Origin of the sequence: Clostridium sp. HBUAS56010, from assembly GCF_007115105.1 — a bacterium.
Taxonomy (GTDB): Bacteria; Bacillota; Clostridia; order Lachnospirales; family Lachnospiraceae; genus Lacrimispora.
The window spans coordinates 128,513-186,183 of sequence record NZ_SULJ01000005.1 but is presented as its reverse complement, the minus strand read 5'-3'; the positions used below and the strand labels follow the sequence as shown (position 1 = coordinate 186,183).

The 57,671-nt window shown below is 46.3% G+C and carries 59 protein-coding genes, 3 pseudogenes and 1 riboswitch (1 of these 63 cut by a window edge); of the genes and pseudogenes, 53 read left to right on the top strand and 9 right to left on the bottom strand.

Going from position 1 to position 57,671, the window contains the following annotated elements; all coding sequences use genetic code 11:
* From FAY33_RS10405 to FAY33_RS10325, 17 genes and pseudogenes are all read left to right on the top strand, one after another.
* Positions 1-845, top strand: the 3' portion of a protein-coding gene (locus FAY33_RS10405) for a secretion protein F (protein WP_143321218.1). 25 nt of this gene lie to the left of the window's left edge; the window shows 845 of its 870 coding nt (coding positions 26-870); the start codon falls outside the window, past its left edge; it ends in the stop codon at positions 843-845.
* Positions 846-860: 15 nt separating this feature from the next.
* Positions 861-1,520: a hypothetical protein gene (locus tag FAY33_RS10400; protein WP_143321159.1), complete on the top strand. Its 660-nt coding sequence runs from the start codon at positions 861-863 to the stop codon at positions 1,518-1,520.
* Positions 1,517-1,912 (top strand): DUF4320 family protein, encoded by a 396-nt coding sequence (locus tag FAY33_RS10395; protein ID WP_143321217.1) that lies wholly within the window; start codon positions 1,517-1,519, stop codon positions 1,910-1,912. Before FAY33_RS10400 ends, FAY33_RS10395 begins: the two co-directional genes overlap by 4 nt.
* Positions 1,909-2,460 carry a hypothetical protein gene (locus tag FAY33_RS10390; protein WP_143321158.1) on the top strand — a complete coding sequence of 184 codons (552 nt, stop codon included), beginning with the start codon at positions 1,909-1,911 and terminating at the stop codon, positions 2,458-2,460. The genes FAY33_RS10395 and FAY33_RS10390 overlap by 4 nt, the downstream gene beginning before the upstream one ends.
* A gap of 99 nt (positions 2,461-2,559) precedes the next feature.
* Positions 2,560-3,144: a DUF6550 family protein gene (locus FAY33_RS10385; RefSeq protein WP_143321157.1), complete on the top strand. Its 585-nt coding sequence runs from the start codon at positions 2,560-2,562 to the stop codon at positions 3,142-3,144.
* 72 nt (positions 3,145-3,216) lie between these two features.
* Positions 3,217-4,917, top strand: coding sequence for a hypothetical protein (locus FAY33_RS10380; RefSeq protein WP_143321156.1), 1,701 nt, complete (start codon positions 3,217-3,219; stop codon positions 4,915-4,917).
* Positions 4,918-4,927: 10 nt separating this feature from the next.
* On the top strand, positions 4,928-5,095 hold the full coding sequence (locus FAY33_RS19915; protein WP_243126682.1) for a hypothetical protein: 168 nt from the start codon (positions 4,928-4,930) through the stop codon (positions 5,093-5,095).
* Positions 5,096-5,321: 226 nt separating this feature from the next.
* Positions 5,322-5,579 (top strand): annotated as a pseudogene (locus FAY33_RS10370) (DUF3852 domain-containing protein); the annotation flags it as partial.
* Positions 5,580-6,315: 736 nt separating this feature from the next.
* A pseudogene (gene ltrA, locus FAY33_RS10365) lies at positions 6,316-8,196 on the top strand (group II intron reverse transcriptase/maturase).
* Between the two features lie 135 nt (positions 8,197-8,331).
* Positions 8,332-8,412 (top strand): annotated as a pseudogene (locus tag FAY33_RS19430) (DUF3852 family protein); the annotation flags it as partial.
* 37 nt (positions 8,413-8,449) lie between these two features.
* Entirely contained in the window at positions 8,450-8,995 is a 546-nt protein-coding gene (locus FAY33_RS10355; protein WP_143321153.1) for a DUF4259 domain-containing protein, read from the top strand.
* A 214-nt stretch (positions 8,996-9,209) separates the two neighbouring features.
* Positions 9,210-10,115 carry a conjugal transfer protein TrbL family protein gene (locus tag FAY33_RS10350; RefSeq protein ID WP_143321152.1) on the top strand — a complete coding sequence of 302 codons (906 nt, stop codon included), beginning with the start codon at positions 9,210-9,212 and terminating at the stop codon, positions 10,113-10,115.
* A complete protein-coding gene (locus tag FAY33_RS10345; protein ID WP_143321151.1) occupies positions 10,112-10,672 on the top strand; it encodes a DUF4406 domain-containing protein in 561 nt (186 codons plus the stop codon). The genes FAY33_RS10350 and FAY33_RS10345 overlap by 4 nt, the downstream gene beginning before the upstream one ends.
* The gene (locus FAY33_RS10340; protein WP_143321150.1) at positions 10,669-13,020 is read left to right on the top strand and encodes a DNA cytosine methyltransferase; all 2,352 of its coding nucleotides are present in this window, start codon (positions 10,669-10,671) and stop codon (positions 13,018-13,020) included. Before FAY33_RS10345 ends, FAY33_RS10340 begins: the two co-directional genes overlap by 4 nt.
* Positions 12,996-13,262 carry a hypothetical protein gene (locus tag FAY33_RS10335; protein ID WP_143321149.1) on the top strand — a complete coding sequence of 89 codons (267 nt, stop codon included), beginning with the start codon at positions 12,996-12,998 and terminating at the stop codon, positions 13,260-13,262. Before FAY33_RS10340 ends, FAY33_RS10335 begins: the two co-directional genes overlap by 25 nt.
* Entirely contained in the window at positions 13,259-13,849 is a 591-nt protein-coding gene (locus FAY33_RS10330) for a hypothetical protein (protein WP_143321216.1), read from the top strand. The genes FAY33_RS10335 and FAY33_RS10330 overlap by 4 nt, the downstream gene beginning before the upstream one ends.
* An 86-nt stretch (positions 13,850-13,935) precedes the next feature.
* The gene (locus FAY33_RS10325) at positions 13,936-14,220 is read left to right on the top strand and encodes a hypothetical protein (protein WP_143321148.1); all 285 of its coding nucleotides are present in this window, start codon (positions 13,936-13,938) and stop codon (positions 14,218-14,220) included.
* Between the two features lie 142 nt (positions 14,221-14,362).
* Here the strand turns inward: FAY33_RS10325 and FAY33_RS10320 are convergent, their stop codons facing one another.
* Genes FAY33_RS10320 through FAY33_RS10295 form a run of 7 tightly spaced genes read right to left on the bottom strand, consistent with a single transcriptional unit; the run spans position 14,363 to position 18,805 of the window.
* Positions 14,363-14,776, bottom strand: a complete 414-nt coding sequence (locus tag FAY33_RS10320) for an arsenate reductase ArsC (RefSeq protein WP_143321147.1) — start codon at positions 14,774-14,776, stop codon at positions 14,363-14,365.
* A gap of 12 nt (positions 14,777-14,788) precedes the next feature.
* On the bottom strand, positions 14,789-16,522 hold the full coding sequence (gene arsA / locus FAY33_RS10315) for an arsenical pump-driving ATPase (protein ID WP_143321146.1): 1,734 nt from the start codon (positions 16,520-16,522) through the stop codon (positions 14,789-14,791).
* Positions 16,523-16,542: 20 nt separating this feature from the next.
* Positions 16,543-16,917 carry an arsenite efflux transporter metallochaperone ArsD gene (gene arsD, locus FAY33_RS10310; RefSeq protein WP_143321145.1) on the bottom strand — a complete coding sequence of 125 codons (375 nt, stop codon included), beginning with the start codon at positions 16,915-16,917 and terminating at the stop codon, positions 16,543-16,545.
* 23 nt (positions 16,918-16,940) lie between these two features.
* Entirely contained in the window at positions 16,941-17,204 is a 264-nt protein-coding gene (locus tag FAY33_RS20145; RefSeq protein WP_347562679.1) for an N-acetyltransferase family protein, read from the bottom strand.
* A gap of 12 nt (positions 17,205-17,216) precedes the next feature.
* On the bottom strand, positions 17,217-17,432 hold the full coding sequence (locus tag FAY33_RS20140; protein ID WP_347562678.1) for a hypothetical protein: 216 nt from the start codon (positions 17,430-17,432) through the stop codon (positions 17,217-17,219).
* A complete protein-coding gene (arsB, locus tag FAY33_RS10300) occupies positions 17,416-18,477 on the bottom strand; it encodes an ACR3 family arsenite efflux transporter (protein ID WP_143321144.1) in 1,062 nt (353 codons plus the stop codon). The genes FAY33_RS20140 and arsB overlap by 17 nt, the downstream gene beginning before the upstream one ends.
* Positions 18,470-18,805 (bottom strand): metalloregulator ArsR/SmtB family transcription factor, encoded by a 336-nt coding sequence (locus FAY33_RS10295; protein ID WP_024345932.1) that lies wholly within the window; start codon positions 18,803-18,805, stop codon positions 18,470-18,472. The genes arsB and FAY33_RS10295 overlap by 8 nt, the downstream gene beginning before the upstream one ends.
* 188 nt (positions 18,806-18,993) lie before the next feature.
* Between FAY33_RS10295 and FAY33_RS10290 the strand changes: the two genes are divergently transcribed.
* The 3 genes from FAY33_RS10290 to FAY33_RS10280 are packed head-to-tail and all read left to right on the top strand — an operon-like array spanning position 18,994 to position 22,433.
* The gene (locus FAY33_RS10290; protein ID WP_143321143.1) at positions 18,994-20,823 is read left to right on the top strand and encodes a DUF87 domain-containing protein; all 1,830 of its coding nucleotides are present in this window, start codon (positions 18,994-18,996) and stop codon (positions 20,821-20,823) included.
* Between the two features lie 37 nt (positions 20,824-20,860).
* Complete coding sequence (locus tag FAY33_RS10285; protein ID WP_143321142.1) at positions 20,861-21,913, top strand: amidoligase family protein; 1,053 nt, start codon at positions 20,861-20,863, stop codon at positions 21,911-21,913.
* A gap of 16 nt (positions 21,914-21,929) precedes the next feature.
* The gene (locus FAY33_RS10280) at positions 21,930-22,433 is read left to right on the top strand and encodes a gamma-glutamylcyclotransferase family protein (protein WP_143321141.1); all 504 of its coding nucleotides are present in this window, start codon (positions 21,930-21,932) and stop codon (positions 22,431-22,433) included.
* 33 nt (positions 22,434-22,466) lie between these two features.
* On the opposite strand, the gene FAY33_RS10275 is transcribed toward FAY33_RS10280, so the two are convergent.
* Entirely contained in the window at positions 22,467-22,793 is a 327-nt protein-coding gene (locus FAY33_RS10275) for a helix-turn-helix transcriptional regulator (RefSeq protein ID WP_143321140.1), read from the bottom strand.
* A gap of 121 nt (positions 22,794-22,914) precedes the next feature.
* On the opposite strand from FAY33_RS10275, the gene FAY33_RS10270 reads away from it, so the two are divergent.
* The 13 genes from FAY33_RS10270 to FAY33_RS10210 all read left to right on the top strand — a co-directional run bounded on the left by FAY33_RS10270 (position 22,915) and on the right by FAY33_RS10210 (position 36,271).
* Positions 22,915-23,163: a hypothetical protein gene (locus tag FAY33_RS10270; RefSeq protein ID WP_143321139.1), complete on the top strand. Its 249-nt coding sequence runs from the start codon at positions 22,915-22,917 to the stop codon at positions 23,161-23,163.
* A 168-nt stretch (positions 23,164-23,331) separates the two neighbouring features.
* Positions 23,332-24,735, top strand: coding sequence for a peptidoglycan DD-metalloendopeptidase family protein (locus FAY33_RS10265; RefSeq protein ID WP_347562681.1), 1,404 nt, complete (start codon positions 23,332-23,334; stop codon positions 24,733-24,735).
* Positions 24,736-24,757: 22 nt separating this feature from the next.
* Positions 24,758-25,663, top strand: coding sequence for a DUF6329 domain-containing protein (locus FAY33_RS19425; RefSeq protein WP_185967576.1), 906 nt, complete (start codon positions 24,758-24,760; stop codon positions 25,661-25,663).
* Between the two features lie 19 nt (positions 25,664-25,682).
* Positions 25,683-26,033: a DUF6103 family protein gene (locus FAY33_RS10255; protein ID WP_143321137.1), complete on the top strand. Its 351-nt coding sequence runs from the start codon at positions 25,683-25,685 to the stop codon at positions 26,031-26,033.
* 30 nt (positions 26,034-26,063) lie between these two features.
* Positions 26,064-26,945 carry a ParM/StbA family protein gene (locus FAY33_RS10250; protein ID WP_143321136.1) on the top strand — a complete coding sequence of 294 codons (882 nt, stop codon included), beginning with the start codon at positions 26,064-26,066 and terminating at the stop codon, positions 26,943-26,945.
* A 4-nt stretch (positions 26,946-26,949) separates the two neighbouring features.
* Positions 26,950-27,234, top strand: coding sequence for a hypothetical protein (locus FAY33_RS10245; protein WP_029695029.1), 285 nt, complete (start codon positions 26,950-26,952; stop codon positions 27,232-27,234).
* A 145-nt stretch (positions 27,235-27,379) separates the two neighbouring features.
* On the top strand, positions 27,380-27,559 hold the full coding sequence (locus FAY33_RS10240) for a DUF6103 family protein (protein WP_143321134.1): 180 nt from the start codon (positions 27,380-27,382) through the stop codon (positions 27,557-27,559).
* 96 nt (positions 27,560-27,655) lie between these two features.
* On the top strand, positions 27,656-28,702 hold the full coding sequence (locus FAY33_RS10235) for a hypothetical protein (protein ID WP_143321133.1): 1,047 nt from the start codon (positions 27,656-27,658) through the stop codon (positions 28,700-28,702).
* Between the two features lie 384 nt (positions 28,703-29,086).
* Positions 29,087-29,509, top strand: coding sequence for a hypothetical protein (locus FAY33_RS10230; RefSeq protein WP_143321132.1), 423 nt, complete (start codon positions 29,087-29,089; stop codon positions 29,507-29,509).
* 2 nt (positions 29,510-29,511) lie between these two features.
* Complete coding sequence (mobP3, locus tag FAY33_RS10225) at positions 29,512-32,553, top strand: MobP3 family relaxase (RefSeq protein ID WP_143321131.1); 3,042 nt, start codon at positions 29,512-29,514, stop codon at positions 32,551-32,553.
* Between the two features lie 176 nt (positions 32,554-32,729).
* On the top strand, positions 32,730-34,169 hold the full coding sequence (locus tag FAY33_RS10220) for a DUF3991 domain-containing protein (protein WP_143321130.1): 1,440 nt from the start codon (positions 32,730-32,732) through the stop codon (positions 34,167-34,169).
* Positions 34,170-34,182: 13 nt separating this feature from the next.
* Positions 34,183-36,000, top strand: a complete 1,818-nt coding sequence (locus tag FAY33_RS10215; RefSeq protein ID WP_143321129.1) for a VirD4-like conjugal transfer protein, CD1115 family — start codon at positions 34,183-34,185, stop codon at positions 35,998-36,000.
* Positions 36,001-36,004: 4 nt separating this feature from the next.
* On the top strand, positions 36,005-36,271 hold the full coding sequence (locus tag FAY33_RS10210) for a helix-turn-helix domain-containing protein (protein WP_143321128.1): 267 nt from the start codon (positions 36,005-36,007) through the stop codon (positions 36,269-36,271).
* Positions 36,272-36,627: 356 nt separating this feature from the next.
* Here FAY33_RS10210 and FAY33_RS10205 read toward each other — a convergent pair whose 3' ends face one another.
* Positions 36,628-37,941, bottom strand: coding sequence for a transcriptional regulator (locus tag FAY33_RS10205; RefSeq protein WP_143321127.1), 1,314 nt, complete (start codon positions 37,939-37,941; stop codon positions 36,628-36,630).
* Between the two features lie 234 nt (positions 37,942-38,175).
* Here FAY33_RS10205 and FAY33_RS10200 point away from each other — a divergent pair, with 234 nt between their 5' ends.
* The 20 genes from FAY33_RS10200 (at position 38,176) to FAY33_RS10105 (ending at position 57,392) form a co-directional block, all read left to right on the top strand.
* Positions 38,176-39,393, top strand: coding sequence for a M20 family metallopeptidase (locus tag FAY33_RS10200; protein ID WP_243126680.1), 1,218 nt, complete (start codon positions 38,176-38,178; stop codon positions 39,391-39,393).
* A 28-nt stretch (positions 39,394-39,421) separates the two neighbouring features.
* Positions 39,422-40,252, top strand: coding sequence for an enoyl-CoA hydratase/isomerase family protein (locus tag FAY33_RS10195; RefSeq protein WP_143321125.1), 831 nt, complete (start codon positions 39,422-39,424; stop codon positions 40,250-40,252).
* 144 nt (positions 40,253-40,396) lie between these two features.
* The gene (locus FAY33_RS10190) at positions 40,397-41,230 is read left to right on the top strand and encodes an enoyl-CoA hydratase/isomerase family protein (RefSeq protein ID WP_143321124.1); all 834 of its coding nucleotides are present in this window, start codon (positions 40,397-40,399) and stop codon (positions 41,228-41,230) included.
* 144 nt (positions 41,231-41,374) lie between these two features.
* Positions 41,375-42,583: an L-serine ammonia-lyase, iron-sulfur-dependent, subunit alpha gene (locus tag FAY33_RS10185; protein WP_143321123.1), complete on the top strand. Its 1,209-nt coding sequence runs from the start codon at positions 41,375-41,377 to the stop codon at positions 42,581-42,583.
* Between the two features lie 417 nt (positions 42,584-43,000).
* The gene (locus FAY33_RS10180) at positions 43,001-43,945 is read left to right on the top strand and encodes an NAD(P)-dependent oxidoreductase (RefSeq protein WP_143321122.1); all 945 of its coding nucleotides are present in this window, start codon (positions 43,001-43,003) and stop codon (positions 43,943-43,945) included.
* A 676-nt stretch (positions 43,946-44,621) separates the two neighbouring features.
* Complete coding sequence (locus FAY33_RS10175) at positions 44,622-44,807, top strand: toprim domain-containing protein (protein WP_143321121.1); 186 nt, start codon at positions 44,622-44,624, stop codon at positions 44,805-44,807.
* A 287-nt stretch (positions 44,808-45,094) separates the two neighbouring features.
* On the top strand, positions 45,095-46,408 hold the full coding sequence (locus tag FAY33_RS10170) for an MFS transporter (RefSeq protein ID WP_143321120.1): 1,314 nt from the start codon (positions 45,095-45,097) through the stop codon (positions 46,406-46,408).
* A gap of 268 nt (positions 46,409-46,676) precedes the next feature.
* Entirely contained in the window at positions 46,677-47,150 is a 474-nt protein-coding gene (locus FAY33_RS10165) for a MarR family winged helix-turn-helix transcriptional regulator (protein ID WP_143321119.1), read from the top strand.
* A gap of 65 nt (positions 47,151-47,215) precedes the next feature.
* A complete protein-coding gene (locus FAY33_RS10160; RefSeq protein ID WP_143321118.1) occupies positions 47,216-47,458 on the top strand; it encodes a hypothetical protein in 243 nt (80 codons plus the stop codon).
* Positions 47,459-47,519: 61 nt separating this feature from the next.
* A complete protein-coding gene (locus tag FAY33_RS10155) occupies positions 47,520-47,933 on the top strand; it encodes a metal-dependent transcriptional regulator (protein WP_143321117.1) in 414 nt (137 codons plus the stop codon).
* 166 nt (positions 47,934-48,099) lie between these two features.
* On the top strand, positions 48,100-48,852 hold the full coding sequence (gene sufC, locus FAY33_RS10150; RefSeq protein WP_143321116.1) for a Fe-S cluster assembly ATPase SufC: 753 nt from the start codon (positions 48,100-48,102) through the stop codon (positions 48,850-48,852).
* Positions 48,853-48,862: 10 nt separating this feature from the next.
* Entirely contained in the window at positions 48,863-50,269 is a 1,407-nt protein-coding gene (sufB, locus tag FAY33_RS10145; protein WP_143321115.1) for a Fe-S cluster assembly protein SufB, read from the top strand.
* Between the two features lie 14 nt (positions 50,270-50,283).
* Entirely contained in the window at positions 50,284-51,381 is a 1,098-nt protein-coding gene (sufD, locus tag FAY33_RS10140; protein WP_143321114.1) for a Fe-S cluster assembly protein SufD, read from the top strand.
* A complete protein-coding gene (locus tag FAY33_RS10135) occupies positions 51,374-52,603 on the top strand; it encodes a cysteine desulfurase (protein WP_143321113.1) in 1,230 nt (409 codons plus the stop codon). Before sufD ends, FAY33_RS10135 begins: the two co-directional genes overlap by 8 nt.
* Positions 52,590-53,039 carry a Fe-S cluster assembly sulfur transfer protein SufU gene (sufU, locus tag FAY33_RS10130; RefSeq protein ID WP_143321112.1) on the top strand — a complete coding sequence of 150 codons (450 nt, stop codon included), beginning with the start codon at positions 52,590-52,592 and terminating at the stop codon, positions 53,037-53,039. The genes FAY33_RS10135 and sufU overlap by 14 nt, the downstream gene beginning before the upstream one ends.
* Positions 53,040-53,213: 174 nt before the next feature.
* Positions 53,214-53,639 carry a metal-dependent transcriptional regulator gene (locus FAY33_RS10125; RefSeq protein ID WP_143321111.1) on the top strand — a complete coding sequence of 142 codons (426 nt, stop codon included), beginning with the start codon at positions 53,214-53,216 and terminating at the stop codon, positions 53,637-53,639.
* 27 nt (positions 53,640-53,666) lie between these two features.
* Positions 53,667-54,008 carry a ferrous iron transport protein A gene (locus tag FAY33_RS10120; RefSeq protein WP_347562677.1) on the top strand — a complete coding sequence of 114 codons (342 nt, stop codon included), beginning with the start codon at positions 53,667-53,669 and terminating at the stop codon, positions 54,006-54,008.
* A gap of 38 nt (positions 54,009-54,046) precedes the next feature.
* Positions 54,047-56,056: a ferrous iron transport protein B gene (feoB, locus tag FAY33_RS10115; RefSeq protein WP_243126693.1), complete on the top strand. Its 2,010-nt coding sequence runs from the start codon at positions 54,047-54,049 to the stop codon at positions 56,054-56,056.
* 11 nt (positions 56,057-56,067) lie between these two features.
* Positions 56,068-56,310, top strand: a complete 243-nt coding sequence (locus FAY33_RS10110; protein ID WP_185967575.1) for a FeoC-like transcriptional regulator — start codon at positions 56,068-56,070, stop codon at positions 56,308-56,310.
* Positions 56,311-56,431: 121 nt separating this feature from the next.
* Positions 56,432-56,521, top strand: a riboswitch (cyclic di-GMP riboswitch).
* A 424-nt stretch (positions 56,522-56,945) separates the two neighbouring features.
* Positions 56,946-57,392, top strand: coding sequence for a sigma factor-like helix-turn-helix DNA-binding protein (locus FAY33_RS10105; RefSeq protein ID WP_143321109.1), 447 nt, complete (start codon positions 56,946-56,948; stop codon positions 57,390-57,392).
* Positions 57,393-57,671 lie beyond the last annotated feature (279 nt).

Here is a 57,671-nt window from a genome sequence, read left to right as displayed (position 1 = left end):
TCCTAATTGCCGCAGGGTTATTTCTGATATTGGCAGATGTACTAAAGCTTCCCGCCATGGGCGCCGGAAAGGCCATGCTGGGTGCCGGCAAGGAAAATAAGAAAGCTGCTAAAACAGTGGAAGCGTGGCTGATGACAGGTGCCGTAAAGCTCTCGAAATACATCCGAATGGATGAGTACAAGCGAAGCCGGATGACAAATATCCTGAAAGCTTCCGGCATTTCCATGACACCGGAGGTGTATACGGCCTATGCTATTACCAAATCCGGTGCCATAGCACTTGGTGCGCTGCCGTGCCTGTTCCTGCTTCCGCTGCTGGCTCCAGTACTGCTGATACTGGCAGTGCTGACCTATTTTCAGGAAACGAAACGTGCCGACGAACAGCTTCGGGAAAAACGAGAGCAGGTAGAAGGTGAGCTCCCCCGATTTGTGGCAACCATTGAGCAGACGCTAAAGGCCAGCCGGGATGTGCTGGCGATGATTGAAACCTACAAGAAGAATGCCGGACCTGCCTTTGCCCATGAGTTGGATGTTCTGACCGCCGACATGCGCTCCTCTAGCTATGAAGCGGCGCTCACCCGGTTTGAGTCAAGGCTAAATTCGCCCATGCTTTCTGATGTCGTCAGAGGTCTCATTGGCGTACTGCGCGGTGATGACAGCGCTGTTTATTTTCAGATGCTGGCGCATGATTTTAAAGCACTGGAGCTTCAGAGACTCAAGGGGCAGGCACAGAAGATCCCGCCAAAGATTCGGATATTCTCCTTTATTATGCTGATGTGCTTTCTTTTTACCTATCTCGCCATCATCGCTGTGGAGATTTTAAATTCACTTGGAACTATGTTTTAGATTGGAGGTGTTACGATGGAAAACAAAAATCAAGCCCTGCTGTTTGACCGGATACAGGAAAATTATAATGCTTTTACCACAGAATGGGCGGCACTTGCACCGGAGGAACTGATTGAAAAAGTAGAGGAAATCTATGCGGTTCAGATGACAAAAAAACACCTCATGAGCTGTGTGGATGAGCAGCAGGCAGCATGGCTGCTATGTTATGAAAATCCTCTGGAAATCATGCGCGACAGATGGATTGCAGAGAACGGTATGGAGATGGTGCATGATGAGGATTTTTCCCATGCGCTATGGGCGGTAATGGACTGCCCGGACACGGAGCGCCTTTATGCTTTGGCAAAAGAAGTGGAGTCGTCTCCTGACCAGGATCGCCCTGTAACTGTTCGAGAATTCATTGAAAAGCACCAAGGCGTTGCCTATGATATGATGACGCCAGGCGGATATGTGTATCTGACACCGGAAAAGGCACAACTCCTGCTGGACGGGCAGAGCACTAAGGGGCATCCGGGAAGTCCAGAGTATGCTTTGGAAATTCCTGCAGAAGAACTGCTGGAACAGGAGGTTGTAAATGCCCGTTTCAGTGATGGTGCATGGCATATGCTCAGTGATTACATTCATGATATGGATATGGAGCAGGAGCAGACTCCCATGGAGGGGGTGACCCTGTGCTGAAGAAAGTTCTGAAAAACAGACGCGGTGAAGGTTATATTGACGTAGCCGTGCTGGTGCTGTGCGTGATGCTGGTCATCGCGGTGGCAGTCAGCGTCCTGCCTGTATTCGTTACAAAGAATAAGCTGGACACCTATGCCGCCGAGCTGTGCCGGGAAGCGGAAATCGCCGGACGTGTGGGCAGTGAAACCACCCTGCGGGCGCAGGTACTGACCGAAAAGACAGGACTTAATCCTGATATCTCATGGTCGAAAAACGGAAAAATTCAGCTAAATCAGGAATTCACCGTAACAGTGACCACGCAGACGGATCTCGGTCTTTTTGGCAGTTTCGGAAGCTTCCCTGTCACACTGAAAGCACAGGCCAGCGGGAAAAGCGAGGTGTATTGGAAGTGACAAATGGAAAAAAATATGCTATTCTGAAAGATAACAAAGGAACCTCGTTTCCCTTAATTATTGCAGTAGCCTTGGTGCTGCTGATGGTGCTGTGCGGAGCCGCCGAGTATATCCGACTGGCGATCATTGCCCAGGGCGTCCGGGACGCGGTTCAATCCGCAGTAATTTCCACCGTGAACGACAGCTATGACGATGTATATCACGGTGTCCGTGAAGGTTATGCCGGAGCGTATATGCCATCTGCAGATGAATTTGAGGAAAGCCTTGATTACGGTGACATCTACGGGTATCTGGACGATCTGCTGGGGCTACGCTACGAAGGCGGCTATCATGTGAAATATGCCGGAGAAGGCTTGGAATTCAAACTCTCACGACTATCTGTGAACTTAGAAAATATGCCGCTGGCACCGGGCAGCCCGAACAACAGCCGTGGATTTCTGGCTGATGCAGTGATTCGATTGGAGGTTCCGGTACGATTTGGGGGCAAGCTGCTCCCGCCGATGGTGATCAACCTCAAAACTCAGGCGAAATATATGCCTTTATTTTAGCTGTTTTCGGATTATCCATAGACTTCCGGAAACTTATGTAGTATGGTGTGTCATTGAAAAACATACCATCAACCATTCACGAAAAGGAGGTCATCCTATATGAAACTGACAGAAAAAACAAAACGCAGACTTACAGTTGCAGGACTCGGTGTTGTGAGCATCGCCCTTGTAATAGCGATTGCCTCACAGTTTAAAACAGAGGTTCCCAACGAATCGGAGATACTGCCAATGCAGGCGGTGTCCAGCGAGGTCACCCCAAGTGTAGATATTCCGGACCCTTCCACGCTGCCTTCGGAAACGCCGAAGATAAGTGTACCATCAATTGATCCGACAGAAACGCCGGCTGTGGCGGAGGGCGCGGATACTGGAAAATCCACCGGTACCGAGCAGAGCATCCAAGCAGAGCCTACGAAACCACCTGCTCCTACAGAGGAACCTAAAACGGAAGTTTCGACTTCAAAGGAAGAAAATCCTACTGTTAACCCAAGTAAGACTTCCGAGAATAAGACGGAGGGCACGGTAAAGACAACACCGCAGGAACCGGCTGCAGGCACTATAAATGATAAGGGGCAGATGTGGGTACCTGGTTTTGGCTGGGTAGATAACAGTGGTGAGAATGTTGGTACAAAAGTAGGCAATGATGATGACGAGCTTACTGGAAATAAAGTAGGAGAGATGGATTAGCACTATAGTATAAAATAATTCTTGTGAAAGCACCGGATTTTCCGGTGCTTTCACTGTTTTAGGAGGTATCATATGAAACGATATCTTAGCTTTTTTCTTATATTGGTGATTCTGATTTCTGTATTTTCACCCATTACCGCCTACGCCGAAGGAGAAGGAAACATTGACCATGGAGGCGGTGGAATGGGTAGTGGCACCAGTGAAAACTATTGGAATTCTGGGAATGAAGGAGTCCGTATCACAGTAGTCAGAGCAGAAGATAGAATTACAGTCACCACTCCCGTGGATTTTACAAATAAAACGCAGCCAAATAGTCTTGTTCATTTTGGAAAAGTGAGCAAGATACAGTATAATAGCGGTAGTAGTCTATCGGTTAAAATGGGTGGATACACATACAGTAATCCCGGTAAGGCTTTGCCACGTATCATTAGTTCAGGCAGCGGACAGGCAAGTATTGAACAAATTAAAAGTTACTTTACAGATGAACTTGTTATCCGGTATATTGCTCAAGTCACAGGTATGGATTATGATGTGCTTATAAATGGCAATTACAAACTTATGTTGGAGCCTATTGCATACATGACTTTCCAGGGAATGAAGATGGCAATGACAGCAACTGAAGCGGCTCTCTACGATCAGCAGCTGGGTGGTGGACTGCGAAGCAAGATGGTGTCGCTTAGCCACAAAAACTTGCCCTTAGCAATGTTTTTAGAGGTATCGGATCTCGGTTATCCCGCATGGTCAGGCTCAAGATCATCATCGGCCTCTAATGTTGATATCATTTCGTCTCTCGGAATTGGTGTTGTCAGGTTTAAGGAAAAACCGGACGAACAACCCGAAGTGACTGCATGGGATTATGAGTACCGCGTTAATACCGATGTCATCACCTCAGTCACCGTCCGCGGTGGACAGTCCGATCCTGACCATCCGGTAACAGTACGATTTAACATAAGAGGCAGAACCTATACCGTCAGTGGTGTGTACTACCCAGAGGGAGACAGCCAGCTGGTATGGGTGCTCTGGAGGACACCCTCCACACCACAGACCATGACCATTAATGTGTCGGTATCAGGCAGCGGTTCTGCCAGCAAGGGTACCATTACAGCTAAAATCGTTGATCTATCCGGCAATGATCCGCCCAATCCTGTGGCAGATGACCGGAACGACGGCTATACAAAACCATCCGTGCTGAGTAAGGAACAGAAGACCTCGGCATCTTGGGGTGTCTGGCGCCCGTGGTGGCATGAATATTGGGTCTGGCACAGCGGTGACGATGAGGATGGCTGGTGGGAAGACGAAGGATGGTGGGAGTTCGATTGGGACGCATACCATGCCAGTCTTTCCGCATCTATAAGCATCACTCCCGATTCAAAGGTACCGACCGCCTCGGGAAAAACTATGGGAAGCGGTTATGGCATTAATCAAAGCACCACTGCTAATGTCAGTACCAATCAATCCTCTGCGGTGACCGATGCACAAAATGCAGTCACCTATTTTCCAGAGTTCCAGTATCAGACGTACTGGCGGCTTTTAGAGCGTACCCAATCCGGCTATAGCTCCAAGTTTGAATTTGCCTCTAATAAGTATTCTACCTACAAACGCAGAACACACTTCACCCCCGTATGGATGCCGAACGGAAGCTATACTCCCTACACATGGCTGATAGATTGCTGGACACCTTCGGGAATGCTTTCTATGAATCTGACCGACTCAGTAAATATCCAGGGAAGCGTTTGGGATGACTGGCACATTGCGCCTGTCAAACCGGACTGAGAGGTGTGATATGGCATATGAACGCATTGAAAAACCAGAGGGCAGCTTATACCATTACACAAAACGAGCGCAGTTAGACAGCATCCTACAGGATGACAGAATACGCCGGTTTGGTGACCGGGAATGCTGGTTCTGTACTTCGCTGGAATCAGGAGATGCCCCACGACAGTCCTCCTGAGCTGCTGGCGGCGGACAGGAATTCAGCCAGTTAAAGGTCGGTTTCCGTGGTGACTTAAAATTTAAGGAAAATCCAGAGGTGTTAGAGGTCACTCCGCTGTTGGAACAAAATCAGCAGCCCCGGCTTTCCATGTAGCAAACAACAGCAGAAAAACAACAAGGCTGTGGAGTGAAAACTTCACGGTTTTTTTTCTGCACCAAAACCAATAATGAAAGGTGGTAACCCTATGAAAATGAAACGAATCCTGTCTATGCTCTGTATCATGCTGCTGATTATCGGACTGTTTGGTACGACAGCGTATGCGGCAGGCTCTGGCGATGTGGCAGGAGCAATTGAAGGAACGTGGCGAGATGCATCTGGACAAATTAAGACTGTGGTGAATAAGGTCGTATTTCCCGCAATCGACCTGATTCTGGCGGTCTTTTTCTTTGCTAAACTTGCGATGGCGTACTTTGATTACCGCAAGCACGGGCAATTTGAGTGGGGTGCGACACGTTTCTAACTGAAAAGGTTAGGCACTAAATAATGAACGTGTAAATGTTCAGTTTAGGAGAACTGATATTCCGACAGGTGGAATGAGGGGGTAACGCCCTGAAACGCCTGCCTTGATACTCCGACGTGCAAAACGGCGTGTAATAGCTGTGCTGTACGAAGCTCGGTGAAGTCGGCAGAGAGCAACCGTAAGCAGATAAGATATTTTGTCTGCACGAAAGCTGTTCAGAGGTGAATGGTGTTGCCTATATGCCGGGGGTCAATAAATTGCCTATGGTGAGTATGTGAAAAGTGGTTCACAGACGAACACCCGATATAAAAAGTCTAAACGAATGGTGCATAGAAATGTGCATACGCCAACACTGGCGGGTATGTGAGGTAAAGTAAAATACCATTTATGAAATACCTTATGCCGTTACAGGCGGCATCCAGCATACAGGCTTAGAGGGACACCTAAGGGCGATATGAAATGATAGGAATATCGGAACGTGGAAAGGTTGGAACGTGGAGCGGATTACAGCGCTATGAGGCATTTGCAGGGAAAACGGTATCTAAAACCGTATAACCTGCATTTATCCAACTGAAAGTAGAGCCGTGGTACCTATGAAGCGGTGATAATAAGCCGTGGAGGGAAGGGCTCGAGTCGTTAAGGAATAAAACAAGTAAACACACAATCTCAAAGGTTCGAGTATGACTAAGAAAAGCAAAATCCCTCGAAAGTGAGGATAATGCTGACTTTGACAAGAGCAAAACCGACAAAGCGGTCTGCCCTGCGCAATGCGGAATATTATGATTTTCAAAATGTTTTAGACAAGCTGTATGCGGATAGCGAGAAAGGCTGTCAGTTTAAAAATCTGACAGAGCTGATTTGCAGTCCTGAAAATATATTGCTTGCGTTTCGGAACATCAAGAAAAATAGTGGAAGTAAAACCGCAGGAGTAGACAAAAAGACCATTACCCATTTACAGCAATGGGAAAACGAACAGCTCATAGCCTATATTCAGAAAAGACTAAGCAATTACATTCCTCAACCAGTGCGCCGTGTGGAAATCCCAAAAGGCAACGGAAAAACAAGACCGCTTGGCATTCCGACTATTATGGACAGGCTGATACAGCAATGTATTCGGCAGGTCCTTGAACCCATCTGCGAAGCAAAATTCTTCAAGCGAAGCAACGGTTTTCGCCCAAACAGGAGTGCGGAACATGCAATCTCCCAATCCTACAAATGTATTCAAGGGCAAAATCTTCATTTCGTGGTAGACATCGACATCAAAGGATTTTTCGATAATGTCAGTCATGGAAAACTGCTGAAACAGATGTGGTCGATTGGTATTCGGGATAAAAAGCTGCTGTCTATTATTTCTGCAATGCTAAAAGCAGAGGTGGCAGGCATTGGCTTCCCCGAAAAAGGAACGCCGCAGGGTGGGATTATTTCACCCTTGCTGTCAAACATCGTCCTGAATGAATTGGATTGGTGGGTGGCAAGCCAATGGGAAACTCTGCCTACACGAGTAGCGTATAAATGCAGGGTGCTGAAAAATGGCACTCTGGATAAAAGCAATGTCTATGCGGAGCTTAGAAATACTGGGTTAAAGGAATGTTACATCGTAAGGTACGCCGATGATTTTAAAATCTTTTGTCGATACCGCAGTGATGCCCAAAAGATATTCATAGCTGTAAAAGGCTGGCTACACGATAGATTGGGGCTTGAAATTAGCCCCGAAAAATCCAAGATAGTCAATCTGAAACGACAGTATTCCGAATTCTTAGGGTTCAAAATGAAGGCGGTCAAGAAGGGCAAGAAGTCAAACGGTAAAACCAAATATGTTGTGAAATCTCATATTTCTGATAAGGCAAAAGAGAAAATTAAGCAAAAGGCTGTTTCTGCTGTAAATGAGCTGTAGAAAGTAGACGCAAAAGGAAATACCATTTTAAGATACAATGCATTGGTCATGGGCTGGCATAATTACTATCAATATGCAACACATGTCAGCCGTGATTTTAGAGAAATTGCTTTCTTGGTCAAATCGTCTGCAAAAGGCAAGCTCGAACAACAGATGAAGAAGAAAATCGCAAAGCCGATTACCAGTCCAATTTATATTAAATACAGTAAAAGCAGAGAAATGAGGTTTATTGGAGAAACACCGATACTGCCCATTGCTTATGTGCGGCACAAAAATCCCATTGACAAAAAGCGTAGCATTAACAGCTATACTGCCGAAGGACGTGCTGAAATACACAAAAAGCTGGCAACTGTCAATGTGGCTATTCTCCATTACCTCATGCGGAATCCTGTCCGTGACAGGAGCGTGGATTACAACGACAACAGGCTGTCTCTATACTGTTCTCAGCAAGGAAAATGTGCTGTTACAGGCAGATTCTTAGAAATCGCTAGGATACATTGCCATCATAAAACGGCGACCTATCTTGGCGGAGATGACAGTTATAGAAATCTAATCTTGATTGACGTTGATGTTCACATTCTCGTTCACGCCACTCAGGAGAATACGATTGGGAAACACCTCTCATCTCTGCAACTGGACGCAAAGCAACTGGAAAAGGTCAATAAATTGCGAGCTATCCTTTGTCTAAATGAAATATCCAAGTAACGGTTAAAGCTACTTGAAATTGTGTGAATTACTTTAAAACCCTTAACGATGGAACGCCGTATGAGGGGAAACTCTCACGTACGGTGTGGAGTGGGGGAAAATCCTGCGATGACTTCAAGGGATTACCTATCACTATCCGCGCCCGCGATTCTGTTCGCCTGCCTCGTGTTTGCACTGACCTGCCCGCTGTACATCTGGCAGATCCTTGGTATGTAAGCCTATGGAAATAAAATAAAAAGGAGGAAGTTAACTTATGGGATGCTGGGGAATAACGGCGTTCGAGTCTGACACCGGGTTTGATACAGTGGATTTCATCAGAAGTAAACTGCCGGAGAATGGAGTACTGGAGCTTGAAAAAATCATCGAGGAGATGCGTCAGAAAGAATGGTGTGTGCCCGAAGTCACGGATTTAGCATCGCACACCGGACCGATGGCATTGGCTGAAATGATTGTAAAATTCCAGGATGAGGATATCAGCGATATGGACTATGACGGGGGATGGGCGGCAAACCAAAACAAATTCAGCAAGGTCAAATCCTTTACCGTTACCGGGGAGTCCGTTCAATGGCTACGGAATTATCTTGCTGACGCACTCGGCTGTATCAAGGAGGAAGCGGAGCTGGCAGCTAATTCCGATAGAAAATGGGGTGGCTGGTTTAAGGAAGAAGACTGGAACGGCTGGCAGGAGCATATGTCCATGCTGATCAGTCGCATGGATTCAATTCTTATGTCTCAGGAGAATGAACTGATCCCGTCTAAGGAGCAGATGAGCGGTCCGGTTATGGGCGAGATAAGATGATGAACGGTGGATGGCATTCGCTGTAGGCAATGCCAGACGCAACTGGTTCAAATTTTTACACCTGATATAAGGGCAGGACAGCCATTATAAAAGGGAGTTGTCCTGTTCGTTTGATTGGAGGAAAGATATGTTTTCCTCAAGGAACTAAATAAAAATCAGTAAAAAAGGTTTTCGTATTTTATGCGAGAGCTTTTTTTTATTGGAGGTGATGCCCATGTTCATATGGGATTTTGTAGCCGATACCGTGCTGGGTCAGATTCTTGATTGGATTTACGGTCAGATTATCGGCTTTCTTGGAAATTTCTTTTCCGCAATGGGCGGCATGGGAGCGGACCTGTTCGAAATGAGCTGGGTACAGTCCATCGTCCTGTTTTTTGTTTGTTTGGCTTGGGCGTTGTATGGAACCGGGCTGGTGGTGTCCGTTTTTGAATGTGCAATCGAATACCAGTCCGGACGGGGCAGCATCCGGGATGCCGCACTGAATGCCATCAAGGGATTTATGGCAGTGGGGTTATTCTCCACCGTTCCCGTAGAACTGTACAAACTGTCCGTTTCACTGCAGAGTAGTCTGACGGCGGGAATCACTGGCTACGGAAGCGGCTTGGATACCCTTGCAGGTAATATCATCAACGAGCTATCAGCAGCCGGAAATTTAGAAAGCGCTGGTAGCTTGAACGTCTTTGGCGGGCTGGGAGTGATCACCAGTCCGATTATGATGCTGTTTATCCTGATTCTGATGGGCTACGCCGTAATTAAGGTGTTTTTTGCAAATCTCAAACGCGGCGGTATCCTGCTCATTCAAATCGCTGTGGGCAGCTTGTATATGTTTTCCGTTCCCCGTGGTTACATGGACGGTTTCACCAGCTGGTGCAAGCAGATTATTGGGCTGTGTCTGACCGCCTTTTTACAATCTACCATCCTCATAGCTGGGCTGATGGTTGTGAAGGATCAGGCTCTGCTTGGACTGGGGCTTATGCTGGCGGCGGGAGAAATTCCCCGAATCGCTGGAGCTTTCGGATTAGATACCAGCACCAGGGCTAACTTTATGAGTGCTGTCTATGCCGGGCAGACTGCCATGAACATTACGAGGACGATTGTAAAGGCGGTGGCAGCAAAATGAAGATGGTCTATATCTGTTCCCCCTATGCAGGGGAAATTGAACGAAACGTGAGGTTTGCGCAGGATGCCTGCCGCTATGCTATATCGCAGTGTTGTGCGCCGGTGGCTGTGCATCTGTTATACCCCCAACTGCTAAATGATGCTGTACCGGAAGAACGGGAAGCCGGTATTCAAATGGGACTTCGGGTACTGGCGGCCTGCGAGGAACTATGGGTGTGCGGTTCCCGGATCAGCAATGGAATGTGCTGTGAGATTGCGGAGGCCAAACGGCTGGGTATTCCGGTCAGACGGATATCCGCAGAACAAATACAAGGAGGACATACCATGGAGAAATACGGAATATGGGCGTGCAGGAGTGCCGTCTCAGTGTGCGGAGCATCGGAAGCCTGGGTAAAGCAGGACGGAGAACCTTTGACCTTTGATACCTATGAGGAAGCGGCCTCTGAAGCCAGGCGGCTGATAGAAAATACCCGCACGCCTAATGTAGCCTACTATGCAAAAGGAATGGACATCACGCTGGAGGAAGCGCCTTTCTCTGGCATGAAACTGCAGTATTGACCGAACCGCTGACCCTCGGCAGCCTGTTTGACGGGATTGGCGGATTTCCGCTGGCAGGCGTCGGACATGGCTTTAGGCCTGTCTGGGCCAGCGAAATTGAACCGTTCCCTATCGAGGTGACCCGGCTGCGCTTTCCTGAAATGTGCCATGTAGGCGATATTACAAAACTTGATGGTGCACAGCTTACGCCCGTGGATGTGATCTGCGGGGGCTCACCCTGTCAGGATCTGAGCATTGCGGGGAAGCGTGCCGGCTTACAGGGAGAGCGCTCCGGCCTGTTCATGGAGCAGGTTCGTGTAATCAAGGAGATGAGAGCCTATGACAAAGCAAACGGAAGGTCAGCTGACGCTGTTCGACCTCGGTATATGTGCTGGGAAAATGTCCCCGGAGCCTTCAGCTCCTCTGAGTCAGAGGATTTCCGGGCGGTACTTGAGGAAACCTGCAGAATTGCGGACAGTACCGTATCTATACCTCGACCTCCGGGAGGGGTATGGAAATCTGCTGGGGCCATACTGGGAGATCAATTCTCCGTTGCTTGGCGAGTATACGATGCTCAATACTGGCCCCGCACCCCCCAGAGAAGAAAACGTATATACCTTGTCGCAGATTTTGGAGGCCACACCGCATCACAAATATTATTTGAGCAAGACCGCCTGCTTGGGGATTCTGCGCAGAGCGAGGAAACGCGGCAAGGAACTGCCGCCTGTTCTGAAACGAGCGCTGGAGATCCAGGCAGAAGCTCCGGAGCCGTTGGAGGAAGCTCCGGAGAATGCCTGACACCATGGGATGTGCAAAGCCGCCGCATTTATGAAGGCGATGGTGTATGGCCGTCTCTGTATGGCGGCGAAGGCGGAGGACATGGGTATATAACAGAAGAAAAAAGTGAACCTGTAACGATTCCAATCAATACACAGATAGCCACAAGGCATGAGCGTTTAGGAGAAGGAACAGGTCTTGGGATAGGAGCCGCTGATGATCCCGCCTTTACCCTCCAGGCATCGCACTCCCATGCTGTATTTCATTCTGCAACTGAAAGCGGAACCATCGCCTTTGCCTGTAACCAGCGGGATGAGGTACGGAACCTAAATGATGTATCCGGGGCAATCCAAGCTCAACCCGGTATGAAACAGCAGACTTTTGTGGCGCAATTTCCGGAAGAATCCGGTGTTCAGCAGCCAAATTGCCTGACCCCATGGGATACCCAGCAGGAACGGATCTTTACAGAGGACGGCATTGCACCAACACTGGCCGGTGCAGATGGAGGCGGTGGACGGAATCCGGGCGGACTGGTGTTTTCCGCAGGCGTCGTTACCAAAGGAAACGGAGACTGCTTTCTGACCCCGGAGCAGCACACATCCCTCACATCGGGCGGTGGGCAGGCTGGACAGGGATATCTCTGCGTGCTAACAGCTGGCTTCTGTGCAGGAGCAGGCCCTGCTGCGGGAGGAATTGGTTACAGTGAGGAAATTTCTCCGACACTGAAGGCAGCAGAGAGCGGAACCAATATGGTGCCCTCCATCCTTTGCCTGAACGACCAGGGCGGCGGGCAGATGTACTGTTCTGAAAACCAGACTGGTACGCTTCGAGCACAGGAGCATGGACATCAGCCATTGATCCTGGACTCGGAGCCGGAGCTGTTTGAGAATCATGGCATTGACTCGCGCTATACCGGGCCTCACCCGGTAGCTCCGACAATGTCTGCCCGTTATGGAACCGGCGGCAACAATGTGCCCCTGATTTCCCAGCCAGCTGTTCTTGCCGGGGAGCCCGGTGAAGTTTTGGCACATGATTCGACTTACTGTATTGCCGGAAATATCATTGATCGACAGGATCACAATGGGGGCAATGGACTTGGCGTTCAGCCGGACATCAGCTATACCGTGACATCCACAGACCGTCATTGCGTTTTTTCGCAGCAACGGAGCGGTGAATATGCGCCAAATGAGGTAGTCAGCACGCAAAGTGCAAGACAGTATAAGGATGCTACAGACCTTATATGTGAGGCGGATGTGGCCGGACTGGATTGCCGCAATGGAGTGGAAAACGGCGACTTAAGCGGAACCCTGCAATCCAAAACGAATGGAGGCTATTCTCTTAACAATGTGCATCCCATTCGTATCGGTAAGTTGATCCGCAGGCTGACGCCTCTGGAATGTGAAAGACTCCAGGGGTATCCCGATTATTGGACAGATATCCCCGGCGCTTCGGACAGCGCGAGATATAAAGCCCTTGGTAATAGTGTGGCGATTCCCTGTGTGGTGCATGTGCTCCGGGGAATCGCTTATTTTTTACGCAAATTCAAATTGGAACAGGAGGAATCAGAATGTACATCTACCCCGACAACCTAAAATCAAAAGCCACGTTGTGGCTTTGGCAGCTCCGGGATATCGGCATCATTGGCGTGGGACTTTTAATCTCTGTGTTTGCTCTGGCGCAGCTGGGATTTTTGCTGCCCATTGTCATCACAGCCCTCTACGCGTTTTTAACCATACGGTTCGACGATACCAGTATCCTTGACTTTATCCAATATGCCTGCGCATTCTTTTTGACCAAGCAGCAGGTCTACGAATGGGGGTATCTGCCAAGATGAATAAAACAGAAAAGAAAACAGAAAAACAGCGTAAGGTTACCCGCCAGCTCATTGGAACCAGAGAAGTGACAGATTACAGTCTGGATACCTATCGCGGCGATCGGCTTGTGTATTTTATGATTAAACCCACTAATATCTCAGTGTTATCTGAGGAAAGTATCTCAGCGCGGATTTATGCACTGATGACGGTTCTCAAGGGCATGGCGGAGCTGGAATTTCTGTGTCTGAACAGCCGGGAAAGCTACGAAGATAATAAGCGGTTTTTGCGAAGTCGTATGGAACAAGAAGACAACACGGCTGTGCGAAAGCTGTTGGAGCAGGATCTTCTCCATCTTGACCGTATTCAGGTGCAGATGGCTACAGCCAGGGAATTCCTCGTTATCATCCGGCTCAAAAATGAAAAGGATAGCGAGGTGTTCCCTTACTTAAGCCGCATCGAAAAAACCCTGCGGGAGCAGGGCTTTATCGCGAAGCGCGCAGGCAGTGAGGACATCAAGCGGCTTCTGGCCGTCTATTTTGAGCAGAATGTTACAACGGAAAAGTTCGAGGACTTTGACGGTGAACGTTGGGTTATTTTCGGGGAGTAAACGCGCCGGTTTTTGTTGGGTATTGCATCTAGACTTGTGCGAGGTATTCGGTTATTGTCTTGTGTAATACACGGGAGGTGATGAAAATGGAATATGAGGAAATCATGGATATGGTGACAGCGGAGTTAACTCAGCGTGCGCTCAGCGTGCAGCGTGAGGAGGATGAGGCACTGGACCAAAAGATACTGCGGCGCATTGATGTGCGGGGAAGAATTGAACAGTGCATTTCTACTCTTAGTGAGCCGGAACAGCAACTTTTTCAGGAGTATTTTGAAATAACGTTGGATATCTCAGGGATGCAGGAAGGGTATCTTTATATGCAGGGAGCGAAAGATTGTGTGCGTTTTTTAAAAGACCTTGGGGTTCTATGACTCCAATTTTGCTGGTGAAAGAAATACAAAATAGGAAGCCATGGATTGCACATAGCTTCCTATTTTGCTCATGTTGAGAATACCACAAACATATTAAAATTGTGTAACTTAATTTTAAGCAGATAAGTTTTGTAACAACGGATTACAAATCCTGAATTCTCTTTATAAGCAATAATATATTATTTTCAATCTGCTTTATAACCGTAATAAACTCGTCATCACCTTTGCCTGTCGGATCATCAAGTCCCCAATCCTCACGGTGCTTGCAGGGTAAAAAAGGACACTGCACATTACAGCCCATAGTGATAACAATATCAACCGGAGGAATTTCCGAAAGCAGCTTGGAATGCTGTGTTTCCTCCATGTCAATGCCATAGAGCAGCTTCATTAACCGAACGGCATCCTGATTGATCTGTGGCTTTGTTTCTGTTCCGGCAGAATAGCTTTCAAACACATCAGCGGCAAAGTGCTTGCCGAGAGCTTCCGCAATTTGGCTGCGGCAAGAGTTGTGGACACAGATAAATGCTGCTTTGGGTTTGTTTACTTCCTTATTCATAAAAGCCTCCTTCTATAGCTCCCGTAGCTTATCGCCCTTCATATCATCTGCACTCCAAGCGATTAAAGCATAGCTGCCATTTGTGTGTTCCGCTATTTTATTTATCCATGGAGTTTCATTGCTGGCTTTTGCGGCCAACAGGGCGTTTGTTGTTTTTGTATGATAAAGAGAGGCATTCACAAGCCACCACTTTGCTGCAATATCAGCACGTTTCAAATCTTCTTCCAGCCGCAAGGCTTCATAAACCGGGGTAGCTTCAGGCAAGGCTACAATAACGACTGCTGTTTCAGCACTTCGCAAACGTGGCAGCAGCTTTCTTACGGAATCAGGGATATTGCCTTGTGTCCGCTGAACCTCTTTATGATAGCTCAATGTAGAATCCAATAGCAGAAGTGTATGCCCTGTAGGTGCGGTATCAATGACAACAATTTCATTTTCGGCACGCTCCACAACTTCCGCAAAAGCTCTGAATACGGCAATTTCTTGTGTACAAGGAGAGCGCAGGTCTTCTTCGATATAGGCAATATCTTCTTCCGACATGGTTTCCCGTGCCTTTGTTAAAACTTCCTCCTGATAGCGTGCCAGTTCCTTATGCTCGTCAATATGGCTCATGGTAATGCCGCTGTTTTCATCGAGAACAAATTTTAAGTGTGCTGCTGGGTCAGTAGTGGTTAAATGCACCTTTTTACCCTTTTCAGAAAGCCCTAAGGCAATAGCGGCGGCAAGTGTGGTTTTGCCAACACCTCCCTTGCCCATTGTGAAAACGACTTTTTTACCGCTATGATATAAGTCATCAATTACATCCTTTAGCTGAGGAATGCTCTTTGCTTTGATGGTCTCATCGCTGATGACATAGCTATCCTTTGTGAGCAGTGACCTGACATTCTCCATACCAGTAATGTTGTATGCCCGCAAGGGAACCATGTAGGTTTGGATTTCCTCTAACGATTTTGGTATATTCACAAGGGCTTTTTGCTGTTTATCGTAAAGGCTCTCCGAGATGGCATCATCATAATCTGCCAATACGCCATTGATTACCATAGACTGATTGCGTACACCAAGCTCCGCTAATTCGTAAGAAGCCCGCTGTATTTCTTTGAGGGGAGCTGTTTCGGGTCGGGTTACAAGAATCAAGGTTGTTTGTGCGCCGTCTGTCAGTGTTTCAACCGCAGCTTTATACATTTCCTTTTTACTTTCAAGCCCAGATAACTGTCCCAAACAAGAGGCACCATGTGTGCTTTCACTGATGAAATTGCTCCACGCAGAGGGAAGCTGCAACATTCTAAGGGTATGCCCGGTCGGCGCGGTATCGAAAAGAATGTGGTCGTATTTTTCTTCCATCTCTTTATTGGTAATGAAGTTGGAAAACTCATTGAAAGCGGCAACCTCTACTGTGCAGGAACCAGAAAGCTGTTCTTCCATATTAGCGAGGACTGATTCCGGAAGTTTACCACGATAAGGCGAAAGCACGCTTTCCCTGTATTCTGCCGCTGCCTGCATAGGGTCAAGGTTTGCTACATCCAGATTGGGTACTTCTGCAATGGGCGTGGCTTTCCCTGAAAGCGGGGTGTCAAACACATCCTGCAAGTTGGAAGCCGGGTCTGTGCTGACAAGAAGAACTCTTTTGCCGCTGTCCGCAAGATTTACCGCCGTTGCACACGCTACAGATGTTTTCCCGACACCACCTTTACCTGTGTAAAATAAATATTTTGTTAATGTAATTTTGTTTGGGTCAAAGATTTGCATTGAGGAACCACCTTTCCTATTTAGCAGCAGTTCCCGTCAGAACAGCAGCAACCGCTTTGCTTTGCGGATTTAGCTTCGGTCAAATAGCCTGCGGGAACCTCCAGCAAAGATGCAAGTTCCTCATTGGTTGGATAGCGGCCTGTCATCACGATTTTTTCGTCGACCATAACAGCAGGCAGCTCCTCAACACCTTTTTCGTTGATAAAGCCGTTGATTGTTTTGTTATTGACAAAAGCCATTGGCGCACTGCTAAGATTAAAGCGGTCAACCGCCACTCCGTTCTTTTTCAGTGCATTCAAAACAGTGGAAATGCGGAGCAGCTCCGGGTCAACACTTACACCGCAAAGGCCGGTGTCACAGCACATGGCGGGTTCAAATATTTGCATTTTTTTCATGATAAGTCTCTCCTTCTATATGATTATATTAAATTGCTTCTTCGTTCCATAAAAACGGTATTACGCCACTGTCCAAAACGGTCTTGCCCAATTCGTTCACGGAATCCGACTTGACGGAATCCGCATTTTTCATGCAAACGAATGCTTGCTTTGTTGTCAGCCATAATTCCCGATTGCAGTGTCCAGATACCATTTTTTTCAGATTGCTTTGACAGATAGTTCAGTAGTTGGTTCCCCGCACCTTTTCCTCTATGGGTATCATGGATGTAAATACTGACTTCCGCCACGCCATGATAAACTCAGCGGCTTGACACAGGAGTTAATGCTGCCCAACCGGCAATGACATCACCATCGGTTAATACAAAGCGGCATTGCTTGATATGCGACTGGTCAAATTCTTCATAAGTGGGGCATTCCGTTTGAAATGTTGCAAGGTTGGTATCCATACCTTGCTGGTAGATTTCGCTGACTGATTTCCAGTCGCCTTTTTGCATTTCTCTAATTTTGTAATTCATTTTGAGGAAACCAGCCTTTCGTTTTATTGACAAATCGTACAAGAAAGAGCATAACCGGCACTTCTGTCAGAACGCCAACGGTACAGACCAGCACCACCGGTGAAGTTGGCCCGAAAAGTGCAATCGCTACAGCCACCGACAGTTCAAAAAAGTCCGATGCACCAATGAGTGCGGCAGGAGCTGCAACGTTATGGGGCTGCTTTGTTATCTTGCACATCCAGTAAGCAAAGGCGGCAGTGAGGACATTTTGCAGAATCAACGGAATAGCTATCAAAAGGACATGTAAGGGGTTTTCCAGTATGGCATCTCCTTGGAATGAGAAGATGATAACCAATGTCAGGAGAAGTCCAACAGTTGTAACATTATCAAATTTAGGAATAAACCTTTGTGTAAAATATTCTTCGCCTTTGTTCTTTACAATGAAATATCGGGTAAGAAAGCCACCCACGAGAGGGACGACAACAAATAAAACAATGGAAAGAATCAGCGTATCCCACGGCACAAAGATATTTGTTACACCCAGCAGAAAGGATACGATGGGAACAAACGCAACGAGGATAATCAGGTCGTTGACGGCTACCTGCACTAAGGTATGGGCAGGGTCGCCTTTGGTCAAATTGCTCCAAACAAACACCATTGCGGTACAGGGGGCTGCACCCAGCAAAACGGCTCCAGCGACATAGCTTTGTGCCAGCTCGGTCGGTATGAACGTCTTAAAAACAACGTAGAAAAAGAAGGAGGCAAGACCAAACATGAGAAATGGTTTAATCAGCCAGCTTGTTCCGCTGGATATAAGAAGCCCCTGCGGATTGTTGCGTACATTTTTGATAGACTGAAAATCCACTTTCATCATCATGGGGTAAATCATCACCCAAATGAGTACAGCAATCGGAATGGATATTTGTGCGTACTCAAATCGGCTTAAGAATTCAGGGATACCTGGCAGGAACTTGCCGATTAAAATTCCCGCAGCCATACAGATCAGCACCCAAATGGTCAGGTATTTTTCAAAAAAACCGATACCAGTGTTTTTCTCCTTACTCATTGTCATCACATCCTTTGCAGCAGCCTGTATCTTCTTTGCAGATGCAGTTTTCCTTATCAGAGGTGATGGAGCAGAAAAATTGTTTTGTTTTGCCGATGGTTTCCTCGTCCAAAGAGTAATACGTCCATTTGCCCTCGTTTCGGCCTTTGACAAGACCACATTCACATAGAAGTTTCATGTGGTGGGACAGCGTAGATTGGGACATTTCAAATTTCTCTAAAATCATGCAGGCACAAAGCTCTCCGCAAGAGAGCATATCAACAATCATAGCCCTTTTGGGGTCGCCCAGCGCCTTAAACACTTTTGTATTTTCCAAATAGTTTTCCATATTGGTACCTCACATTTATATTCTTCGATATGACTATTATATGCACCAAATCGAAAAGTGTCAATATGAAATTGATTTTATAATTAGTAAAACCTTGATTTCCATTTCCTAATCACTATTTTTTAAGCCGTCACAAACTGTGGCGGCTTTTTCAATACCCAAAATCAAACTCAGAAAGGAAGAAGCCCATGGCAAGAAAAGTGAAACCCAAAGCCCAGCCGCAAGAGGAGGTGCGGATACAAGAATTTCTGGATATGATCGCCCCTTCAGTAATCAAGTTTAATGCCGACCATTTCATCTGCGGCAATACCTACCGTTGTGTTTGGGCGCTCCGGGAATATCCTACTGCAACCGATGAACAGGCTATCCTCCGGCACCTTGGGGAGAAGGATGGCGTTACCCTGCACCTTTATACCCGACATGTCACCCCAGTGGAGGAAAAGAAAATCATCACAAACGCTGCCAACAAAAACCGGATGCAGAGAACCAGTACGCAGGATCTCCAGCAGACCGTGACAGCAGAGTCAAATCTACAGGACGTGGCCACTATTGTGGCACAGATGCATCGGAGCCGGGAGCCTCTGCTCCATGCCGCTGTATATATTGAGCTGACATCTCATGATTATGACCAGCTGAAGCTCCTGCAGACGGAAGTTCTGACAGAGTTGGTACGCTCCAAACTGAATGTGGATCGGTTGATGCTGCGCCAGCAGCAAGGTTTTATCTGCGTCATGCCCTCCGGTTGGAACGTGTTTGGGGATCAGTTTGAACGGGTGCTGCCAGCCAGCTCGGTCGCAAATCTCTATCCCTTTAATTACTCTGGAAAAACCGACCCCAATGGTTTCTACCTCGGCAGGGATAAGTTCGGCAGTAATATTCTGGCCGACTTTAACCGCCGCGCCGACGACAAGACCAACGCCAACATCCTCATTCTCGGAAACTCTGGTCAAGGCAAGAGCTACTTGTTAAAGCTGATTCTGTGCAACCTGCGTGAATCTGGTATGCATATTATCGGGTTAGATCCGGAAATGGAGTATGAGGATCTGACCATCAATCTTGGGGGCTGCTTTATTGACCTCATGTCCGGCGAGTTCATCATCAATGTGCTGGAGCCAAAAAGCTGGGATGAAACTGGTGATCCCAAGGATATGGACGCACCCCAGGCATTCCGCCAGACCAGCAAGCTCAGCCAGCATATCAGCTTTCTAAAGGATTTTTTCCGCACCTACAAGGACTTTACGGACCGGGAGATCGACACCATTGAAATCATGCTGGGAAAGCTCTATGAAAAATGGGGAATCACGGACCACAGCAATTTTGACCGCTTAAATCATTCGGATTACCCGATTTTATCTGATCTGTACGACCTCATTGAAAAGGAATATAAGGGCTTCGATGAAAGCCACCGCCAGCTCTATACAGCGGATTCTCTTCGGAAAATCTGCCTTGGACTTCACTCCATGTGTAAAGGAGCGGAGTCCAAGTTTTTTAACGGCCATACCAATATCACCAGCAATGATTTTATTACCTTCGGTGTCAAGGGTGTGCTAAATGCAAGCAAGAATTTGCGTAACGCCTTGTTGTTTAATGTGCTTTCCTACATGAGCAACGAACTTTTGACTACCGGAAATACTGCAGCCAGCATCGACGAGCTATACCTGTTCCTGACGAATCTCACCGCCATTGAGTACATCCGTAACTTCATGAAACGAGTCAGAAAAAAAGAAAGCGCCGTTATCCTGGCATCACAGAATCTGGAGGATTTCAACGTAGAGCATATCCGTGAGCTGACCAAGCCCTTATTCTCCATTCCAACCCACCAGTTCCTGTTCAATGCAGGCTCCATAGATGCAAAGTTTTACATGGATACGCTCCAGCTGGAGAAATCCGAATATGAGCTGATTCGCTATCCCCAGCAGGGTGTGTGTCTTTATAAATGCGGCAATGAGCGGTACAACCTGATGGTTCATGCCCCAGAGCATAAGGCAAAGCTGTTCGGAAAAGCTGGAGGCCGCTAATGATCACCCGAAATATAGGACGAAGGGAGGATAGTCTATGGACATGAGAGAGCAGCGCTTTGGCATTGAGATAGAGATGACCGGCGTGACCCGCGAACAGGCGGCAAAGGTTGCTGCGGAATACTTCGGGACCGACAGCCACTATGACGGAACCTATTATAATACCTATTCAGCTTTGGATTCACAGGGACGGAAGTGGAAGTTTATGAGCGATGCCAGCATCACGCCACAGCGTAAGGCCGGGCGTCAAACCATATCAGCTTCGGATGAATACAAAACCGAGATGGTCAGCCCAATCTGCCGTTGGGAGGATATCGAAACCGTGCAGGAACTGATCCGCAAGCTGCGAGATGCCGGTGCCATCGCAAACTCCAGCTGTGGCATCCATGTGCATGTGGATGCCTCCCCCTTTGATGCCAATACCCTGCGAAACATCACCAACATCATGGCTGCCAAGGAGGATATGATTTACAAGGCACTGCAGGTAACTGTAGCCAGACAGCACCGCTGGTGCAAGCCGGTGGACAATCGTTTTCTGGAAGAACTCAATCGCCGCAGACCCAAATCGCTGGAACAGGTCAGCCGTATCTGGTACGACGGAGAGGATGCCCGCCATGAGCATTATCACGATAGTCGTTATCATTGCCTTAACCTTCATAGTGTGTTCCAGAAAGGTACGGTTGAGTTCCGTTTATTCAACAGCACCACCCATGCCGGTAAGATCAAGTCGTACATTCAGCTGTGTATGGCAATTTCTGCACAAGCCCTGAATCAGAAGTGCGCCAGCCGTACAAAGACTCAAAGCACCAATGAAAAATACACCTTTCGCACCTGGCTTCTGCGCCTTGGACTCATCGGGGATGAATTTAAGACTGCAAGGCTTCACCTGCTGGAGCATTTAGATGGCTGTATCGCGTGGAAGGACCCTGCACAGGCTCAGCAGCAAAAGGAACGATTAAGGCAGAAAAAAGAAAAGGCTCTAGAGGAAGCAACACATACACCATCACTGCAATTAGAGCAAACAATTGAAAATGAGCAGGAACAGACCGGGGTTGATGAGCAAAGCCCCGGCCTTTCTATGTCAATGTAAAAGGAGGTATTCAAATATGAAAAATGAAACCCTGTATATTGCCTATGGCAGTAACCTGAATCTGCCGCAGATGTCTTTTCGATGCCCCACTGCCAAGGTGGTAGGGGTAAGCGAAATCAAGGACTATGAACTATTATTCCGCGGCAGTCGCAGAAGTGCTGTTGCAACTGTGGAACCGCTTGCGGGTTCCAGTGTTCCGGTGCTTTTGTGGAAGATCCGGCCCAAGGATGAGCTTGCACTTGACCGTTATGAGGGCTATCCGAATTTTTACCGCAAGGAGCTGTTTCCCGTGGAGCTGGGCGGACGATCTGTTAATGCCATGGTGTATGTGATGAATGATGGACATTCGTTGGGCGCACCATCGGATTACTATCTCAACACGATTCTGGAAGGCTACAAATCTGCAGGCTTTGATTCTGATTTTCTGGAACAGGCGGTGGAAAAGTCCATTCGTCTGGCACAGGAACAGAAGGAAGCCGAGCCGGAACAGGTCAATTTGTTTGGACAGAGATGGTGGTAAAAAAACAAGCCGTACCTTTCGGTACGACCTGTTCTATTCGTCTTCCTTGAGCATGGCTTCCATAGCTGCGTAAAGAATACGCAGCTGGCTGTCACTGCATCGGCGCATGAGCCGCTCGGTCTGGCAAAAGGAATCGTCATTCCTTTCTGGATAAAATAGTGTGTCCAGCGAGAAATTCAGCTCGGTTACCAACCGATACAGCACCTCAATGGAGGGCTTACGGTGTTCACTCTCAATATGCTTTAAGTGCGTGGGCGTAATACCGACCAGCTCTGCCAATGCTTCGTGGGTGTAGTGCTTGTCCAGCCGCGCCGCCCGGAGCGCAGAGCCCAAGACACCCTTTTGTAATTTGTTATCCATCTCTATCAGCTCCTTTTATTATTAGCTTATAGTTTCCTGTTTCACTTGGAAATAAGCATTAAGAGAATTATAATATCTCTTAATGCTAACTAAAAGAAATAAGAATGGAGGAAACGAAAGAATGACAGCAAAGGAAAAAGCAAAGCTGATCAAGCAAGCAGGGCGGCTATACCTGCTGGGACACACGGTGGAAAAGCACAGAAGTGAGCTGCGCAGACTGGTAGAGCAAAAGGTAACCTATGATTCTCCGCAGATTGCAGAAGCTCTTGCAAAATTTGAAGAGGCAGACAGTGAATGGAAGCGTCTGGAACAGGAGCATTTAGACTTTCGCAGCCGGCTTGGTATGAAACAAGATCAATTAATTGAATGAGGAAAACACATATGCCCTCCGGGAATTCTCCGGAAGGTATATGTGTTTAAAAGGAGGTTATCTATGGCAGATCCTGCAACTATCACACTTGCTGTCAAAGCGGCAATTGGGGCCGCATCTGATAAACGAACATGGAAGGCGGTGGCTGTTCTCATCGCCACCATATTAATGCCCTTTATTCTAGTCATCGTCATGATCACAAGTATTTTGTCAGGAACCGCAAACCACAACAATGCCGCTGTTGCACTTTCCTTTCACGGCGGCGTTATATCCGGTCAGGTGCCGGAAGACTATCGGCAGTACATTGAGGACATGCGACAAAACTTTTCGGAACTGGACACGGCAATCTCAGAAATAACTCCCCTGATAGAGGACGGAAGCCTTGACTCCACGCAGGTCAAGGCCATTTTTTATGCTCTGTATTTCGGCGCAAATTCTCTGCGCGGAATGGATTATCAGGTATTTGCAGACTGCTTCGTCCGTTATGAAGAACGAACCCGCACCTGGACAGACGACGATAAGGTGGAGCATAAGGAAACCTATACCCTAGCGGTTCCCCTTACCTCTCTGCCGGAAATTTATGCAAGACTGGAAGAAACGCTTGGTCTGTATATTTCCTATGAGAAGCAGGCGAATGCATCAGAAATCTATTACCGGGCATTGCATGGAACCGGCGCACCCGGTGAAGGCGATGGCTTTGACCAGTGGGTAGACTGGCTGCCGGACCAGCTCTCTGGTCTGACGTATGATCTGCCTGTGGGTGAGAGTGGAGCTGGGGCTGTTCAGCTTGCACTGTCCCGTCTGCGAGATCCCTATTCACAGGAGCGTCGTGGGCAGGGCGATTATACGGACTGCAGCTATCTGGTGCAGTGGGTATACCGCCAGCTGGGAGTCAAGTTCCCCGGTACCGCCGCCGAGCAAGGTAAATACTGTGTGAACAATGGACTTACCATTTCAAAGTCCGATCTTGCACCCGGTGATCTGGTGTTCTGGAGCCACAAGGTAAATGGACGTTATCTCAATATCACCCATGTCGGCATCTATGCAGGTGATGGCAAGGTAGTAGATGCCTCCTCTTCAAGAGGACAGGTGGTATACCGGAATTTGTTTGATCCAGATAAGCAGGTGCTGTATGCAAGGCCCTATGTTGAAAACAAGGCACAGGCATCTTCCTCTGGTTTGAACTCCCCGTTGGGAAACGGCTGGCGCTCCATGGTCACTTCAGAGTTTGGCGGAAGAACAGATCCCATCACCGGAGCATGGTCGGGGCATTCCGGACTTGACCTGGGGGCGTCTAAAGGGACGCCGATCCGTGCAGCTGCCGCTGGAATCGTACATACAGCCAGCTATGGCAGTACCGGATACGGATATTATCTGACCATTGACCATGGTGGAGGAGTGGTTACACTGTACGGACATTGCTCGGACTTGCTCGTTACGCAGGGACAGACGGTAAAGGCCGGGGAAATTGTGGCGAAGGTGGGCTCTACCGGACGAAGCACCGGGAACCATCTGCATTTTGAGGTGCGGATAAACGGAATGGCCCAAAACCCAAGAAGCTATCTGCCATAGGCAGAAAAGAAAGGAGTACGCTATGTTGAAGCTACAGGCAATATTTGAACGAAAGGTATCGGAGTTCCCTTTAAGGGAATGTGTGATTGAAAAGGCAGTGGAGCTTCCGAAAGCGGAATACAGCCGATTCCGCTCCGGGATGCTTCGGGACGCTCCCTTTATTTCAGAGAGCACCGATTCCATGTACATGGAGAAAAACGAAACATATCATTGTCTTCTGGTGTTGGGAGAAAACCAGTCTGATGGTGTTCTTGTTGAAGCAGAGGGATATGACTATGCCAGGTATTCCAGTTATCTTCCGGGGGCAAGAGATTATCTGACCACCCAATTAAACGAGCTTGCGAACCGGATTATTAGGGAAGGTACTCAAAGTACCACCAGTGGCTCATGGGCCATTTATTTTGATGAGATACAAGAGCAGTACGGTGTGAATCTAAAGGACAGCGAATATATCAGCACGATGCTCTGTAACATTCTCTCGGTTCGGCAGGAAATGGCTGAAATTGAGCTGTTAGAGGACGGTCTGGACATGACCTTTTATCTGGATTACTGCCCAAATCTGGAGAATGACACTTTGAGTGAAGGAGATGCCGGAGATCAAACATTGCGCTTAAAGGAACTGATCCGTGTACCTTTTGAAAACCTCCACCTTGTGCATCACGAGGTGGATATGAACCCTTCCACCATTGTGTATCTTGACTCTGCCACCTTGACAGAGGAAGGAAAACAGGCATGGGAGGATGTGCTGAATGCACAGGTGCTCAGAGTGTTTCACGGAATTTATGGCATGCAGGCGGAGTGTGCGGGAGTATCCTCTCAGAGCCTGACTGAATTTACCCGGATGCTTGCGGGGGATTGTCCCTGTGAGGATTATGACCGCTGGGTCAGAGAGCCGGAGGATACTCCCGGCATGGAATTGAAATTGTAAAAGAAGGAGGAATTACCCCATGAGTACAACCGAATTGAAGTTGTCCTTCCCAACGGAAAAGCTGGAAGCCCTCCGCTTTTTCATGGATAAAAAGGAGCTTACCATTGAACAGGAGCTGCAGGATTATCTGGATAAAACCTATGAAAAGGCAGTTCCGGCGCAGGTGCGGGAATATGTAGAGAGCCGCATGGAGCAGAGGCCCGTGTCACAGGAAACACAGGGGCCTCCCCCGGTTAGAGAACGTCCGGTACGCCAAAGCCGCCGCCAGCGGGAGCAGACTGCTGCAGAATCTCAAATGGACGCTCCCCCTCAAGAAGAACCATTGGAGGATTCGCCGCAGGAAACCCAAAGCATGAACATGAGTATGTAACAACAGAAAAAGAACAAGGAGGTGTTAGTCATGATTAAGCTTGGCATAGACAACGGAAATTATAATACAAAATCCTCGGAGGGGATGCTTTATGCCTCCGGCTTTGCGGTCAGCGACCGGGAATTCATTACGCCGGAAATGCAGATGTTCTATGAGGGTAGCTTTTACGCGATTGGAGAACGTCGCCTGCGCTTTCAACAGGATAAAACCAGAGAGCAGGATACGTTTATGCTTACCCTGCCGGCCATTGCGGAAGCCATGAAGCGCGTGGGTGTGAGTAGTACCGATATTATGCTGGGTGTGGGGCTTCCCATTGACAGCTACGGCACACAAAAGGAGGCATTCCGCCGGTATTTTCTGCGGGAAAATGTCTCCTTTGTGTTCGAGGGCAGACCTTACCGGTGTCGTATTACAGACTGTAAGGTGTTCGCACAGGGACATGCAGCGTTGTGCCGCTATTATCATCAGCTGAAGGAATACCGAAGCATTACCCTCGTTGACATCGGCGGTTATACGGTGGATGTTCTTACCGTCCACAATTTCAGACTAGATAGATCCAGCTGTGCCAGCCTTCGGATGGGAACCATAACCTTATACAGTCGCATTCAGGATGCCCTTCAACGAAGCGGTATCCTGCTTTCAGACACCTTAATAACCGATGCTATCCAGGGCAATATTCAGCATACTGCCAGCAGACAGATCGGAGAAACTGTCGAGCGAGAAGTATCGGTCTACTGCAAAGAGCTGTTTAATGCACTCCGGGAACGGGGACTTGATCTGAGGCTCCCCACTGTGTTTGCAGGCGGCGGTGCTGAACTTCTGGAATCTCGGCTGCGCGGGAATGGGCTCAATACTGTGGCAGTGCTGAACCGGTTTGCAAATGCAGACGGATACATGCTCCTTCTGGGTTAGGAATATGCGCAAGCGTTACTATCTGTCCTTTGATATGGACGATCCCAGACACCGGGAGGCGGAGCGGCTGTTCACGCAGCAGGCCAGCCGCCAGCGCACAGAATTTGTGGTGTCCAGTATTCTCGCCTTAGAGCAAAATGTTCAGCTGGAACAGGTGGTGCGGCAGGCTGTTCGGGAAGAACTGAATCAGCTCCGGGTAACAGTCCCTTCTTCGACAAATGTGCCGGAGGCCGCTGTGCATCTGGAAGAGCTCCCTGACAGCCTGATCCACGCGTTGGAGGAATTGTAGAGACTCCACTTCCCTGCCAAATACCTGTTAAGGCAAAAAATAACTTGCACCAATTTGGCGCAGTTTTTCGGTATGGGTGTAAACGGTATGCACCAACTTGGCTCACTTATTTATTCAAGAATTCTATGAAAAGGAGATGTTATCAATGAAAACAGCGGTAATTTCTGTTTGTTACAGCACAGAAAGGCTGGAGGCCCTCCGGCAGTATCGGACAGAAGCAGAGCTGCAGGAAGGACTTGAATCAGTTCTTCCTGCGCTTTATGAAAAGTATGTTCCCTCCGATGTGCGGGAACGAATTGAAGCAGCGGTGGAAGGCGGCGCGTAGTGTGAGTGCTGCCTCTTTTTTTTCTGAGGTTCGCGCTGCGAAAATTAGTGTGTGGATGATATGAATCTCAAACTCTAAAATGACAGGAGGATTGAAATGGGTGACGAATCAATCGAGCTTTGGCTCAATAAATACCAATATACCGCACTGTCGGATATCCTTTATGAAAAAGGCACTGACATAAAAGCTGTCATGCAGGAAAAGCTGGTGGAGCTATATGTACAAACCGTTCCCGAACAGGAGAGAATTGAATTTGAGAACCGGATCAATACAGAACGCTTTGCTGCTGAGCAGCGCGTACAGGAGATGCGACGGCTTTCCGTATACCATGTGACAGAAAACGGCGACAGTCATTGCTTCGAATCGGATTACTGCTTGGAGCTGATGCAGTTGGCGTTGTTGGTACGCAGATACCAGCGCGGTGAGCTGAAATATCAGCCGGAGAGGTTTACAGCCCTGTTCCGGAATTCTGTTTCCATCAACGCAGTACAGTTTGAAGAATACGTGAAAAAGCGAATGGACAATACCGGTCAGATCACCGGCGTGTTTGACATTGACTTTGACGGGCAAATGATTTCCGGAGTCAATATCATGGATGGTTGGAAGGCTTATTCCATGAAGGACACCGGCACTGCAGCCTATTACGCCTACCGTGCCAATTATCTTCCAGAGGATAAGCGCTGGCCTATTTTTCTTGAACATCTCGAAGGGCGTGAGCTGACACAGTCTGCTCCACTGATCACGGCAGGTTGCCGCAAGCTGGAGGAAGGTGATATCTCTTTTTCAGACGAGATTATGGAAACGGATGGGCGCCTCAATTTTTATATCAATGTCCCCTTCAACGTGGACGAGATATTCGGAACCCATGTGGAAACAGCGAATAACGATGACTGGATCAATGTCTATGCTAACTATGATACCGTTCATGGGCAGGTGCGTGATACCCTGGACATTGTCCTGAATCGTGGGGATGGCTCCTGCGAAGAACTGGCCTATCAGCTGGATGATCATGAAAAGGAGCTTTTGCTGAGCAAAATGCAGGACTACTGCATGAAGCAGGAGGGTATGACGCTGGAGGATTACAGCCTCAAGCTGCAGGAGGAATCCGAGCCGCTGACAGGCCCAGCCACGCAGCAGATGTAGACACGCCACGTTGCCGCCCGTGTGCCCCTGTGTCGCGTTCTTCCGGCTGGGGTGGCACGTTACACCATAAGGGGGCGTAGCCCCTTGTTGGAGCCGTGTGCGCAGAAGATTGACGGCTGGCGAAACAAGAAAAATCGTGGTGAACCATGGGGTCGAAAACGATGCAGGTTAAAGGAGCGGGGTCGTAAACGCCCCGCTCCGGCTCATATCTCCCCGCAATGCGGGGAGAAAAACGGTTTTTTAACCGGGGTCGTAAAAATACCCTTGGGGTTGCTTACGGGGTTGTAAAGAAAACAAAACACCGATAAATGCCGGAAACAAAGGCTTTTCATAGGGGTTGCGACAGGCGTTGCAGCCCTTTTTGGTTAGAAACGGAGGTTTACTATGTCAGAAGAAGAAAAAAACAAAAAGAAGTTCCCTTTGTGGATGTATCCGGAAACCAGACAGCTGGTGGCAGATTGGTACAAAAGGGATAACTGCCAGAGTCAAAGTGAATTCATCGAAAAGGCAATACGTTTTTACTGCGGCTATATCTCAGCAGAGGAAGGTGTCCGCTTTCTACCGGCTGCCATCACCTCGGCTATGACCGGTATGGTGGATGGTCTGGAAAACCGCATGGCCCGACTTACCTTCAAGCTGGCGGTGGAGATGAGCATGATGATGAATATCCTCGCCGTCAATGCAGATTACGATGAAAATACCCTGCGCAAGCTCCGTGGCAAATGCGTGGAGGATGTAAAACGTTCGGTGGGCTCCGTGACCTTTGAAGATGTAGTGAGCTTCCAGAAGCGGGAAAGGCGTGACTGATCATGCCGCGAATTATCTTCAAATGCTGCTACTTAAAAAACGCGGCGGCTCATGCGGAAAATCTGGTGAATTATGTTGCCACGCGGGATGGCGTAGAAAAGCTCCCGGAGCGGATGCGAAACCGTCCTGCAACGAAGAAGCAAAAGCAGCTGGTATCGGATATTCTGGAGCGGTTTCCGGATTCCACAGGGCTGTTTGAATACGAGGATTATTTGACGAAACCGACCATGGAAAATGCCTCGGAATTTATCTCCGCGGTGCTGGATCAGAACCTTGACCAGCTGGCACACAAGGAAGTCTATGTCAACTATATCGCCACCCGCCCTCATGCCGAACAACTGGATACCCACGGCTTGTTTTCCGATGAGGATATTCCGCTGGTATTGTCACGGACGGCGCAGGAGGTGGCGGCACATACCGGAAACATATGGACACCTATTATATCTTTGCGGAGAGAAGATGCCACCCGGCTGGGGTACGACAATGCCGCCGCATGGATGGCACTGCTGCGCAAGCAACGGAATGTCTTTGCCCAGCAGATGAAAATCACCCCGGAGAACCTGCGCTGGTACGCTGCGTATCATGACGAGGGACATCACCCTCACTGCCATATGATCGTGTATTCGGTCGATCCCCGCGAGGGGTTTGTAACGAAGCCGGGCATTGAAGCCATGCGGAGCAGTCTGGCGTGGGAAATCTTTCAGCAGGATCTGCTCCAGATTTATGCAGAGCAGACCGAGCGTAGAAATACGCTGACCACACAGAGCCGGGATGCCCTGCAGGAACTTCTGGTGCAAATGCAGACCGACGCCTATGACAATCCGGTGCTGGAGGAAATGCTGTTCCAGCTTGCGGAGCGGCTTCGGCATACCACCGGTAAAAAACAATATGGCTATCTGAAAGCACCGCTCAAGCGACTGGTGAACCGGATCGTGGATGAACTGGCAAAGGAAGAACGTGTGGCAGTAGCTTACGCCCAATGGTACGAGCTTCGCAATGAGGTACTGCGTACTTACAGGGATGAGCTTCCGCCACCACTCCCTCTTTCACAGCAAAAGGAATTTAAACAGATAAAGAATATGGTAATTGCGGAAGCAGTCCGGCTGGGCAATCAGGAGTTCACCTTTGAGGGGGATGATCAGGCTGAACCGCCTCCGGAGGATGAACCTATCATGGATGAAACGATCATTCCGGAGGATCTCGAAATGATGCCAGATGCGGTGCCTGACGAGGAATTGACTGAGGAAGCAGAAGACTTGCAGTCCGGGCTTGATAACGATCAGGAATTCGAATCGACCGCCGGACATTCTGACAGTGCGGATACAGCGTCATCTAGCGGGAAACCACATATCGCATGGAACAGCCGCTATAAGCAGGTCCGAGCTTTCCTATACGGCAGTGATCTTTTAGAGCCGGACTTTGAACAGGCTCTTGCCCTGTTCCTGCTGGAAGCGGAGGACGGCAATGCTCTTGCCATGCATGATCTGGGAAGAATGTACACAGACGGTCTGGGTACAGGGATGGATACAGATATTGCCTTTGACTGGTACGGAAAGACCCTTGCCGCTTTTTTGGCGATTGAAGCCAAAAAGGAACATAGCTATATAGAATACCGTATCGGCAAGCTGTATGCAGCGGGACTTGGAACAGAGCAGAACTACGCAGAAGCGGCAGACTGGTTTCAGCAAGCGGCTTCCAAACGTCACAAATACGCCCAATACTCCCTTGGCGGTTTATATTACCGGGGACAGGGTGTGGAACAGGATTTTCAGATGGCATTCAACCTGTACCAACACTCCGCTGCTCAAGGAATGCCCTATGCGGATTATGAGCTGGCAAAGATGTACCGGGACGGAGTTGGAACAGCGCCAAATGCTAACGAAGCGGAACTGCACTTTGAGGCCGCTTTCCATGGCTTTTGGCAGATGGAACGGCAAAGTCGTGATGATAAGCTGCAATATCGCCTTGGACAGATGCTTTACACCGGCACCGGAACAGAAAAAGATGTGGATGAGGCTCTTCGCTATTTTGAAAAGTCTGCCCGGCTGGGAAATATCCACGCACAATATATGCTGGGAAAAATTTTTCTGGATGCGGACAGCGGGCATTTTAATGCGGAGAAAGCCATCCAGTGGATCACAAAATCAGCGGATAACGGCAATGCACTGGCACAGTATGCTCTCGGAAAGCTTTTCCGGGATAGAAATCATGTGGATAAGGATATATCAAAAGCAATTGCACTCTTTACACAGGCAGCAGAGCAGGATAATTCCTATGCCGCTTATGCGCTGGGAAAGCTCTATCTGCAGGGAGATGACATACCCAAGGATATGGGCGCCGCCTTAAAGTGGCTGACAAAATCTGCTGACCTTGGCAACCAATATGCGCAATATGCGCTTGGGAAGCTGTACCTGACTGGCGAGGATGTGCCAAAGAACATTTCCAATGCGCTGGAGCTGTTTCAAAAGTCAGCGGAGCAAGGCAATCAATTTGCACAGTACCAGCTCGGTAAGCTGTATCTGAAAGGAGAGGATGTTCCAAAAAACATGGAAGCGGCCATTCGTTGGCTGACCGCTGCCGCCGAACAGGAAAATCAATATGCGCAGTACCAGCTTGGGAAGCTGTATCTGATTGGCGAAGATGTTACTAAGAATATAGAAGCTGCCATACGCTGGCTAACCGCTTCGGCGGAACAAGGTAACCAGTATGCGCAATACGCCCTTGGTAAACTTTATCTGCTGGGACGGGATACCCCCCGTGACCGGGAGGCCGCTGTGAGGTGGCTCACCCTTTCTGCGGAACAGGGCAATCTATATGCTCAGTTTTTCCTTGATCATCTGGACTCGTTCCGGGACCCTTCCTTATTTCTGGCTGTCACCCGGCTCTTACATCACGCCAGCCGGATATTTCAGGAGGAGGCCAGAAGACTGCCAGGTGCCCCCGGTATGCAGACGGATAGCAAACTGCGCAGAAAGCTTCGACAGAAAAAGATCGCCCAGGGCCTTGCTCCGGACGATCACGAACAAAAATTCACAGCCTATTAAATGTGAAGGAGGTTTCCATGCGAAAACAATCTCATGGGCAGACGAAACAGCTGCCCTCCATACAGCAAAAACAATTGTATCCCAAGCCGTCCGTTCATCAGCGGGCGGCATTTTTTTGTGTCCGCCATGGGCACATGCGCTGCGGGAAACGCAAGCGATAAAGGAGGTGCTTCGGCATGGCATATGTATATTTTACGGATGATCAAAAGCAGCGGGCCAACGCAGTGGATCTGGTGGACTTCCTCCAGCGGCAAGGCGAGCAGTTGGTTCGCTCCGGTCGGGAATATCGCTGGAAGCGGTATGACAGTGTTACTGTGCGGGGCAACGAATGGTTCCGTCATTCTCGCAAGGAGGGCGGCCGCGCCATTGACTTTGTTCAGCAATTCTACGATATGAACTTCCCCGATGCAGTCTCTTTTCTGCTTGGTGGGGAATCCGGTGTGGAATGGAACCAGACAGAGAAGAGCGCCCCTCCGCCTCGTAAGGAATTTGCATTGCCGGAGGAAAACCCGGACATGCGGAGGGTTTTCGCCTATCTCATCAAGCAGCGTTTCATCGACCGGGACGTCCTGTCCCATTTTGCACACAAAAAGCTTATCTATGAGGATAAGCAGTATCATAACGCCGTGTTTGTAGGGCTGGATGAGAATGCAGTTGCCAGGCACGCCCATAAACGAGGTACTTATACGCAGAGCGAGCCTTACAAGGGAAATGTGGAGGGAAGTGATCCCTGTTATAGCTTCCACTGGATCGGGGAAAGTGACACTCTCTATGTCTTTGAAGCGCCTGTGGATATGCTGTCCTTCATTACCCTGAATAAGCAGGACTGGAAGCAGCACAGCTATGTGACGCTGGACGGTGTATCGGAGCATGCCCTGCTGCGCCAACTGGAGCTGCATCCACATCTAAAAAACCCAGTGCTATGTCTGGACCATGACGCGGCAGGGATTGAAGCCACCGGCCGGCTCAAGGATATTCTCTGCGAGAAGAATTATTACGATCCCGCCTATATGGACATTTCCGTTCTCAGATCGGAGTTTAAAGACTGGAATGAGGATTTAAAAGCGATTCATGGTATTGAACCCATCCCGGCACAGGAGCATCCGAAGTTGATGCTTTTGCAGCAGGTGTGTTCGGGAGTGCTGGAGGTTTGTCGAATGCAGTCTGTGAATCAGGAGGCTAATGCCCGCTTGCTGAATGAATGTGAACAGCTGGCTCCCCTGCTGCGCTCAGATAGTCTCCAGCGAAACGTATTAGAGGAACAATGCCGCCAGACAGTGGCTTGTGCTTTGATTTCCATTCAGAATACCTGCCGACAGATGGAAATTCCGGTATCCATGGAACGTGTAACCGGATGGCTGCAGGCTGAATACAAACCTCATGAAGATAGGGGCTGGCTGCGCTCCAAAGCGGAGGATATTCGAATTGCCGTGAGGGATGTCTCCAGCCGCCTCCGTACTCCTGGTATCCGCACGGCAGACGAACAGAAGCTTTTTATGCGTTCCTGCCTTACACTGGCGCTTAGCTGTGTGAAAGCGCAAATGTTCCTTGTGCTGGAAGCGCAGGAGCAGGCACCCAAGCAGGAGCAAACTGTAAATTTTACCATGACGATGTGAAGGAGGGATGACTGTGCAAACATCGCAGCTTGTAACGCTGCTTGCTGCCGGACTGACCATGTTCGGTGTGATCGGCTTTTTATCACTGCTTGCTCACTATTATACATTAAACGGCATCAAGTCAAAAACCGTGGGTGATGGTCAGCATGGTACAGCAAGATGGGCAACCAAAAAGGAAATACAGACAGTATATACGGCAGTCCGGTATGAGCCGGAAAAATGGCGGAAGGGAGAGAATCTCCCGACGGCACAAGGGTTAATTGTGGGCTGGCAAAAGGCATCCCTATTCGATAAAACCGCTCCCCATGGCTATGCATTAGTGGATGACGATGATGTCCACTGCCTGATGATCGGCGCTGCAGGTGTCGGTAAGACTGCTAATTTTCTCTATCCTAACCTGGAGTATGCCTGCGCTTCCGGCATGAGCTTTATCACAACCGATACAAAGGGTGACCTTTACCGTAACTATGCAGGGATTGCCAAGGATTACTACGGCTACCAGGTGTCAGTCATTGACCTTAGAAATCCCACCCGCTCAGATGGGAACAATCTGCTTCATCTGGTAAACCGCTATATGGATTTATACCTTACCCATCCGGAGAGTCTGGCATATAAGGCCAGAGCGGAGAAGTATGCGAAAATAACCGCTAAGACCATTATCAGTTCCGGGGGCTTTGACAGCTCCGCTGCAGGACAGAATGCATTCTTCTATGATGCTGCGGAAGGACTGCTGACCTCAGTTATTCTACTGATTGCAGAATACTGTGAACCTAAAGAGCGGCACATCGTATCCGTATTTAAGCTCATTCAGGATTTGCTGGCGCCTAGTGGTGTGAAGGGGCGGACACTCTTCCAAATGCTGCTGGCACACCTACCTGATGATCATAAAACCAAGTGGTTTGCCGGCGCTGCGCTAAACTCTGCCGAACAGGCCATGCAAAGTGTCTTATCTACAGCCCTGTCCCGGCTTAATGCCTTTCTCGACTCGGAGCTGGAGCAGATACTTTGCTTTGACACTGCCATTGACGCAGAAAAGTTCTGTAAGCAGAAAAGTGCTGTTTTCCTTGTTATGCCAGAGGAAGATAATACGAAATATTTCATCATCAGCCTGATTGTTCAGCAGCTTTACCGTGAGATTCTTTCCGTGGCGGATGAGCACGGCGGGAAGCTTCCAAACCGTGTAATGATGTTTCTTGATGAAATCGGAACCATACCCAAAATTGAATCAGCGGAGATGATGTTCTCGGCTAGCCGTTCCCGGCGTGTATCCATTGTCGCCATTATTCAAAGCTTCGCTCAGCTGGAGAAAAACTATGGGAAAGAGGGCGCCGCCATCATTATTGATAACTGTCAGGATACTGTGTTTGGAGGCTTTGCTCCCAACAGTGAATCGGCGCAGATTTTGTCAAAGGCACTGGGTAATCAGACAGTTATGAGCGGTTCTATCAGCCGCGGGAAAAACGATCCCAGCCAGTCTTTGCAGATGATTGAACGGCCACTCATGACAGCCGATGAGTTGAAATCCATGCCCAAAGGAAGATTTGTTGTCACAAAGACTGGAACCTATCCCATGCGTACCCGGCTAAAGCTATTCCTCGAATGGGGTATTATTTTTGGAAAAGTTTTTGAGATTGCAGAGCAGTCTGCACGAAAGGTGGAATATGCCGACCGGCGCAAGGTTGAGGAAGAAATCATACGGCGCAATGCTGCCTTTGAACCGGAGCCGGAGGAGATAGAGTATACATCGGCTCCTTCGGGAGGAATGGTGCATACCCCAACTCCTGCCATTAATCTGGAACCCATGGAGCAGAAGCAAAGGCCAGGGAGGTGAACATGTGGCTTATTTTACATCTGTATACAAATCAGAGTTGCCGCACCGGGCAAAATCCATCTATATGTATTTGCATGACAGGGCTGATAAGGATGGTAAATGTTATCCGGCAATTGGTACCATTGCCAGGGAACTGAATTTATCCCGCAGTACAGTAAAACGTGCCCTTACCGATTTGGAAAAACAAGGTTATCTTCGCAAGGAACAGCGCTGGAGGGAAAATGGGGGGAAGAGCAGTAACCTTTATTTTTTGAGCCGTGAGCCGCCTTAAGAGAACATTCAGATTTTTAAAATTCATGCATAAAAAGAGGCAAAAAAGGCAGACCGTTCCGCCAAGGGAATCGTCTGCCTTTTCAGTGAACCATGCCAGGGCTCATGGTGAACCGTGAAGGGTAACTTCTCATTTTAAGAAAGCTTATCTACAGAGAAAGAACATCTTTATTAGGCTTAAAAGAGCAAGTATATTCTGCCATACCGGACGTGGTGATCAAATATATCAATCAGTTCTTCGAAATAGAAAATAAATTGGAAGTCCTTTCTCCGGAAAGAAGAAAAGATTAGCGTCTGATACAGGAAAAGCCTGTACTGGGTGCATTTGCTATAAAGCTTTGTCAAAGAAGATCGTGGTTACCCTTCTAAATTACTTCCTTCACTATCGAGAAACAATAACTCATAGTATTTTTGGGGTCTTCCTTTGCCGGCCTCTCTTTTTTCAAATACCGTCCGTGCATAGTTCTTTTCTTCTATTTTGTTGAGAATACGGTTTGCGCCTCTGATGGTGATGGAGAGGCATTGAGATACATCCTCAGATGATAATTTATTTGTTCTCATAATTTCTGCATAGGACATAATTTTCTGTAAATTAATGTTGTTTATTCCAATACTTTTGGCCAACGCAATGATTTCCGGATCCCCTTGTTCGGAGAACTGTATGACATTTATACTTCTCATTGGGCCGATCACCTTCTGATCTTCGTTTATAAAAAAGCTACAGCTGCCCGTAAAGGCTTTTGCCTGTCTGTGAGCTTTGGTGGCGTTTTCGTTAGCCTGATAATATTCATGCCCAGAGCCCCAGCCGACTTTCACCTTGTGGCTTACGCACTCTTCCAGATATTCCAGCAGGGTGCAGTTATGGGCGTCGGAGGTGATTTTCATAAAATTTCCGTAGGTGGTGTAAAGTCTGACAAAGCCTTCCGAGATCTGGGCCGTGTCTGCAAGATTTACGTTGCGTAGAAAACCGCCGACAAGTTCTTTTAGCTCATGAAGCTGTTCTTTAGTCGGCGGGTAAGCCGTTTCTGTCGATAAGCATGCTACGACGGCTCTCTGGTTCTTGAGCTTAAGGATGGTGATTTCATTGATGATCTCTCTAATGGTCTCTTTCACGTTCTCCAAAGTGGGACGTATTAAGATATACCTTACCCCGTGCTTTTTGAGTTCCGGAACAAAGTGGCCGAACGCTGTGATAGACAAGTCTGTTTTTTTCTCTTCCCACAGAGTTATATGGTTCTCGAGCATTGTTTCCACTCGCTCGAAAAGATCGTCGCTGTCAATAGGCTTCCCTTCATGAGTCAGATATTTTTGAAATTCACTGAAAGAATCGATAATATATGCATAATCCACATAAATCCTGGATATATCAAGCTCAGGTTCTGTGACCAGTAATCGGAAAAGTTCTCTATAAAGAAGGTTTTCATTATCCTGCAAAATATGAGTGGGTATTTTTGCATCCAAACATTCCTTATCGATTGACTCGTAGAGCAATCTGCCACTGACAACAAACCCGTCCACCGAACCTAAATTATTCAAATAGACGTCTTTTGTTTCTCGGAAGCTGCTTATTGTAAGAAACCGAAACTGACATATCGACCGCATTTCTTCTTCGATGGCGCGGAAATAGTCCATATGGGTCTCAGGCGTGATTATACCCAGCTTAATTTTCATGGTAGATTCCTTTCATAAACAAATTCAATAGTAAGAATTATATCATAATGTATGTGATATTTCAATCTCTCAGGAACTGGGAGAAAGTGTTCTTAAAATGTCTTATTTTCTTCTTGACAGCAGATAGATTTATAAGTATAATAAAAGTGTTCCTAAAATGTCTTAAAATATAAAAGCGGGCAATTTTACTCTGTTGTTTCGCTAATTCGATTTGTGTTATAGGAGGTGTTAATTGTGAACGAAAAAAACGGAGACTTTTTGAGTATGGCCAATCAGCTGCAGGAAAAGTTGGTTATGTACAGGCATCATCTACATGCGATTCCGGAACTTGATCTGAGTTTGCTCAGAACGACTGCTTATGTAAAAGAGATGTTGGAGTCGATCGGTCTTACACCCACTCCTGTGGGAGAATCAGGCTTAATGGTTACTATTGGCGGACAACGCCCCGGAAAGGTGATTCTTATCCGTGCGGATATGGATGGGCTGCCAATAAAAGAAGAAGCGGATATTTCCTTTGCGTCATTGAATGGAAATATGCATGCATGCGGTCATGACCTGCATACTTCCATGCTGCTGGGAGCTGCGGAGATACTAAAGGAAAACGAAGAGCAGCTTTGCGGCACGGTCAAACTTATGTTTCAGCCAGGGGAAGAAACCCTGCACGGGGCAAAGATGATGCTTGAAAATGGGATTCTCGAGAATCCAAAAGTGGATGCGGCAATGATGCTCCATGTGTTGTCTGGAATGCCAATTCCTGCGGGGCAATTTGTAATTCCTGAGGCTGGAGAAGCGATTTCGACTTCTTCAGATTGGTTCGAAATAATCATCCACGGAAGAGGTGCGCATGGAGCAATGCCCGATGCCGCGGTGGATCCTTTAAATGTAGCTGCTCATCTTCATTTGGCGCTGCAGGGTATCATAAGTCGTGAAATCTCTCCGATTGAGAGTGCAGTTCTTACAATTGGAGTGATGGAAGGTGGAAGTACGAATAATGTGATACCCAATATTGCCAGAATGAAAGGCAGTGTACGCACATTTAACGCCGTATTGCGTAATAAAATTGAAACCCGTATTCACGAAATTTCTAATGGTATTGGGGAAACATATCATGCAAAGGTAGAGGTGATTTATACCAGGGGCTGTCCTGAGGTAAAAATTGACAGCGGACTTAACCATCAAATGAGAACTACTATTACAGACACCTTTGGCGCCAGTTCGTTTATCAATCTGACACAATTGATACCCGGTGGTAAATTAATGGGATCGGAAGACTTCGCATTTGTAACACAAGCGGTGCCAAGTACCTCAGTTTTTATTACCGCAGGCAATTCCCAAGAAGGTTATAGCTACCCTATGCATCATCCAAAGGTAATGTTCTCGGATGATGTGCTTTATAAAGGAGCTGCGGCTTACGCTGCTTTCGCCAGAGACTGGCTTGAAAGTAATAGATAATATCCAAACAAAACAAGGAGGAATTAAAATGACAGAGAGACGTATGATTGGACCAACAAAATTTGAAGAGTACTCGGAGAAGTACAAAGAATTTCTATTAATGACCCGTCGTGACGGAATAATTGAAGTGCGGTTGCACACCGACGGGGGGCCTTATCATCATAATTGGGAAGCCCATACTGCATGGTCTCATGCATGGTCAGATATCGGCCGTGACCCTGAAAATGAGGTTTTGATTATATCTGGAACAGGAGATAAATGGGTTGTTGGAAACCCCGATGTCTGGAACACTAAATTTATGGATTGGCCGAAGCAAAAGAAACTGGAACAGTATCATGAATCGCTGAGACTGCTTGAAAATATGATATTCTGTATCGACATCCCTACAATCGGGGCGATCAATGGACCGGGAACACACTGCGAAATCGCAACGCTCTGTGATATTACTATTTGTACGGAAGACGCGGACTTTTTTGATCCACATTTTCTAGGTGGTACACCTCCTGGTGACGGAATGATACTTACACTTCAGAATATGTTAGGCTTTAAGAAAGCAGCATACTACGCATATACTGGTAAGAATATCGATGGAAAGACAGCATTGGACCTTGGAATCGTCAGTGAAGTGCTGCCCCGTGAAGATCTGCTGCCCCGTGCATGGGAACTGGCAGAGATGATAATGCAGGCACCTCGTTCCACCAGACATCTTACTCATTCCATTTTATCTCGTCCTTGGAAACAGGCCTTAGTTAACGATCAGGGATTCCATCTTACTCACCAGATGTACGATATGGCGATAGATGAAGAAGGTGTTCTTGAAAGACTGACGAAAATGAAAGAGCGTTTAACGGGCAAATAAAGCCACTGGCAGTTATCTGCTATTCAAGGCAATGACATAATGGCAGAGGGGCTAAACCGACTTGCGCTGTAACACGAAAGCTAGGCGGCCCCTTTGCTAATTCTATTTATGAAAGGCATAAATTTTAGAAAAAGAGGAAACGAAATGTCAGAGAGATGTATGGTGGGACCTACAAGATTCGAAGAATACTCGGAAAAGTATAAAGAGTTTTTCTTAATGACCCGCCGCAATGGCATACTCGAAGTACGTATGCACACGCGGGGGGAATCGCTTCAGTTTGACTGGCCAGTTCTGACCGCATATGGAAATGCATGGTCAGATATTGGTCGTGATCCTGAAAACGAAGTAATGATTCTCACGGGAACGGGCGATAAATGGCAGGTGGCAAATCCTGAAATCTGGAAAACAAAATTCATGGACTGGCCGAAGAAGGATAAACTGGACATGTATCATGAAACTTTGAGAATGATTGAAAATATGATCTTTTGTATTGACATCCCTACAATTGGGGTGATTAATGGTACAGGATCACACTGGCAAATGGGAATATTATGTGATATTACAATTTGTGCTGAAGACACAGATTTTTTCGATGCACATTACCTGGGCGGCGTTTCTCCTGGTGATGGAATCATCTTAGCACTTCAGAATTTGATAGGCATTAAGAGAGCGGCATTTTGCGCATATACGGGTATGAATATGAATGCACAGACAGCATTAGATTTGGGTATAGTTAGTGAGGTACTATCTCATGAAAAGCTTCTTCCCCGTGCATGGGAACTTGCAGAGATGATAATGCAGATACCTCGCTCTACGAGACATCTTACGCATTCGATTATATCACGCCCATGGAAAAAAGCTCTTGTCAGTGATCAGGGATTCCAACTTGCACATCAGATGTACGACATGTCTATTGATGAAGAGGGTGTGCTTGAAAGGTTGATGAAAATCAAGGAACGTTTTCAGGAGAATGAATGATTGGCTATTTTCGGTAAAAGAATATGGTATTTCCTCGTTTTGTCCGATTCGACGAACTGGCCTGCAATTAGTTGAATGTATGGGTCATGAAGAAAGAAGGTCGCTTGAACTTCAAAAAGCGCAGAGAAAGGGGAAAAAGGTGATATGAAATCATTGAAAGAATTATATAAAGTCGGCAGTGGACCGTCTAGTTCCCATACAATGGGGCCGGAAAAAGCCGCTAGAATCTTTAAAAGTGAAAATGAGAGAGCAGAACGCTTTAAGGTATTGATTTATGGTTCCCTTGCAAAAACGGGCAAGGGTCATATGACTGACAAGGCCATTATTAAAGCTATGTCACCAGTTCCAACTGAGATTGCATTTATTACTAATGCTGATTTTATTCTGCCTCATCCCAATACCATTGATTTTTTTGCTTATAAAGATGGATTGCAAATAGCAACCATGCGTGTTGTAAGCGTTGGTGGTGGGGATATTGTTATCGAGGGGCGGGAGGAGATGTTGGCATCGGATGTATATAAGCAAAATACTTTTACAGAAATCGCTAAGTTCTGTAAAGAGAACAACATCTGCCTAAGCGAGTACATCGAGCAGTGCGAAGGCAAAGAGATTTGGGATTTTCTTTATGTAATTTGGGGCTCGATGAAGCATTCTATTAGCGAAGGGCTTACAGCCACAGGTATTCTAGAAGGCGGTCTAAACGTAGAAAGAAAAGCGCAACTTCTATATAACCAGAGATATATCGATGAGAGCCCGGTGATGCGGGAAAACAGGCTTGTCTGTGCTTATGCTTTCGCCGTAAGCGAACAGAATGCCGCCGGTGGCACAATCGTAACGGCCCCAACTTGCGGCGCTAGTGGTGTGATGCCGGCAGTACTCCTTTATATGCAAGAGAAGATGCAAGCCACGGACGAACAAATCCTACGGGCAATGGCAGTTGGCGGCCTCATTGGCAACTTGGTCAAGCAGAATGCATCCATCAGCGGAGCTAAATGTGGTTGCCAAGGGGAAGTTGGAACTGCTTGCTCCATGGCGTCGGCCGCACTAGGGGAGTTGTTTGGTATGGATATCGACCAAATTGAGTATGCAGCGGAAGTTGCATTGGAGCACCATTTGGGGCTGACCTGTGATCCAATTTGCGGACTTGTACAGATTCCTTGCATTGAACGAAATGCCGTGGCTGCGATGAGGGCTATCAATGCGGTAAGCCTGGCGCATTTCTTGTCAAACACACGTAAGATTACTTTTGATCTGGTTGTCAAGACCATGTATGAAACTGGACTGAACATGAGTAGTGATTACCGCGAAACTGCAGAAGGTGGGCTCGCCAAGCTTTACAGAGTAGAATGTTAGCTCAGCCATGAGGTCCACCGAGGGGGTACCGGTGTCAAACTGCTTCTTTTTGGTATCCTCAAAACAACTGGAGGGTGCTATTCGGAGTATTAAAAAACGACTATGAGTTCCAAAGATTCTCACTTCGTGGGAACACCAAGGTAAAATTGGAAATACTCTTGCTTAATGTATTTATGCTGTAAAAATCAGATAGCTTATAATTTAAAAAGGACCTTACAATCATAGAAGCACTTACAAATTAAACATCCATTAATATTGACAGTAAAAAGGACTTAGATTATTATCATAATGAGCAGAGATATAAAAAGTTCTGATATTTCTCTCATAGTATATAACGGAGAAAATGTTGGGCTTGAAATTGCAAAGATCAAACGGTTTTTCTTTGAAGCATGATATTGAACATGAAGGGAGTTAGAGATGAAGGTTCTAATGGTGGGCTATTTTACTGAGATTTCAAAATTAAATATTGCAAGGCAATTTCCCGGAGACTGGGACGTTGTAATTGTCCCACCCGGAGAAGAAATGTTGCATCATATTGAAGATTGCCAGGTTATAATACCTGAGCATATTAAAGTTGATCATAGACTGCTTTCTATTGCAAAAAAATTAAAATTGGTACAAACGGGTGCAGGATATGATAATGTGGATATCAATGCCTGCACACAGCTTGGTATTTGGGCGGCCAATGCTGCAGGAGTGAATGCACAGGCAGTGGCAGAGCATGTAATGGCGCTGATGTTGTCTTATTATAAGAACATACCGTTTCTTAATGCTTTCATGAAAAACAGAATAGATGAAACACAATTGAACTATACAGGAAGTGAATTAAAAGGCAAAACGATTGGTATTATCGGGTTTGGCGCCATCGGCAAAAAAGTTGCTGAGTTTTGCAGGGTTTTTGGTATGCATGTGCTTGTATATGCTAGAAATGCTAATGTGCAGTCTGATGGCTTTGTTAAAATGACGGATTTTGATCATCTTGTAAGTGCATCAGACATAGTAACTGTACATGCTTCTCTGAATTTGCAGACCAAGCAGCTAATCAATAAAGAAGTATTTAAAAAAATGAAGAATACTGCACTTTTTATCAATACAGCCCGCGGTGGGATTGTCAATGAAAGAGACTTAATTGATGCATTAAAAAACGGAGATATTGCAGGTGCATGTCTGGATGTGTTTGAGTCTGAACCACTTCCAACTGACAGTGAACTCCGGGATCTGAGAAATGTGATACTTACTCCCCATACGGCAGGCATGCCTGACGGCCTTAAATTTCATGAAAAAAGATATGCTTTTTTTGTGAATAATATAAAACGTGTAGAAAATGGTGAAGAGCCGGAAAGCAAGCTCAATCAGTTATAATAACTTGATATAATAAGAATAAGAGTCTTTAGGCGTGTTTTTCATTAGGTTTATTTTATAAATAATTGATTTTAGGTAAGGCAGACAGCAGATTAAACAGTCTGCCTTTGTTGCAGTTTGGTACGTAAGAGTTCACCTATATTAATGGCTCTTAAAAAATCTGAAATAAAGATAAAGGCTTTTGTTGGCGTTCGTAGTTAGAAGCAATTAGTTGTTCGTTCTATAAAAGCAGTAGCGACGGAGTAAAGAAATCCTCCCAACTCAACCGTATTCCATTACTGATTGGGGGCTAATGAACTGTAGGTGTATAATTTTGCAAATATTTGCCTATATAAGATAAATATGAATTGTGATAAACTGTATTTTTGAAAATGGCACCCTAAAAGCACAAATTTTACGGAGGTAAAGCCAAAGGTTTGGAACCAAAAAATCTTATGCATTAGTTTTATATTATACCAAAACAATTTTATAAAGTAACCATCTAGCAGAAGTATGAGAGGTCATGTTTTTCTTTTTTAGAAAGCATAGCCTCTTATTTATTGCCTGATGCAGTGGTTAAAAAGACTGGAGGAAACAAAATGGCAAATAGAACAATGCGTATTTTTCTTACTCTGAAGATTATCACCTATGCGACGCTGGATGGATTGTCGAAGCACACCCACACCTTAAGAATCCAATGTTGTGTCTGAATCATGACGCGGCAGGGATTGAAGTCACCGGCCGAATTAAGGAGATTCTCTGTGAAAAGAATTATTGCGATTCTGCCTATATGGACATAACGGTTCTCCACTCGGAATTTAAGGACTGGAATGAGGATTTAAAGGTGCTTCATGGTATTGCTCCCTTTCCGGCGCAGGAGTAGCCGAAGTGGCAGCTTCTGCCACAGGTGTGTTCAGGAGAACAGGAAATTTGCCAATCGTAACGCTGATTGCAGCCGGATTAACCATGTTTGGTAATTACCGACTTGACAAAAGTGTATGGCAGCCATATACTATTAGCGCAATAAGAATAAAATTGCAATCATATAATGGCATATAAAATGCTTTGGAGATATTTATTGGGTATTAATTTGTATGAAAGGAATCTTACTGGGGCACAAGAGGGTGGGGCATTAAGCTATATACATAGAGATAGAACAAGGAGAAATTTATGCAGAAATCAAACAAATGTCAGGAAAAAAACATTTCATTACACTCATCAAAATCTATGCCTTTTATGCTGGTGATCGGAATTATATTTATTGCGGCGAATTTGCGCTCCCCTTTGACGGCGGTCGGCCCAGTAGTTGATCAAATTCGTAATAGCTTGCATATTTCTAATACACTAGCCGGAATGATAACAACATTCCCTCTATTTGCTTTTGCAGGTTTTTCACCCTTTGTGCCAAGGCTGGCACGAAAATACGGCACTGGCTTGGTGCTGTTTTGGTCACTTGCTTTTCTGACACTTGGAATAGGGTTACGTTCAGTGTTTGGAGAAATCGGGCTATTTTTTGGAACAGCTATACTTGGACTATCAATCTCTGTTGGCAATGTACTGGTACCCAGCCTTATCAAACGTGATTTTTCCAAACGAGTTGGTTTAATGACGGGCGTTTATAATGCTTCTATGAGCCTTTTTGGAGCAATTGCATCAGGTGTTAGTATTCCTGTTGCAGTGAAAGCGGGATTAGGCTGGGAAGGAGCGTTAAGTATTTGGTCGGCTCTTAGCCTTTTTACTCTTATCCTCTGGACACCCCAAGTAATACATAAAAAACAAAAAAATGTTCGTGAAGAAGTGGTCAATAGTGATAATAGTGTAAAAAAAATAAGTGCAGAGGGATATGGGATAAAAAACATAAATGAATCAGCTATTAATGAGGTCCATTTGTGGAGATCCCCTTTGGCTTGGCAAGTGACAATATATATGGGATTGCAGTCAATGGTTCTTTACTGCATGTACGCATGGTTGCCCAATATTTTAATGAGCCAAGGAATGAAATCGGGTGAAGCAGGATTGATGCTCTCTCTTTGCCAGCTTACGTCGATCCCTTTTGGATTTATAGGCTCTGTCCTAGCTGGGCGTAAATCAAATCAGCGTCCTATGACTATCATTGCGTCTCTGTGCGTTTTGTCTGGACTTCTTGGGGTTTTCTTCGGAGAAACGAGACTTGAACTAATATGGATGATCTTGTTGGGCAGCGGTACAGCGCTCACTTTTAGCATGTCTCTGATATTTTTTAATTTCAGAACCCAAAATGCGGACCAGGCGGCTAGGCTGTCCGGAATGGCACAATCGGTTGGCTACCTTCTAGCTTCTTTTGGACCGATGATTTTTGGACTTCTGCATGATATAACAAACAACTGGACATTGCCGCTCATTATCCTGATAGCAGTTTCGGGCATATGCTTATTTGTAGGGCTTGGAGCATCGCGTGATCTGTTGGTCACTTCCTCTGGTAAATCTCGAAAGCATACTTTATGAAAGAGGTAGAGCTGTGTTTATGGCCTTACTCAAAAGACCGCTGTTGTTCTTTGCTTTACAGGAAGATTTATTTTTCTTGTAATTTAGCCATATAAATGTCAGAATTAAAATTTATTCTTATAGCGCTTGAGTTTTGGCACTTGATCTTATTGTTTACGAACAGCTTTTATGATGATTTTTTGCCTGTTATGTAGTATTTGATTTCCATATGAGAAATTATATCTAATAGTGACTTGACAAAAGCGTATGGCAACCATATACTAATGATATGGAAAAGATTAAAAACAACAAACATAAAATTGCATATGAATCTTTAGATTTGGCGTTTGCTTTAATGGAGTTGGATAAAAAGACACGTTATTACGGTACAGATGTGCCAATTTTCAACTCCGAAATACATGTAATAGAAGCATTAGCCGAGCACCCATATATTCATGTAGGCGGCCTGGCGGATATTCTAGGAGTAACAAAAGGGGCTGCTTCCGAAATTCTCAAAAAGCTGGAGAGAAAGGCTCTAGTTAAAAAGGAAGTTGATGAGTTTAATTTATCTAGATACTCACTGAGTCTAACAGAAAAAGGGGAAAAAGCTCATAAAAATCATATGCACTACCATGATATTTTAAACGGTATGGTGGAAGATGAACTACAGAATGCGTCTGAAGAGGAACTGGAGTTTATGTTAAGCTTCTTTTCATCCATGATAAGCAGGATAGAAAAATTTGATGAAAATATAGTTAAATAAAAATTTTGCATAAGTGTATGGTAGCCATACGCATTTTTAACACAACAGAGTTAGGAGGTACTAACATGAAAAAGAAAAAGTTAGAACAGCATATGTATGATAATAGTGAGGCTGGAGAACGGAAGTATCAACAAAAGCTGAAAGCTGACCAAAGTATGTTTCAAATGTTTTTTAGTTCTTTTTCCCGATACTACTGGGTTCCATTTTATCCATATGGTTATCCGGTGTTCCCACAAACAGATTTGCTGGTCAAACAATCGGAGAATAACATAAATGAGAATTGCTTAAAAAGCAAAGAAACCAAATAATTGCGCCAAAGCGTATGGCAACCATACGCATCTTGCCAAAGGTTAAAAGGGGTGGTTTGCTGTGCAACAAAATAGATATCGTTATTCGGAGAAAAAAATAAGTCCTTCAAGGGAGGAATATTTAAAGGCTATATATAAGCTATCTGAAATGACTCAATTAGTGCGTTCAATTGACATTGCTGAATATTTAGGAGTTTCAAGGCCTAGTGTTCATAACGCTGTGACTAGGTTGCAGGAAGAAGGAATGCTCATCAAGCCTTTGGGCGGTGAAATTCAGCTTACTGCGGAGGGGCGCAAAAAAGGAGAAATCATTACAGCTAAGTTTCGGATTATAAGACACTTTTTAAACTCGTGTTGTAATGTTAGTGAACCGACAGCAAGTGCAGATGCTTGTAAGATGGAGCATATTATCAGTGACGAGTCTATATCAGCTCTAAAAAAATATTTGAATTTAGAACATGGAGATGACCCTTGAAGTATAAAGGACTTTTTTGAGCAAAGGTTAGTCTGTGCTTACTTGAAAACAGAACTCATGAACAACAAGCGGCATGTATGGCACTTCCGAGGGACTGTGAACACAGCAGCTTCAAGCTCTTAGCAGTGGATTATGCCGCTCAAATATAGAAAGAAGAGGTATAAAGATGCAGAAAACACTATTGAAGATTGAGAACTTACATGCATCTGTTGAGGAAAAAGAAATCCTCAAAGGGCTGCATTTAGAAATAAAGGAAGGGGAAATTCACGTTTTGATGGGTCCCAACGGCGCGGGAAAATCCACTTTGGCAAATATTATTATGGGACATCCGGGCTACAGCGTGACAGACGGACACCTTTATTTTGAGGATGAAGATATTACGGAAGCAAAAACCAACGAACGAGCGAAAAAGGGGCTATTTCTTTCCTTCCAGGCTCCGGAGGAAATTCCAGGTATCACCATGGAGAATTTTTTGAAATCAGCAAGAGCGGCACTGACTGGTAAAGAAGTAAAAGCATTCCCCTTTCACAAAGAAGTGCTTGCGAAAATGCAAGAGCTTCAAATGGATGAAAGCTATGCTAAGCGTCATGTGAACGTCGGTTTCTCCGGCGGGGAAAGAAAGAAGAGCGAAATATTCCAAATGCTGATGCTTGATCCTAAGCTGGCGATTCTGGATGAAACAGACTCTGGATTGGATGTCGATGCCGTTAAAACTGTATCTTCAGGCATCAATCAGTTTAAGAATGATCAAAACGCAATATTAATCATCACCCATAATACCCGGATCTTGGATCAGCTCCGCGCGGATTACGTCCATGTTCTAGTAGACGGAAAGATTGTCAAAACCGGAAATGCGGATCTGATTGAGCAAATCTCGACAACTGGTTTTGTCTCAATGGAAAACTCAATCGGAAAGTGAGGTGCAAACGATGGAGAAGAAAAAAACAATTGTAGAAGATATCAAGCGTGATCTTTATGATATTAAAAACCCAGATAAGGACAGCTATCACATTACCAGAGGACTGACCAAGGAAATTGTCAGGGAAATCTCGTCCTTTAAGAACGAGCCCTCATGGATGCTGGAGCTTCGGCTGGCTTCACTGGAAACCTATCATGCCATGGCTATGCCGAAGTGGGGACCATCCCTTCATGAGCTGAATATGGATGAGATCGTTACTTATGTGCGGCCGAAGGCTTCTGCAAAGGGAAGCTGGGAGGATGTTCCAAGCGAGATCAAGGAAACTTTTGAGCTGCTGGGGATTCCGGAAGCTGAACGGAAATCTCTTGCCGGTGTGGGCGCACAGTATGATTCCGAGGTTGTCTACCACAGTATTAAAGAGGAGCTGACAAAACAAGGAGTTGTCTACCTTGACATGGAAACCGCAGTAAGAGAACATGAGTCTTTGGTACGGGAGTATTTTATGAAGCTCCTTCCGGCAACCTCACATAAATTTTTGGCTCTGCACGGAGCCGTATGGTCCGGCGGCTCGTTTGTCTATGTACCGGAAGGCGTGGATGTTAAGATTCCCCTGCAATCCTATTTCCGCTTTAATGCCCCCGGCGCCGGACAGTTTGAGCATACCCTGATTATTGTGGAGAAGGGCGCTAAGCTGCACTTCATCGAAGGCTGCTCCGCACCCAAGTATAATACCATCAATCTGCATGCCGGTGCGGTGGAGTTGTATGTCAAGGAGGGCGCGACCCTGCGATATTCCACTATTGAGAACTGGTCCAAAAATATGATGAACTTAAATACGAAGTGCGCGCTGGTTGAGAAGGACGGCAGCGTGGAATGGGTTTCCGGCACCTTTGGCTCCCATATTACGATGCTTTACCCTACCAGCATTTTAAATGGAGAAGGCGCGAAAACCGACTTTACCGGCGTAAGCTTTGCAGCAAAGGGACAAAATCTGGATACTGGTTCCAAAGTCGTACATGCCGCTCCCCACACCTCGTCAACTCTCAGCTCGCGGTCTATTTCCAAGGATGGAGGAATTGCCGTATACCGCAGTTCGGTCAATGTCCTGCCTCAGGCACACCATGTAAAATCCGCGGTAAGCTGCGAATCCTTGATGATGGATTCCCTCTCCCGCGCGGATACGCTGCCGGTCATGGACATCCGCAATGATGAGGCGGATATCGGACATGAAGCAAAAATCGGACGGATTAGCGAGGATGCGGTCTATTATCTGATGACAAGAGGAATGGATGAATTAGAAGCCAAGGCTTTGATCGTACGGGGGTTTGTGGAGCCCATTACCAAGGAACTTCCCTTGGAGTATGCGGTTGAAATGAATAACCTGATTTCGATTGAGTTGGAAGGCAGTATCGGCTAAAGGAGGTGCCAGAAATGAACCAAGCGTTTAAGAATTTAAATGAAATTCCTGTTTTGACATGGAGTTGGCTTCATGTCAATGATACAGATTTAAAGCAGGGCTTCCCTGCAGTTTTACCATATCAAAAGAACCCAGTGCAGGGCGTGCTGCCAGTTGAAGCGGAAGTGTCATCTTATGAAAAGCTGGGAGCCTTCCCATTTGAGCAGTTGCCTGTCATTAAAGCAAAAAAAGAGTTGCAGGCGTATATGTTGGAAAAGCGTAACAGCGGATATGTGATTCGGATACCGGAAGGAAGAGAAATGGACAAGCCGATTCTCCTTTCCTATGTTCTTGACGGAATATCCCCTGTCTTGACGGACGACATTCTGATACTGGCTGAAAAAGGAAGTAAAGCCACTGTCATAATCCAGTACACCTCTGAGGCAGCTGACACCGTTTCTCATAGTGGAATGACCCGTATTCGGGCAGAAGCCGGTGCGGAGATAACACTTGTCAAGGTACAGATGCTCTCGGAAGGCAGCAGCCATGTGGATCACGTGGCGGCTTCTATAGAGGAAAACGCAAAAGTGCAGGTACTACTGGCGGAGCTAGGCGCGCAGGAATCCATTACCAATTGCAGTCTTGATTTGATTGGGGAAGCCGCAGAGGGACGGATTGACTCTGTTTATCTGGGAGATAAGGAGCGCAGGCTAGACATCAACTATATCGTTACCCATTTTCAAAAAAATACCGTTAGCAATATTTATTCCAGTGGTGTCATGGCTGACCGGTGCGAGAAGGTGTTTCGAGGCACCATTGACTTTATCAGCGGTGCATCAGGCTCAAAAGGAAGTGAGAAGGAAGTCACCGTATTGCTAAGCCCTGATATCATAAACGTCTCAACTCCCCTTCTTTTGTGCGGAGAGGAAGATGTGGAGGGTGCCCATGCAGTCAGCACCGGTACGATTGACGAGGACAGGCTCTTTTATCTGATGACCCGTGGCTTTGATGAGACGGAGGCAAAAAAGGTCATTGTTGAAGCTTCTTTTTCACCGGTCCTTGAGAAGATTGAGGATGAGAAACTGAGGGAGAACATCTTCTCTTACGTGAGGGGAAGGTTGAGTCATGTTTAATCCCTATATACAAGATTTCCCTGTTTTAAAACAAACTGTCAACGGAAAGCGGCTGGTTTATTTGGATAATGCCGCTACGACGCAGAAGCCAAGGGCGGTCATAGATGCTTTGACTGCGTATTACAGCAGAGATAACGCCAATCCCCATCGGGGCGCTTATGCGCTCAGCGTCCGGGCGACCGAGCTTTACGAATCGGCGCGGGAAACCGTCCGGGCATTTATTGGAGCAGGCAGTACGAGAGAGGTGGTGTTCACCAAAAGTGCCACAGAGTCCTTAAATCTTCTTGCTTACAGCTATGGAATGAACACCCTTCAGGAAGGCGATGAAATTGTAATTTCCATAGCTGAGCATCACAGCAATCTGGTACCTTGGCAGCAAGTGGCGACAGCTAAGAAAGCAAAGCTGGTCTATTTGTATCTTGACGAAAACGGCATGATTCCGGAGCAGGAGATTGAAACCAAAATCTCTCAAAAAGCAAAAATTGTATCGGTTACTCATGCCTCCAATGTGTTGGGGGTCATGAGTCCCATGGAAAGCATTGTAAAGAAGGCACATGAGGTCGGAGCCATCGTCATTGCGGATTTGACGCAGAGTATTGCCCATAGAAAGCTTGATGTTGCGAAGCTGGATTTGGATTTTGCCGTATTTTCGGGCCACAAGATGTATGGACCTATGGGAATCGGCGTGTTATATGGAAAAGAAAAATATTTAGAGCAGATGCCGCCGTTCCTGTTTGGGGGCGATATGATCGAAGCTGTGGGCGAACAGTCAGCCACCTTTGCTCCCCTGCCCCAAAAGTTTGAGGCGGGAACTCAAAATGTGGAGGCGGCCGTGGGGCTGTCCGCAGCCATTCAGTATATCCAGACCATTGGGTTTGGCGAGATTCAAAGAATTGAAAAGCCTTTGATTCAGTACGCGCTGCAAAGACTCGGTGAGAATCCATATCTTACTCTTGTGGGCAGTTCAAATCCAGAAGAGCGGACAGGGGTCATTTCATTTAATGTGAAGGACATTCACCCCCATGATGTAGCCTCTATTCTGGAAGCCGATGGTATTTGCATTCGTTCCGGTCATCACTGTGCTCACCCGCTGATGAGCTATTTAGGATTGACGGCTACGGCACGCGTCAGCTTGTGCTTTTATAATACGGAGGAGGATATTGATCAATTGGCGGAGAGCCTGAAGCATGTCAGGAGGTGGCTGGGTCTTGGATCTGAGTGAAATTTATACGGAAGTGATTGCAGAGCACAGTAGGTCTGCAAGAAATAAAAGAGAAATGGAGAAGCCGGATTTCGTGATGGAAGGCGTTAATCCAAGCTGCGGAGATGAGCTGGCCATTGCAGTGAAGTTTTCCGAAACGACCATTGAGGATATTGCCTTTACCGGCTCCGGCTGTGCGATTTCACAGGCATCCGCCTCAATCATGGCGGATTTGCTGCGGGGAAAATCTTTGGATGAGGCACAGTCGATGATTGCGCTTTTCTTAAGCATGATAAAACGTGAAAACACGGATGACGCGTCCTTGGAAGCACTGGAAGAAGCAACTGCGCTCAAGAACATTTCTAATATGCCGGCGCGGGTAAAATGCGCAGTTCTGGCATGGCATACCATTCAGAAAGCAATTGAGAAGCAGAATACAAATGATAAATTGTATTGACTCTTAGATATTATTGTAGAAATTCTAATAGCTTATCGGCGCAAGTGTCGCTGTAGATTTATGGAGAAGCGCGGAACTTGATGCACGAATTACAGAGACAGCCGAAATTGTTGGACATGGAAAAGAATGCCCAATTCATAACAAACAGATAAAACAAAGTAGGAGGGAAAATGCATGATTAAGCTTACTGTGTCCAACGAGGATTATTTAAAAGCCATCTTCGAACTGGATTGCGGCAATGGAGTCAGGATAGTAGACATTGCTGACAAACTGAATGTGGCGAAATCAAGTACTTGCGTTGCAGTAAGCCTTTTGCAGGAAAAAAAGCTAGTGGAACGTGATGGTGAACGTAGAGTTGTCCTTACCACTAAAGGAAAATCAGAGGCTGAATTAATAGTAAATAAGTTTACAATAATTAAAAAGTTTTTAAGTACCATTTTTAAAATAGATGAAAAAAGTGCAGATGCTGAGGCTTGCGATTTAGAGCATGTCGTGAGCGTAGAGACTTCCCAGGCTATGATAGAAATCTTGAATTTCGTAAACGTCCATTGTCGATGCTGCCAGAAAGAGAACTGCCCGATAAGCAGTCCGACATTTTAGAACGTAAAACGGAAGTTCTAAATATATATGTATTATTTTTTAATGATATTTATTGATAGAAAAAGACCGCGTGTTGAATACGCGCAGCCTTTTTCTATTATGAGCTGTAATAATTCCAGAGGAGAAATGAACAATATGCATTTGAAAAATTTAAGCGATAGTAAACGTGGTCAAAGGGGAAAGATTCACACAATTTCTGGAGAAACCCGATTTTTGAACAGAATCATTTCGATTGGATTAACAATTGGCAGTGAGTTGGAGGTAATCCAAAACAATAGAAAGCAACCGATCTTGGTTTTCGGTAGAGATACAATCATTGCAATTAACCGCAATGAAGGAGAACGAATTGTCTTGGAGGTGACAGAATAGTGGGAGTTCAGACAAATATAACGATAAAGTCCCCTCAAGTGAATAAGACTGGTCTGCATTCAGAACCTTTAATTGCATTGCTGGGACAGCCGAATGCAGGAAAATCCACATTGTTTAATGGACTTACTGGTTCGCACCAACATGTGGGTAATTGGCCGGGTAAAACGGTAGAACAAAAAGAAGGGTACTTCATACAGGACGGAAAAAAATATACCGTTGTTGATTTGCCAGGTACATATAGTTTGTCAGCAAATTCTCAGGAGGAAGTTGTTACACGGGATTATATAGCAGAGGGAAAACCCGATCTGGTTTGTGTCTTGGCAGACGCTTCGCAGTTGGAGAGAAGTCTTTTTTTACTTGCAGATTATGCGGGTATTACAGTACCCATTATTTTGTTAGTCAACATGATGGATGTCGCTGGAGAACAAGGAAAGAAAATTGACTCCGCTATCATTTCTAAAAAGCTAGGAATTCATGTGGTACCTTTTACTGCTTCTGATCTCAAGGGATATTCCGCTTTCTATGATGCAGTGAAAAAAACGCTAAATAATCCTTGCACGCTTAGGGCTGATGCACTTATGGATTTTTATAAGGAAATGCCGGATGCACCATATCAAAGACTTTGCGATCTGATGCCCTCAGAGGGCATCGGTGCCTATTCGCCTGCCTGGCTTGCGGCGAAGCTCATCGAAGGTGATTCGATGGTACATGCGACCGTGAGCGAATTCCTTAAAGAATCAGAATTGGTTGAAGTAAACAAGTTGTTGTCAAGCGTAAAGGACGGTAGTTTGTTAACTGGTAACTGCAAGTTTAGATGGATTGATAGTATCCTTAAAGGTGCCGTAATATCTACTCGTGCAGACAAACCAAAGATGAGCCGATTTGACAGGGTCGCTACCAGTCGAACATGGGGAAAACCACTGGCTATTACTATCATTATACTAGCGCTGATTGTTTCCTTCATTCCTGCTCTTCCACTAATGCTTCTTGGCAAGACGGGCATGGGTATTTTGGGCACTATTGTAGCAGAAGCACTTGCTTCTGTTGGGGTACCACATATATTAGTTTCTTTTCTTTGTGATGCAATTATTAGTGCCATTGGTTTTGTTATTTCTATGGTTGGGTTTGTTTTAGGAATAAGCTTTGTGTTTGGTTTTTTGGAGGAAATTGGATATATGGCGAGAATTTCCTATGTATTTGACAATACCATGTCCAAGCTTGGACTCCAGGGCAAAGCGGTTATGCCATTTCTCGTCAGCTTTGGATGCACCATAGGCGGAGCTGCCGGGACAAGGGTTATTGATACATGGGGACAAAGAGTTTTGACCATAGCGCTTGCATGGGCAGTACCCTGCTCAGGCACATGGGCGGTGGTGGCGTTGGTAAGTGCCACCTTCTTTGGTGCAGGTGCGCCACTTGTTATTATCTCATTGTTTGCGGCTGCTTTACTTCATATGATAATCACCGCTAAGATATTTAAAAATTCGCTTGTGAAAGAATCGGATAAGACAGGACTGATTATGGAACTTCCGCCTTACCATAAACCAAAGTGGAAAAACCTATTCCGTTTTTTACTTAATCGCCTTAAAGATGTATTCGTTCGTGCCTTTAAGCTTATCGTCTTGGTATCAGTTGTTTTCTGGATGCTTTCTTATACAAACGACGGTGATATCACCCATAGCATCATTTATAAAATCGGAACTTTTATTGAACCGGTTACTTCAATATTCGGATTAAAGTGGCGTATGTTTATGGCTTTTGTAGTCTCCGGCATGGGCAAGGAAGCTGCACTCGGCGTGATGAATACATTGTTTAGCGTTGGCAGTACAGTAAATTTGAGTGATGCATTGCTTAATGGCGTTTCAAAGGCAGAAGCATTAGCTTTTATTTATGCGTTTACATTTAATATACCCTGCATTTCTGCACTAGCCGCAACCTACGAAGAGACACATTCTTTAAAATGGGTTTTACGTATTACCGGCTACTATATTGCAGCTGCACTGATAATGTCTTTTGTTGTTTACCATATTGGTTTATTAATTTTCTAGGAGGTGGCAACATGCTTACAAAATTACTTAATTTACTGGAAGGTGGGCAGCGTTGTTCACTGGAAGAACTGGCCAAGCAATTAGATACAGATATTCCTGCTGTAAAAGCTCAAATAGAGTATTTGGTACAGATTGGAATTCTAAAGCAGGTCACGGCAGAAGTTCCAACCTGCACTGGGTGTACCGGCTGTTCTGATCAAAATGGCTGCGGTTTGGATTTTACTCCTTATGTGATGTGGGAGAGAGTCAAATAAAGTTTCATATGAAGAGTCTCAAGATTATATTAAATAAATCTAATAGTTTAAAAAAATGGGATCTATGATAATTGGTAATGAACCACCAAATAATTCAGAGTAAGATAACAATTTGCTGAATAGTAAATTTGGGCAAACCAGCCAAAAGGCAGGGACGCAAAGCCATAGGGTCTAAGGCGTTTTCGGACGTTATGATAGCCTGGCTGCCAAAAGCCGTACAAGGGTCTGCCCTCTCCAACAGAGGGCAGGCCCTTGCACTTTTTTAAGACTTTGGGCGGATCGTTTGGACATCGGGATATTGGCTTTCGCTCCACACCGAAACGAAAGAGGTACTCCTATGCGCATTATCTTATTCCATCCCATGCAGAGGTGGAGTTAAAGACGGTGCAATCCGTCTAAACCACTTTTTACATACACAATTTCATAAGCATATTCTAAAAAAGTCAGTAGTTTGCCTTGTGCGAACTGCTGACTTTTTCTTTTCGACAAAAAAACTATTGCAACGACGCAATCTTTCAAGAAAAGGAGATTTCGGAGTTGCTTTATATATAAATATGTCAAATCCTCGTTGTCGATCTCCCCCGCTTGTTCTTCATTTTCTGATCTTAAACATCACGAAATGGAGGACAAGCCCTATGGCAAAACGAATTAAAATCAATTATCGGAAGAGATACCCAGAAGCAAGCGATGGAGTCATTGAAGTCTTGGAAAAAAGCGACCGCAAAATGGAATATCAGCAATATGACCTAAAGGTGGAACGGTGCCAGATTGACAGCTTAAATAGAACGGTCACCTACATACCTAGCAGGGAGGATTCCTATGAACGGTTAATGGGAGAAAATCGACAGTTTGTGGCAGATCAAGAAAGTGTAGAGGATGCAGCTGTAAATGCTTTATTGATTGAAAAAATGCTTTCTAGCTTGAAATTGCTTACGCCACAAGAACAAGAGCTGATATCAGAATTGTTTTTTGTGGGCAAAAGTGAGTATCAACTGGCAGCTGAAACAGGTATTCCACGTATGACAATTCACAACCGTAAAAGACGAATACTGGCTCACCTGAAAAAACTTATAGAGAAGTAAAAATAATTTGGTCCAACCCCCTCGCTCAACGTGGAAGTAAGTGAGGGGGTTTTTCTATTCTTCCTTTTGCTCCTTGAAAATTTCATATCCGGCAGCATCAATACATGATCTGTCCAGCCGTGTGAAAAGCGGCAGCGACCTTGATGGGCGCGCCAAAACTGCCTGCGGATTGGATATGGTGGTATATATATCACCTTATCTGTCCGTCGAACCGATGGCATCGAAGGTGACGAGCGAGAACGCCCGGTCATAAAACAGCTTATGGTGAGCTGTATCGCA

Coding starts and splice junctions, on each gene's coding strand:
- FAY33_RS10400 (WP_143321159.1), top strand. CDS start 861: ATGGAAAACAAAAATCAAGCCCTGCTGTTTGACCGGATACAGGAAAAT.
- FAY33_RS10385 (WP_143321157.1), top strand. CDS start 2,560: ATGAAACTGACAGAAAAAACAAAACGCAGACTTACAGTTGCAGGACTC.
- FAY33_RS10380 (WP_143321156.1), top strand. CDS start 3,217: ATGAAACGATATCTTAGCTTTTTTCTTATATTGGTGATTCTGATTTCT.
- FAY33_RS19915 (WP_243126682.1), top strand. CDS start 4,928: ATGGCATATGAACGCATTGAAAAACCAGAGGGCAGCTTATACCATTAC.
- FAY33_RS10355 (WP_143321153.1), top strand. CDS start 8,450: ATGGGATGCTGGGGAATAACGGCGTTCGAGTCTGACACCGGGTTTGAT.
- FAY33_RS10350 (WP_143321152.1), top strand. CDS start 9,210: ATGTTCATATGGGATTTTGTAGCCGATACCGTGCTGGGTCAGATTCTT.
- FAY33_RS10345 (WP_143321151.1), top strand. CDS start 10,112: ATGAAGATGGTCTATATCTGTTCCCCCTATGCAGGGGAAATTGAACGA.
- FAY33_RS10335 (WP_143321149.1), top strand. CDS start 12,996: ATGTACATCTACCCCGACAACCTAAAATCAAAAGCCACGTTGTGGCTT.
- FAY33_RS10330 (WP_143321216.1), top strand. CDS start 13,259: ATGAATAAAACAGAAAAGAAAACAGAAAAACAGCGTAAGGTTACCCGC.
- FAY33_RS10325 (WP_143321148.1), top strand. CDS start 13,936: ATGGAATATGAGGAAATCATGGATATGGTGACAGCGGAGTTAACTCAG.
- FAY33_RS10320 (WP_143321147.1), bottom strand. CDS start 14,776: ATGAATAAGGAAGTAAACAAACCCAAAGCAGCATTTATCTGTGTCCAC.
- arsA (WP_143321146.1), bottom strand. CDS start 16,522: ATGCAAATCTTTGACCCAAACAAAATTACATTAACAAAATATTTATTT.
- arsD (WP_143321145.1), bottom strand. CDS start 16,917: ATGAAAAAAATGCAAATATTTGAACCCGCCATGTGCTGTGACACCGGC.
- FAY33_RS20140 (WP_347562678.1), bottom strand. CDS start 17,432: ATGAATTACAAAATTAGAGAAATGCAAAAAGGCGACTGGAAATCAGTC.
- arsB (WP_143321144.1), bottom strand. CDS start 18,477: ATGAGTAAGGAGAAAAACACTGGTATCGGTTTTTTTGAAAAATACCTG.
- FAY33_RS10295 (WP_024345932.1), bottom strand. CDS start 18,805: ATGGAAAACTATTTGGAAAATACAAAAGTGTTTAAGGCGCTGGGCGAC.
- FAY33_RS10290 (WP_143321143.1), top strand. CDS start 18,994: ATGGCAAGAAAAGTGAAACCCAAAGCCCAGCCGCAAGAGGAGGTGCGG.
- FAY33_RS10285 (WP_143321142.1), top strand. CDS start 20,861: ATGGACATGAGAGAGCAGCGCTTTGGCATTGAGATAGAGATGACCGGC.
- FAY33_RS10280 (WP_143321141.1), top strand. CDS start 21,930: ATGAAAAATGAAACCCTGTATATTGCCTATGGCAGTAACCTGAATCTG.
- FAY33_RS10275 (WP_143321140.1), bottom strand. CDS start 22,793: ATGGATAACAAATTACAAAAGGGTGTCTTGGGCTCTGCGCTCCGGGCG.
- FAY33_RS10270 (WP_143321139.1), top strand. CDS start 22,915: ATGACAGCAAAGGAAAAAGCAAAGCTGATCAAGCAAGCAGGGCGGCTA.
- FAY33_RS10265 (WP_347562681.1), top strand. CDS start 23,332: ATGCCCTTTATTCTAGTCATCGTCATGATCACAAGTATTTTGTCAGGA.
- FAY33_RS19425 (WP_185967576.1), top strand. CDS start 24,758: ATGTTGAAGCTACAGGCAATATTTGAACGAAAGGTATCGGAGTTCCCT.
- FAY33_RS10255 (WP_143321137.1), top strand. CDS start 25,683: ATGAGTACAACCGAATTGAAGTTGTCCTTCCCAACGGAAAAGCTGGAA.
- FAY33_RS10250 (WP_143321136.1), top strand. CDS start 26,064: ATGATTAAGCTTGGCATAGACAACGGAAATTATAATACAAAATCCTCG.
- FAY33_RS10245 (WP_029695029.1), top strand. CDS start 26,950: ATGCGCAAGCGTTACTATCTGTCCTTTGATATGGACGATCCCAGACAC.
- FAY33_RS10240 (WP_143321134.1), top strand. CDS start 27,380: ATGAAAACAGCGGTAATTTCTGTTTGTTACAGCACAGAAAGGCTGGAG.
- FAY33_RS10235 (WP_143321133.1), top strand. CDS start 27,656: ATGGGTGACGAATCAATCGAGCTTTGGCTCAATAAATACCAATATACC.
- FAY33_RS10230 (WP_143321132.1), top strand. CDS start 29,087: ATGTCAGAAGAAGAAAAAAACAAAAAGAAGTTCCCTTTGTGGATGTAT.
- mobP3 (WP_143321131.1), top strand. CDS start 29,512: ATGCCGCGAATTATCTTCAAATGCTGCTACTTAAAAAACGCGGCGGCT.
- FAY33_RS10220 (WP_143321130.1), top strand. CDS start 32,730: ATGGCATATGTATATTTTACGGATGATCAAAAGCAGCGGGCCAACGCA.
- FAY33_RS10205 (WP_143321127.1), bottom strand. CDS start 37,941: ATGAAAATTAAGCTGGGTATAATCACGCCTGAGACCCATATGGACTAT.
- FAY33_RS10195 (WP_143321125.1), top strand. CDS start 39,422: ATGACAGAGAGACGTATGATTGGACCAACAAAATTTGAAGAGTACTCG.
- FAY33_RS10190 (WP_143321124.1), top strand. CDS start 40,397: ATGTCAGAGAGATGTATGGTGGGACCTACAAGATTCGAAGAATACTCG.
- FAY33_RS10185 (WP_143321123.1), top strand. CDS start 41,375: ATGAAATCATTGAAAGAATTATATAAAGTCGGCAGTGGACCGTCTAGT.
- FAY33_RS10180 (WP_143321122.1), top strand. CDS start 43,001: ATGAAGGTTCTAATGGTGGGCTATTTTACTGAGATTTCAAAATTAAAT.
- FAY33_RS10175 (WP_143321121.1), top strand. CDS start 44,622: ATGTTGTGTCTGAATCATGACGCGGCAGGGATTGAAGTCACCGGCCGA.
- FAY33_RS10170 (WP_143321120.1), top strand. CDS start 45,095: ATGCAGAAATCAAACAAATGTCAGGAAAAAAACATTTCATTACACTCA.
- FAY33_RS10165 (WP_143321119.1), top strand. CDS start 46,677: ATGGAAAAGATTAAAAACAACAAACATAAAATTGCATATGAATCTTTA.
- FAY33_RS10160 (WP_143321118.1), top strand. CDS start 47,216: ATGAAAAAGAAAAAGTTAGAACAGCATATGTATGATAATAGTGAGGCT.
- sufC (WP_143321116.1), top strand. CDS start 48,100: ATGCAGAAAACACTATTGAAGATTGAGAACTTACATGCATCTGTTGAG.
- sufB (WP_143321115.1), top strand. CDS start 48,863: ATGGAGAAGAAAAAAACAATTGTAGAAGATATCAAGCGTGATCTTTAT.
- sufD (WP_143321114.1), top strand. CDS start 50,284: ATGAACCAAGCGTTTAAGAATTTAAATGAAATTCCTGTTTTGACATGG.
- FAY33_RS10135 (WP_143321113.1), top strand. CDS start 51,374: ATGTTTAATCCCTATATACAAGATTTCCCTGTTTTAAAACAAACTGTC.
- FAY33_RS10125 (WP_143321111.1), top strand. CDS start 53,214: ATGATTAAGCTTACTGTGTCCAACGAGGATTATTTAAAAGCCATCTTC.
- FAY33_RS10120 (WP_347562677.1), top strand. CDS start 53,667: ATGTATTATTTTTTAATGATATTTATTGATAGAAAAAGACCGCGTGTT.
- FAY33_RS10110 (WP_185967575.1), top strand. CDS start 56,068: ATGCTTACAAAATTACTTAATTTACTGGAAGGTGGGCAGCGTTGTTCA.
- FAY33_RS10105 (WP_143321109.1), top strand. CDS start 56,946: ATGGCAAAACGAATTAAAATCAATTATCGGAAGAGATACCCAGAAGCA.